This is a genomic window from Companilactobacillus insicii (assembly GCF_003946015.1).
In the GTDB taxonomy this organism is placed as follows: Bacteria; Bacillota; Bacilli; order Lactobacillales; family Lactobacillaceae; genus Companilactobacillus; species Companilactobacillus insicii.
Genome location: NZ_RHNU01000022.1, coordinates 1 through 41,452, shown reverse-complemented (window position 1 = coordinate 41,452; position 41,452 = coordinate 1). Strand labels below are relative to the sequence as shown.

At 35.0% G+C, this 41,452-nt stretch carries 35 protein-coding genes and 1 pseudogene; 19 read left to right on the top strand and 17 right to left on the bottom strand.

All coding sequences use genetic code 11. The annotated features are described in order from the left end of the window. Positions 1-77: 77 nt before the first annotated feature. Positions 78-341: pseudogene (locus EKM79_RS08040) on the bottom strand (branched-chain amino acid transport system II carrier protein); the annotation flags it as partial. A gap of 123 nt (positions 342-464) precedes the next feature. Here EKM79_RS08040 and EKM79_RS08035 point away from each other — a divergent pair. Next, entirely contained in the window at positions 465-1,013 is a 549-nt protein-coding gene (locus tag EKM79_RS08035; protein WP_125567679.1) for a GNAT family N-acetyltransferase, read from the top strand. Positions 1,014-1,103: 90 nt separating this feature from the next. On the opposite strand, the gene EKM79_RS08030 is transcribed toward EKM79_RS08035, so the two are convergent. Beyond that, on the bottom strand, positions 1,104-2,681 hold the full coding sequence (locus tag EKM79_RS08030; RefSeq protein ID WP_125567677.1) for a peptide chain release factor 3: 1,578 nt from the start codon (positions 2,679-2,681) through the stop codon (positions 1,104-1,106). 57 nt (positions 2,682-2,738) lie between these two features. Then, a complete protein-coding gene (locus tag EKM79_RS08025; protein WP_125567675.1) occupies positions 2,739-4,094 on the bottom strand; it encodes a hemolysin family protein in 1,356 nt (451 codons plus the stop codon). Positions 4,095-4,223: 129 nt separating this feature from the next. Here EKM79_RS08025 and EKM79_RS08020 point away from each other — a divergent pair, with 129 nt between their 5' ends. The 4 genes from EKM79_RS08020 (at position 4,224) to EKM79_RS08005 (ending at position 7,387) form a co-directional block, all read left to right on the top strand. Further along, a complete protein-coding gene (locus tag EKM79_RS08020) occupies positions 4,224-4,688 on the top strand; it encodes a hypothetical protein (protein ID WP_125567673.1) in 465 nt (154 codons plus the stop codon). Between the two features lie 418 nt (positions 4,689-5,106). After that, positions 5,107-5,892 (top strand): transporter substrate-binding domain-containing protein, encoded by a 786-nt coding sequence (locus EKM79_RS08015; RefSeq protein ID WP_125567671.1) that lies wholly within the window; start codon positions 5,107-5,109, stop codon positions 5,890-5,892. Positions 5,893-5,933: 41 nt separating this feature from the next. Further along, complete coding sequence (locus EKM79_RS08010) at positions 5,934-6,629, top strand: amino acid ABC transporter permease (protein ID WP_125567669.1); 696 nt, start codon at positions 5,934-5,936, stop codon at positions 6,627-6,629. Continuing rightward, entirely contained in the window at positions 6,629-7,387 is a 759-nt protein-coding gene (locus EKM79_RS08005; RefSeq protein ID WP_125567667.1) for an amino acid ABC transporter ATP-binding protein, read from the top strand. The genes EKM79_RS08010 and EKM79_RS08005 overlap by 1 nt, the downstream gene beginning before the upstream one ends. 88 nt (positions 7,388-7,475) lie before the next feature. Here the strand turns inward: EKM79_RS08005 and ntdP are convergent, their stop codons facing one another. Both ntdP and recX read right to left on the bottom strand, forming a co-directional pair. Beyond that, complete coding sequence (ntdP, locus tag EKM79_RS08000; RefSeq protein ID WP_125567665.1) at positions 7,476-8,009, bottom strand: nucleoside tri-diphosphate phosphatase; 534 nt, start codon at positions 8,007-8,009, stop codon at positions 7,476-7,478. An 89-nt stretch (positions 8,010-8,098) separates the two neighbouring features. Continuing rightward, positions 8,099-8,869 (bottom strand): recombination regulator RecX, encoded by a 771-nt coding sequence (gene recX, locus EKM79_RS07995; RefSeq protein ID WP_125567663.1) that lies wholly within the window; start codon positions 8,867-8,869, stop codon positions 8,099-8,101. 65 nt (positions 8,870-8,934) lie between these two features. On the opposite strand from recX, the gene rlmD reads away from it, so the two are divergent. The 3 genes from rlmD to EKM79_RS07980 all read left to right on the top strand — a co-directional run bounded on the left by rlmD (position 8,935) and on the right by EKM79_RS07980 (position 15,805). Next, positions 8,935-10,314 (top strand): 23S rRNA (uracil(1939)-C(5))-methyltransferase RlmD, encoded by a 1,380-nt coding sequence (gene rlmD, locus EKM79_RS07990; protein WP_125567661.1) that lies wholly within the window; start codon positions 8,935-8,937, stop codon positions 10,312-10,314. A gap of 166 nt (positions 10,315-10,480) precedes the next feature. After that, a complete protein-coding gene (locus EKM79_RS07985; protein ID WP_125567659.1) occupies positions 10,481-13,156 on the top strand; it encodes an HAD-IC family P-type ATPase in 2,676 nt (891 codons plus the stop codon). A 342-nt stretch (positions 13,157-13,498) separates the two neighbouring features. Beyond that, positions 13,499-15,805 carry an L-type lectin family protein gene (locus tag EKM79_RS07980; protein ID WP_125567657.1) on the top strand — a complete coding sequence of 769 codons (2,307 nt, stop codon included), beginning with the start codon at positions 13,499-13,501 and terminating at the stop codon, positions 15,803-15,805. Positions 15,806-15,839: 34 nt separating this feature from the next. On the opposite strand, the gene EKM79_RS07975 is transcribed toward EKM79_RS07980, so the two are convergent. After that, complete coding sequence (locus EKM79_RS07975; RefSeq protein ID WP_125567655.1) at positions 15,840-16,361, bottom strand: GNAT family N-acetyltransferase; 522 nt, start codon at positions 16,359-16,361, stop codon at positions 15,840-15,842. A gap of 154 nt (positions 16,362-16,515) precedes the next feature. On the opposite strand from EKM79_RS07975, the gene EKM79_RS07970 reads away from it, so the two are divergent. Then, a complete protein-coding gene (locus EKM79_RS07970) occupies positions 16,516-17,889 on the top strand; it encodes a DHA2 family efflux MFS transporter permease subunit (RefSeq protein WP_125567653.1) in 1,374 nt (457 codons plus the stop codon). A gap of 33 nt (positions 17,890-17,922) precedes the next feature. On the opposite strand, the gene EKM79_RS07965 is transcribed toward EKM79_RS07970, so the two are convergent. Further along, positions 17,923-18,789 (bottom strand): DegV family protein, encoded by an 867-nt coding sequence (locus tag EKM79_RS07965; RefSeq protein ID WP_125567651.1) that lies wholly within the window; start codon positions 18,787-18,789, stop codon positions 17,923-17,925. Between the two features lie 202 nt (positions 18,790-18,991). Between EKM79_RS07965 and EKM79_RS07960 the strand changes: the two genes are divergently transcribed. The 3 genes from EKM79_RS07960 to EKM79_RS07950 are packed head-to-tail and all read left to right on the top strand — an operon-like array spanning position 18,992 to position 22,630. Then, the gene (locus EKM79_RS07960) at positions 18,992-20,170 is read left to right on the top strand and encodes a galactokinase (protein WP_125567649.1); all 1,179 of its coding nucleotides are present in this window, start codon (positions 18,992-18,994) and stop codon (positions 20,168-20,170) included. Between the two features lies 1 nt (position 20,171). Beyond that, the gene (locus tag EKM79_RS07955) at positions 20,172-21,635 is read left to right on the top strand and encodes a UDP-glucose--hexose-1-phosphate uridylyltransferase (protein ID WP_125567647.1); all 1,464 of its coding nucleotides are present in this window, start codon (positions 20,172-20,174) and stop codon (positions 21,633-21,635) included. Then, positions 21,635-22,630, top strand: coding sequence for a LacI family DNA-binding transcriptional regulator (locus EKM79_RS07950; protein ID WP_125567645.1), 996 nt, complete (start codon positions 21,635-21,637; stop codon positions 22,628-22,630). The genes EKM79_RS07955 and EKM79_RS07950 overlap by 1 nt, the downstream gene beginning before the upstream one ends. A 16-nt stretch (positions 22,631-22,646) precedes the next feature. Here EKM79_RS07950 and EKM79_RS07945 read toward each other — a convergent pair whose 3' ends face one another. The 5 genes from EKM79_RS07945 to EKM79_RS07925 are packed head-to-tail and all read right to left on the bottom strand — an operon-like array spanning position 22,647 to position 26,436. Further along, the gene (locus EKM79_RS07945; protein WP_125567643.1) at positions 22,647-23,471 is read right to left on the bottom strand and encodes a PTS system mannose/fructose/sorbose family transporter subunit IID; all 825 of its coding nucleotides are present in this window, start codon (positions 23,469-23,471) and stop codon (positions 22,647-22,649) included. Next, the gene (locus tag EKM79_RS07940; protein ID WP_125567641.1) at positions 23,461-24,234 is read right to left on the bottom strand and encodes a PTS mannose/fructose/sorbose/N-acetylgalactosamine transporter subunit IIC; all 774 of its coding nucleotides are present in this window, start codon (positions 24,232-24,234) and stop codon (positions 23,461-23,463) included. The genes EKM79_RS07945 and EKM79_RS07940 overlap by 11 nt, the downstream gene beginning before the upstream one ends. A gap of 15 nt (positions 24,235-24,249) precedes the next feature. After that, positions 24,250-24,717, bottom strand: a complete 468-nt coding sequence (locus tag EKM79_RS07935) for a PTS sugar transporter subunit IIB (RefSeq protein WP_125567639.1) — start codon at positions 24,715-24,717, stop codon at positions 24,250-24,252. Between the two features lie 18 nt (positions 24,718-24,735). Continuing rightward, the gene (locus EKM79_RS07930; RefSeq protein ID WP_125567637.1) at positions 24,736-25,446 is read right to left on the bottom strand and encodes a GntR family transcriptional regulator; all 711 of its coding nucleotides are present in this window, start codon (positions 25,444-25,446) and stop codon (positions 24,736-24,738) included. A gap of 21 nt (positions 25,447-25,467) precedes the next feature. Then, positions 25,468-26,436, bottom strand: a complete 969-nt coding sequence (locus EKM79_RS07925) for an SIS domain-containing protein (RefSeq protein WP_125567635.1) — start codon at positions 26,434-26,436, stop codon at positions 25,468-25,470. A gap of 245 nt (positions 26,437-26,681) precedes the next feature. Between EKM79_RS07925 and EKM79_RS07920 the strand changes: the two genes are divergently transcribed. Further along, complete coding sequence (locus tag EKM79_RS07920) at positions 26,682-27,713, top strand: branched-chain amino acid aminotransferase (protein ID WP_125567633.1); 1,032 nt, start codon at positions 26,682-26,684, stop codon at positions 27,711-27,713. A 119-nt stretch (positions 27,714-27,832) separates the two neighbouring features. Next, positions 27,833-28,750: an L-lactate dehydrogenase gene (locus EKM79_RS07915; protein ID WP_125567631.1), complete on the top strand. Its 918-nt coding sequence runs from the start codon at positions 27,833-27,835 to the stop codon at positions 28,748-28,750. Between the two features lie 421 nt (positions 28,751-29,171). Here EKM79_RS07915 and EKM79_RS07910 read toward each other — a convergent pair whose 3' ends face one another. The 5 genes from EKM79_RS07910 to EKM79_RS07890 form a co-directional block, all read right to left on the bottom strand. Continuing rightward, positions 29,172-29,912, bottom strand: a complete 741-nt coding sequence (locus tag EKM79_RS07910; RefSeq protein ID WP_125567629.1) for an ABC transporter ATP-binding protein — start codon at positions 29,910-29,912, stop codon at positions 29,172-29,174. Further along, positions 29,913-30,923 carry a taurine ABC transporter substrate-binding protein gene (locus EKM79_RS07905; RefSeq protein WP_125567626.1) on the bottom strand — a complete coding sequence of 337 codons (1,011 nt, stop codon included), beginning with the start codon at positions 30,921-30,923 and terminating at the stop codon, positions 29,913-29,915. It abuts the gene before it with no gap. Beyond that, positions 30,920-31,696, bottom strand: coding sequence for an ABC transporter permease (locus EKM79_RS07900; RefSeq protein ID WP_125567624.1), 777 nt, complete (start codon positions 31,694-31,696; stop codon positions 30,920-30,922). Before EKM79_RS07900 ends, EKM79_RS07905 begins: the two co-directional genes overlap by 4 nt. Positions 31,697-31,760: 64 nt before the next feature. Then, positions 31,761-33,464: an FAD-dependent oxidoreductase gene (locus EKM79_RS07895; RefSeq protein ID WP_125567622.1), complete on the bottom strand. Its 1,704-nt coding sequence runs from the start codon at positions 33,462-33,464 to the stop codon at positions 31,761-31,763. 12 nt (positions 33,465-33,476) lie between these two features. Further along, a complete protein-coding gene (locus EKM79_RS07890; RefSeq protein WP_125567620.1) occupies positions 33,477-34,808 on the bottom strand; it encodes a YeeE/YedE family protein in 1,332 nt (443 codons plus the stop codon). 130 nt (positions 34,809-34,938) lie between these two features. On the opposite strand from EKM79_RS07890, the gene EKM79_RS07885 reads away from it, so the two are divergent. The 5 genes from EKM79_RS07885 to EKM79_RS07865 all read left to right on the top strand — a co-directional run bounded on the left by EKM79_RS07885 (position 34,939) and on the right by EKM79_RS07865 (position 40,907). Continuing rightward, complete coding sequence (locus tag EKM79_RS07885) at positions 34,939-35,859, top strand: LysR family transcriptional regulator (RefSeq protein WP_125567618.1); 921 nt, start codon at positions 34,939-34,941, stop codon at positions 35,857-35,859. Between the two features lie 63 nt (positions 35,860-35,922). Continuing rightward, the gene (locus EKM79_RS07880; protein ID WP_125567617.1) at positions 35,923-36,396 is read left to right on the top strand and encodes a nucleoside 2-deoxyribosyltransferase; all 474 of its coding nucleotides are present in this window, start codon (positions 35,923-35,925) and stop codon (positions 36,394-36,396) included. 165 nt (positions 36,397-36,561) lie between these two features. Continuing rightward, positions 36,562-37,365: an SLAP domain-containing protein gene (locus EKM79_RS07875; RefSeq protein WP_125567615.1), complete on the top strand. Its 804-nt coding sequence runs from the start codon at positions 36,562-36,564 to the stop codon at positions 37,363-37,365. Positions 37,366-37,646: 281 nt separating this feature from the next. Next, on the top strand, positions 37,647-39,839 hold the full coding sequence (locus EKM79_RS07870) for a glycoside hydrolase family 65 protein (protein WP_125567613.1): 2,193 nt from the start codon (positions 37,647-37,649) through the stop codon (positions 39,837-39,839). A gap of 63 nt (positions 39,840-39,902) precedes the next feature. Then, positions 39,903-40,907 carry a cation diffusion facilitator family transporter gene (locus tag EKM79_RS07865; protein WP_246005653.1) on the top strand — a complete coding sequence of 335 codons (1,005 nt, stop codon included), beginning with the start codon at positions 39,903-39,905 and terminating at the stop codon, positions 40,905-40,907. The last annotated feature ends 545 nt before the right edge of the window (positions 40,908-41,452 follow it).

Here is a 41,452-nt window from a genome sequence, read left to right as displayed (position 1 = left end):
TGTCACCAGTAGAATACCGGGAACATGCTTTAGCAGCTTAAATATTTAATTTTGTCTAACTTTTGTCTTGCACTTCACACTGTAAAAATAAAAGCAAACGGCCTATTAACTTTTTCTGATAATTCAAAAACACTATTCGAACGAGTTAATCCCATTCCAGCAACTCCTAATAACGGTAATCCAATTCCAGTTATTAGAAATCCAATTATCGCCGGAATAACATTGCGTCCTGCCTGTTGCCCCATAAAAACTGGAAAAATTAAATTCCCCGCTCCAAAAAATAATCCAAACAACATAGATCCAATAAACAGCGAATTTCGCCAAGATAACTTTTTATCCATAAAACTTCCACCTCATAAATGAGTCTAAAAACTCAACCTAAATATAATAACAAAATTTTCACATAATTATTCACAGTTGTTGTAAGATTTAGATAATTTATTACGAGAGCTGGTGTTTATATTATGAATAATATCGGTACAATTCCACTAACAACTAAGCGATTATTATTAAGACGATTAAATAAAGATGATGCCCAATCAATGTTTAACAACTGGGCAAGCGACTTTGATGTAACAAAGTATTTGTCTTGGCCAAACTACGATTCAGTCAGTCAAGCTCAAGCATTTTTAAAGTATCGTGTTAAATCTTACAATGATCCTTGCACTTATGACTGGGGAATCGTTATTAAAGAAACTAACGATTTGATCGGTACTATTTCAGCCGTTGATTTTTCTGGAAAGGTAAACTCGGTAGAAATAGGTTACGTTATTGGAAAGAAATGGTGGCACAATGGTTATACTACTGAGGCACTAAAAAGAATAATAAAATTCTTCTTTGAAAACACTGATGTTAACCGTATTGAAGCTTGTCATGATAGTGATAACCCTAATTCAGGACACGTTATGCACAAAAGCGGTATGAGTTTTGAAGGTGTACTACGGAGCAAAGGCTACAATAATAATGGAATTTGTGATGAAGTCGTATACTCAATTTTAAGGGATGAATACTAAAAACAAATTATGATATAAAAAACGCTCCATAAGTGCTAGATTTTTGTCTAACATTTATGGGGCATTTTATTTATGGGGCATTTTATTTTTTTACAATTTAGAAGTTAATTTAACATCTGGATACTTGCTTGCAAACCAATTTTCAGCAAATCTATTTTCAAACAAGAATAATGGTTGATCATCCATGTCTTTAACCAACATATTTCTAGTTGAAGACATTGCGGGATCAAGTTGCTCTGGATCAATCCAGCGTGCTGTTCTAGAGCCAATTGGATTCATAACAACATCACAATTATACTCGTTCTTCATACGGAATTGGAAAACTTCAAATTGTAGTTGACCAACAGCGCCAAGAATATAGTCATTCGTTGTATAAGTCTTATATAGCTGAACCGCACCCTCTTGAACAAGTTGTTGCATACCCTTATGGAATGACTTCTGCTTCATAACGTTCTTAGCTTGAACTTGCATGAACATTTCTGGAGTAAATTGTGGTAAATCTTCAAACTGAATTGATTTCTTACCGGAATAAATCGTATCACCAATTTGGAAGTTACCAGTATCATACAATCCAACAATATCACCAGCAACGGCTGTCTTAACTTGTTCTCTTTGATCAGACATGAATTCAGTCGCATTATTTAGACGCATAACTTTGCCAGTTCTTTGTAAAGTGACATCCATTCCCTTATCAAACTCACCCGAACAAATTCTCACAAACGCGATTCTATCACGATGATTAGGATTCATATTAGCTTGGATCTTGAAGACAAATGCTGAAAATTCAGGATCATCTGGTTTAACAATCTCATCACTATCTTTGATCTTGTGTTCCGCTGGAGCTGGCGCCATATCTAAGAAAGCATCCAAGAATGTTTGAACACCAAAGTTAGTTAAAGCTGAACCAAAGAATACTGGTGTTTGATTACCCTTCATAACCTTATCAAGATCAAAAGTATTACCAGCTTCTTTGATCAAGTCTACTTCACCAACTGCTTGATCGTAGACACCTTCACCCTCTAATTCATTACCAGCGGGTAACTTACCATTCTCATCTAGTGGCAAATATCTGTCATCGCCATCCTTACGATATAATTCAACGCGACTGTTATCAATATCATAAAGTCCCTTTAATTCCTTACCCATACCGATAGGCCAATTCATGGCACAACCTTCAATATTCAATAGGTCTTCTAATTCAGCGATAAGGTCAAGTGGATCACGACCATCACGGTCTAACTTATTCATAAATGTAAAAATAGGAATTCCACGTTTTTTTACAACTTTAAATAACTTCTTTGTCTGTGGTTCAATACCTTTAGCAGAATCAATAACCATTACTGCCGCATCAACCGCCATTAAAGTACGGTAAGTATCTTCAGAGAAGTCCTCATGTCCTGGAGTATCAAGAATATTGACATCCTTATCACGATAATGAAATTGCATAACTGAACTAGTTACGGAAATTCCACGTTTCTTTTCGATTTCCATCCAATCACTTGTAGCAAATTGGCCAGACTTCTTAGCTTTAACTGTACCTGCAGAACGAATAACTCCACCAAAATAAAGCATTTGTTCAGTAATTGTAGTTTTACCAGCATCCGGGTGAGAGATAATAGCAAACGTACGACGTTTGTTTACTTCTTTTTCTAATTGTTTTTGATCCATAATATCTCCTAATATAAATTGCAATAAAAGAAGGCGAGACTAAATATCGCCTTCCAATTAATTAACTTTTTTTAATGTATTCGCCATAACACTCTTTGTCTTATCATCTGGCAGAGTAACTAGAACTTTCTCAATTCTAGAACCATTCATTTCACCTGACGTTAAGACTACTCCATCTTCAAGTGTAAATGACTTAGGATGATTCTCATCTGGAATTTCACCAATATTAGCTATTAAGTATCCAGCAATCGTATCGACATCTTCAGCGTCCAATTCTTCCATGAACAAATCGTTGAAATCTTCTAGTGACAAACGACCAATGACTGAATATTTATGAGAACTAATTCGTTGATAATTAGTTGTTACTTCATCGTACTCATCATCAATTTCACCGACAATTTCTTCAATGATATCTTCAATCGTAGCCAAGCCGACAATTCCACCATATTCATCCACAACCATGGTGATTTGTGTTTGAGTACTACGCATCTTAACCAAAACAGTATCGATGTTAGTAGACTCTTGTACAAAGAGAGGATCTGTCATAATGTCCTTTAGAGAAATATTATCAAATCCAGATTCACGAGCTTTTTTAAGTAAGTTCTTAATATGAACAATACCTATAATAGTATCCTTATCGCCACCATATACAGGAATTCTAGAATAAGGCTGATTCAAGATTGCATCAATATTCTCATCAATTGGGTCATTGATATCAATCATAAATGTATCAATTCTTGGAACCATAATCTCACGAATTGTTGTATCACCAAAACGTACGATTCCCTGCAACATTTGGTACTCTTCAGAATTAATGGTTCCACTCTGACGTGATTTTTGAATGGTTGCCATCATTTCATTTCGAGTAACTTTGTCGTCCCTTTGACTAAAGTCAATCGGTGTTATCTTCATTAATAATTCGATTGAAACTGTCAACAGCCAGACAAACGGTTTAAGGAGCTTACCAAAGATAGATACAACAGGCTCAGTCGCACTAGCAACTTTATACGGACTGTGTAACGCTATGCGCTTTGGATAAAGCTCTCCTAGCACCAATGTGAAGTATGATAAGATAACTGTTATTATAACGATAGAAAGCTCACGACTACCAGGAAACTTACCAATGATACCTTCTAAAAGTGAAGTTAAACTTGTAGCTGCACTAGCTGATGAAAGGAACCCAGCCAGAGTTATTGCAACCTGAATCGTTGATAAGAAATTGTTGGGATTATTAATTGCGTGCAATATCTTAATAGCACGACGATTACCATCCTTTGCTTTTTCCTCAACGGAAGTTTTATTCACAGAAACAATTGCCATTTCACCAGCGGCAAAAAAAGCATTAAGGAACGTAAGCACAACTATTAAAATCAACTGTCCAGTCAGCGTCGCTCCGGTAGGATCATCACTCATTGAATCTTTCACTCTCTTTCATGTTTTAAAATTAAATAGACAAAAACATTATAGCAGGTGTTATTGGTTTCAACAATAAAGGTTTTTCATGATAGAATATAAGTTAATTGAACACAGGGAGTTTTTACAATGTCTAACAAAAAGATCTCTATTATTTACATACTATTTTTTATTATTCCCTATATCGTTTGTTTATTAGTAGTGGGAATAGCTTATAACGCATTAGTTCTTCACGCCCTAACTTGGCGTGTTGTTATTGGCGGTATTATCGGTGCATTTGGAATGTTTGCGGTCAAAGTCATTGCACAGCGTCCGGTTCTAATAATGTATCGAAGTACAAAACAGAAATTCCTTAAAAGTTTGATTAACTTTTTTATCCTAGAACGTAGTAGATGGGTTATTGGATTTAACCTGCTTATCGACTTTTTCTTATCAATTGGAAGTATTTATTTGGTCGCTAATATTTTTACTATCTCTCAAATAATCGGTAGAACTTTGGGCTGGCTTGTCTTGATACTCATAGTTTCCTTGACACTTGCCTCCTACTTAGAATTCGAAACCCTTTCGATTTATACTGGCAAAAAGAAGAAATAGTCCTTGACTTATCTAAAAAAAAATAATAATCTTGAGACAACTTAATTGATGGAGGTACTTGACATGATGAAAATGAGCAGCGTTAACGAAATGCAAGCATGTTGTTGTGTAGTAATTGAAAATTACTATACTTTTTCAGCATGTCTAATACCACTCAATTGATAAACAAGTAGTGCAAACTATAAACTTCAGGAGAGCTGACATTAGTCAGCCCTCCTTTTTTTATGCACACTACCAGAAAGGAGTAATTCCAGCACTTAAACATAGTAAAAATAATAGTGCCATTTAAATGGCCAAAAAGATTGAAATAGTATTCATTAAAATACTTATCTAATCTTTAAAAGACATATTTTTTCATTCAATAGCAAAGATATGAGAGAATAGAAAATGATAATTTTACATGGGGAGAGTTTTAAATATGAAGAAAAAAATTATTTTGCTTTTATCTACAATTGCTGCATTGGTCTTAATCCTTACCGGATGCTCAAGTAACAGCAATCAAGCTAAAACAAAAACAAAGGGTACACTAACTATCGGTCTTGAGGGTACATACGCACCTTACTCATATCGTGAAGATGGCAAGCTAAAGGGATTTGAGGTTGACCTTGGCAAAGACATAGCTAAAGAATTAGGTTTGAAAGCTAAATTTGTTCCTACTAAGTGGGACTCACTTATTGCTGGTTTAAATTCAAATACATTTGATGTTGTTATTAACAACGTTGCTATGAACAAATCACGTGAGAAACAATATATTTTCTCAACACCATATATCTACTCAAGATCAGCATTGATCATGAAACAAGATAACAAAGATATCAAGAATATCACTGATATTAAAGGCAAGAAAGTAGCTGCCGGTACTGGTACTGACAATTACAATAAGGCTGAAAAATATGGTGCTGACATTGTTCCATCAGCTGATTTCCAAACATCAATGTCAATGATCGATCAAGGACGTGTTGAAGCAGCTGTTAACTCTAAAGAAGCATTCTTAACATGGAAAAAAGATCACAAAAATACAGATCTAAAATATCAAGTTATTTCATCTAAATACATCGCAGCTTCTAAAATTGCACCAATTTACAACAAGAAATCTACTGCACTTCGTGACGACGTAAATAAGGCCATGAAGAAGTTATATAAGGATGGAACTATGAAGAAGTTATCAGTTAAGTACTTCGGTGAAGATATCACCAAAAAATAATTATTTTTAACTAATAGATTTTCGAGAGGGGTTTTCGTTTCATGTGGCATATTATAGTTTCATCACTGCCGGAAATGATTGGAGCAATGCTTCAATTCACAATTCCATTAGCCATCATATCATTCATTTTTGGGCTTATCTTGGCTGTTCTTACAGCACTGATTAAGTTCATCGAACCAAGTGAGAATAAGGCTCTACGCTATCCTTGGTTAGCCTTAAGAGCTATTGCTAATTTTTATGTGTGGCTATTCCGTTCCACTCCATTACTAGTTCAATTATTCATCATATTCTTTGGACTACCAAGTATTGGAATTCAGTTACCCGCCTTCTTAGCCGCTGTAATTGGATTCTCACTTAATACTGGTGCATATGCATCTGAAACCATTCGTTCTGCTCTGTTATCTGTTCCACAGGACCAATGGGATGCAGCTTATACGTTGAACTTTACTACCCGTCAAACTCTGATGAAAGTAGTTCTCCCGCAAGCTGTTAGAATTGCATTGCCACCACTATCTAATTCATTCATTGGATTAGTTAAAGATACTTCATTGGCTAGTTCTATCACTATTCTTGAAATGTTCCAGGTCAGTCAACAAATCACAGCTAAGAACTATCAACCACTATTGATGTATTCATTAGCAGCATTACTATATGCAATCGTCTGCTCACTTCTAAGTTGGCTTCAACATTACCTAGAGCGCAGAACATCTAAATACGTTAAGGGAGGTCAAAACTAATGATTTCAGCAAAACATATTAATAAGCAATACGATGGAAAAACTGTTTTAAATGATATCTCAGTTGACTTTCCTGACGGTAAAACTACCGTTATCTTAGGACCATCTGGTTCTGGTAAATCGACTCTACTTCGTTCATTAGACATGCTAGTTCGCCCTGAAAGCGGAACAGTAAGTTTTCCCGATATAGAGGTTGATTACAGTAAACCAATCTCTAAAAAAGATAGTTTTAACCTTAGACGTAAAACTAGTATGGTTTTTCAAAATTGGAATTTATTCCCTAATTTAACCGTCCTAGAAAACATTACAACTGCACCTATTACCGTTTTGAAGCGTTCCAAGAACGATTCTGAACTTCTAGCAAAACAACTACTAAAAGAAGTCGGCCTGGAAGGATTAGAAGATCGTTATCCAAGTCAACTATCAGGTGGACAACAACAACGTATTTCAATTTGCCGTGCATTAGCGATGCATCCTGAATATATTTTGTTAGACGAGCCAACTAGTGCCCTTGATCCAGAGCTTGAAACTCAAGTTCTAAGAATTCTTGAAAAACTATGTGAGCAAGGTCAATCAATGATTATCGTTACACATAATATGGAATTCGCCAGATTGGTTTCTGACAAGATCGTCTTCATTGAAGATGGTAATAAGTTATACGATGGCGATACAAAAGATTTCTTCAACCACCCTACACAACGTATCAAGGATTTCCTATCCGGAATTTCTTTGGATGAAGAAACTGACAGTATAAAATAATAATCACTGAACTCGAAAAACCCTAAAAAAATAAGCTAAGACTAATATTAGTCTTAGCTTATTTTTTATTTATCGGACAATCCAATAATTAATGGTGTGACAATTCCTTATATCTCTGCATCCAAAGATCAACATAAGCCTGAGAAAACGGCCCTTTGCCTTTATCAATCCAATCGATTAGAATGTCGACATTATGATGTAATATCGTATCTATTTCTGGTGGATAATTCCAATACTTACTATGTGCAGCATATTCATCTACGTCTAATAAGCGCTTCTCCCCATCAGGAAAGACCTTTATATCTAAATCATAATCAATATACTTGATGGCCTCTTTGTCTAAAGCAAACGGTGTAGCTAGATTGCAGTAGTATGAAACTCCGCTCTCTCGTATCATGGTTATAATATTAAACCAGTAATGTTTATGGAAATAAACCAATGCTGGTTCCCTAGTTACCCAACGACGACCGTCTGATTCAGTAACAAGAGTATTCTCATTACAGCCGATTATCTCATTCTCACTTGTCTTCAGCACCATTGTTTCACGCCAAGTACGATGTAAATGACCATCATGCTTATAACTCTGGATTGCCACGTAATCTCCTTCTTTAGGTATCTGCATAAATTACCCGGCTTTCCACTTCTTGTTCACGAAAAATTATAACAGAGCTGTGAAACAATTAAAAGATATTATCACTTTATAAATCGAGATTAATCATCACTACTCAGAGCTTTCTTGATAGCATCGAATCGATATCCCTTGGTCATCAAATAATTTATTAGCTTAGAAGGATTATCGTATCTGTGCTGAACCTTATTTATCATCGCTATTAAATTTTCTTGTTCAGCATCATCATCACGTTCTAATTCCAAATTATCGATTGCTTGACTAACTATATCGCCACTGTATCCCTTCTGATACAAACTCTGTTTAAGTTTAGTCATCATTTGTTGGAATGACTTGCGGCGTTGTTTTCTAACTTGCTTACTAGCGAATTCAGTAGCATTCTCTAACAACCTATCTTCATCGATCTCAGCTAACTTATCTTCAATTATTGTTGCTGGAACACCCTTTTGAATCATTTTTTGTTGAATTATCTTGGGGCCATTAGCAGTAGTATTTAACTGCGTGTTAATAAAACTATTTGCATAAGATTCATCGTCTAAGTAATTTAGTTTTTCTAATCTTTCCATAACTGAATATACAATTGGAGAACTGTACTCTTTCTTATATAGATAATCTCGCATTTCTTTTTCAGTTCGCAATTGATAGCTCAAATAATTTACTGCATCACCGTATGCCTTATTAATATTTTCTCTTGATTGAATCTCTTTAATTTGTTTATCATCAAGTTCAACGCCATTCATCAATCTCAAATCGACTAAGGTCGTCTCTCCAACAGGAAACGCATATTCACCATCAAGGTAAACATTGTAACGTCCCTTTCTCTTTTGTGCTTGTATTTTCGTAACTTTTGCCAATACTCTAACCTCACATGTTATACTCTAGTGTAGTTTATCGCATATTTTAAAAAAGGAAAAATCAAATGGATAATAATATAACTGAAGAATTACAAGTGGGCGACCGCTTTCCACTTACAATCAAACGAATAGGAATCAATGGTGAAGGAATTGGTTTCTTTAAGCACGTTATTGTTTTCGTACCAAAAGCCGTACCAGAAGATGTTATCGTGTGTGAAATAACTGATATCCACCCTAAGTTTTTGAATGGTAAAATTCACAAAGTCAGAAAAGCTAGTCCTTATCGTAACCCTGATGTACCAGAACTTGCTAGTGAAGTTGGTGGATTAGAATTTGCTCATATCAAGTATGAAGATCAATTAAAGTTCAAAGCTGATATCCTTCGTGAATCACTTGAGAAGTACAAACCTTACGCATATGAACATTACAATATCAGACCAACTGTCGCTTCACCACAACAAGAAAAATATCGTAATAAAGCTCAATTTCCTATCCAAGAAATTGATGGCAAGATTCTATGTGGATTATATAAAAATGGAACTCAACAACTAGTTGATCTAGAAGAAATGCCAACACAAATGGACTTAACAATGGATGCCATGCGTAAAATTGTCGGTATTGTTAAAGAACTTGGTATCCCAGTTTACAATCCTGAAGCAAAATCTGGTATCTTACGCATGATTGTAATCCGTCAATCTGTCGAATTCAACAAGTTACAAGTTACCTTCATTACAAGATCTGCTAAGTTTCTCAAGGAACGTCAAATTATCGAAAAGATTCAAGAACAAATCCCTGAAGTTAGCTCAATCTCACAAAACATCAATACTGATGACAAGGGCAGTGTTTGGGGTGATGAAACTCGACTAGTCTGGGGTGACGAATATCTCCAAGAAGATATCAATGGCTATGTCTTTAACCTCTCACCACGTGCGTTCCTCCAATTGAATTCACTTCAAACTGATAAGTTATACGATATTGCTACTACAGCATTGAACCCCGAGGAGAGAGATATTTTACTTGATGCTTACTGCGGTGTCGGTACAATTGGCATCACCCTAGATAAAAAGGTAAATCACGTTTACGGTATTGAGATCATTCCAGAAGCTATTGCTGATGCTAAAAAGAATGCTGAACTCAATGAAATTGAAAATGCCGATTACTACGTTGGTTCAGTTGATCAAGTCTACCCAGAATTATTAACAGACCACATTAAACCAAACGCCGTAATTGTTGATCCACCACGTACTGGTTTAGATGGTAAACTAATTGACACCTTATTACGTCATCGTCCAGAAAAACTAGTTTACATTTCCTGCAATCCGTCCACACTAGCTAAAGACTTAACTCGTTTAACTAATAAATACCGAGTAGATTACTTACAACCAGTTGACATGTTCCCTCAAACACCACATGTTGAAACTGTAGTTAAACTAAGTCGCAGATAAAAACTTAAGCATCCACATTCGTGGGTGCTTTTTTATTATCATTTTTATCTTATAAGAAGCATAACCCTTTACTTAATATAATTATCTTGATAAACTTAAAAAGTACGCACGGAATAAATGCGTTTTTAGATCCACCCAACCCCACTTGAAGAAAGCGAGGAATTCGATGGACCAAAAAGCTTATAAAATAGAATTAGAAGAATTAAAGAAACAAAATAAAATTAAAAATTTTGATTATGGACTAGATTCTTCTGAAGCCAGTAAACGATTAAAAGAGTCTGGACCAAATAAATTAGAAACCGAAAAAGTCTCTAAATGGAAAATATTCCTACATCAATTTAATAACATGGTAATTTACGTATTGATCTTTGCGGCGGTCATTACATTACTTCTGGGACATTATTCAGATTCAATCATTATTGGACTAGTAGTTATCAGTAATTCATTGATTGGTTACTTCCAAGAGACCAGTGCCTCAAATGCCCTTGAACGTATTAAGGACATGCTATCAATCAATGCAAAGGTAAACCGTGATGGTATCCGAAAAGAAATATCCGCAGAAGAATTAGTCGTTGGCGATACTGTCTTCTTAGAAGCAGGAGACAACGTGCCAGCTGACTTGAGAATTATCAATTCAGATAATTTAAGAATCCAAGAATCATCATTAACAGGTGAAACCAACTCAGTTCCTAAGAATTCTCATGTTATCAATAAAGAAGCTGCACTTGCTGATCAAAATAATATGGCTTTCGCATCCACATCAGTTACCAAGGGTAGTGGAATAGGTTTAGTCGTTGCCACTGCAGAACGTACTGAAATCGGAAAGATATCGACTGAAGTTGGTGCTGTTAAAGCTCGTAAGACTCCACTAATGCAAGTAATCGACAAACTTGGAGCCGGAGTTTCTTACTTCATAGTAGCTGCGGCTCTAGTAACATTTGTTATTGGTTGGTACTTTGGTGCTTATTCAATTTCAGTATTATCACTAGCGGTTGTCTCAATGGTAGTTGGTACTATTCCTGAGGGATTGCCAGCGACTACTTCAGTTATCTTAGCTAAAGGTGTTAATGATATGGCTAAAAATCAAAATACCATTATCAAGACTCTGCCAGCTGTAGAAACACTCGGTTCAGTGGACGTGATTGCTACTGACAAAACCGGAACACTAACCAAAAATGAAATGACCGTTACTGATATTGTGATTGATAATGAAGACTATCAAGTAACAGGTACAGGTTATGATCCTATAGGACAAATTACGCAAAATGGTAAGGAAATAACTATTTCTCCAAAAATGAAGTTATTCCTAGAATCTGGTTATCAAGCTAATGATACTCATTTGATCAACGAAGATGGCCAATGGAGTATCACTGGTGAACCAACCGATGGCGCATTCTTATCGTTATATCACAAAATATATGATCACGGTGAAGAATCAGAGTACGAAAAGATCGACATTCTGCCATTTGATTCTGACTTCAGATACATCGCTAAACTAGTCAGAAAAAATAATAAAAATTATCTATTTGTTAAAGGTTCTCCCGATAAGTTATTCAACATGGCAAAGAAGTTTGATTCTAACTTTAACGACGAAGCGTGGTCAAAGCGTGTACAAGATTTCTCCGAGCACGGCAAACGTGTCATCGCTGTTGGTTACAAAGAAGTATCGTCTGAAATAACCAAAATAACACATGACCTTATCAATAACGGATTGAACTTCTTAGGACTTGCAGCAATCATCGATCCTCCTCGTGAGGAAGTTATTAAGGCATTACAAGAAATTCGTTCAGCTGGTGTTGAAGTTAAAATGATTACTGGTGACAGTCCTGTAACGGCGACTGCTATTGGTGAGAAGTTAGGACTTGCGGACAACATAAAATCTATTACTGGACCGCAATGGGATGAATTAACAGAAGATGAACGTATAATTGCGGCAAATGAGAACCAAGTATTTGCTAGAACAACTCCAGGTAACAAGATTGAAATCATTGAAGCATTACAAGCTAACGACAAAGTTACAGCCATGACTGGTGATGGTGTCAATGATGCTCCAGCCCTCAAACAAGCAGATATCGGTGTCGCAATGGGTATCAAAGGTACTGACGTTGCCAAGGATTCAGCCGATATGATACTGACTGATGATAACTTTGCAACAATTTCAAACGCAGTTAAAGAAGGACGTAGAATATTTGATAATATCAAGAAGAGTATCTTGTATTTGCTTCCCATATCGTTCTCCGAAGGTTTAATAATTGCATATGCGATTCTTACTAAGAGTGACATCCCTCTTCATCCCACACAATTGCTCTGGGTCAATATGGTATCCGCCATTACAATTCAATTTGCTCTTACCTTTGAACCAGCCGAAGATGGTATTATGAATCGTAAACCAAGACAAACTGGTAGTAAATTAATGAGTAAACATAATATTTTCCAAATCACCTATGTTTCAATCTTAATGGCAATAATCAGTTTGACTATCGATTCATATCTACGTAGTAACGGTGTAAGTTCAGTTATATCTAGTACTACAATGGTGAATGTCTTGATAGTAGGAAAAATATTTTATCTATTTAACATTCGTTCTAACAAACCTGCTCTATCAAGAGATTTCTTCTCCAACCCTAAGGCTTTTTATTTCATTGGTTTAATGATGATATTACAATTATTATTAACCTACGTTCCATTCATGCAAAACATCTTTTACACTGGTTCAATTGGTATGATGGAATGGAATTTAGCAGTACTCGGTGGAATAATTGTCCTGGCAGTATCAGAATTAGACAAATTTGTTCGTAATTTAAAATCAAATAAATCTAAAAAACTATCTTTTGAAGAATAAATCATATGAGATTGTGACATAACTATAAAGTTTATTAAACTTGCAGCTTAAACGCGCGACAAAGCACAACTTCTTCCGTCTAACTACAAATCACCCTCGCATTTACCTACGTAAATACGAGGGTGATTTTAGGTTATGCTCAGAAGTTAAACGTGCTGTGTTCCGCTCTCTTCTTTATTTTTGAATCAAATAATTATCTTTTAATAAAAATATTTTTTCTTTAATATGATTTTTATCATTTCTCGTAATTAACTATTGTCATAGTTGATATAATATAGTGATAATTTTATTGTAATATTCATGATATTAAATATCACAATAATATATCATGAGGGATTACAAATGAGGAGAAAAAATAATAAGTTGAGATATATCTTGTTTATCTCAATTATGGTTTCAATTTGTTCTATTTTTATTAAAAATCAAAATGTAGGAGCATCTATTCCATATGACCAACCTACAATTTTTCCAACAGGACTAAAATTTTCCGACTACTTTGCGAATGGAACAGTTTCTGGAAATGACGCAAATCCAAATTATGCCACTAGTAATGGCAATGCAATTCAAATAACAGGTCCTGTAAACAATAAGAAGGGATTCGTGTGGTCTAATCCAGAGAAACTAAATTACTTTAATTTAAATGAAAAACAAACATTGTCTATGTGGATATATCTGGGAGATCAAGACAATCCTGGTGATGGTTTAGCTTTCGTTTTACAGAACTATGGATTAAATGCTTCATCACTAACAAAAGACGGAAAAGTAGGAAGTGGCCAAACAATGGGGGTTTGGGGTACTGATGACGATTATACTAATAGTTCCTCTACTATTGGTGTCGCCTCTAAAGCAATACAAAACAGTTGGGCGCTAGAATTTGATACTTACAAAAATCCTCTCAACAGCGGAGCTAGTATGTTTAAAAATGGTTCAATAGACGGCATATATAATTTTTCTGGTAACTCTAGTTTTGACAGTCTACTCAACAATGTCAGTAGTAGCGACAGCCACATCGCTTACAACTATCCTGCTGAGCCGACTACATACGAACAACATTCAGATAGTACTGCTACCACCACCGTCCAACTCCCTATAGGTTCTTACACAAAAAGAGTCCAAACATACTGGTACACGATGAAACATTCGGGACTAAAAACGACTCCTGAAAATAGTAGCAAAGGGCTAAAATTAAGTAATGGTATGTGGCATCACTTAACATTTTCATACCGACCTCCAGAAACTGGAAATAGTGACGGGCTTTTATCATATGTATTCGATGATAAGGTTTTGTCAGCTGATAAAAGTATTACGGATGTTAAAGAACCGGTTTCTGGCTCAAATATTCCTATTGATACCGATGAATTTTACAAAAACTCCCATCAACAATTCTCTAAAAGCGATGGAAAGGTTCTTTGGGGGTTTACTGGTAGCACAGGTGATAACGTTGCTAGAAACATGGTCAAATTTGAATCCATCCCTTCTCTAGTTGAAGGTTCAGCTGATGCAAGTATCTACGATGAATCACAAGCTGATAAAGAATTATCCTCATCTGATGACACTGTATATAACGGCGACAATTTAAAACTTGTTTATAACGTCAAACGTGATAGTGGTGAATTAGATTGGAAAGATATAAATGCCACAATCAACTTGCCTAAAGACGTTAACTACACTGGCGGAAAAATTGTTTATAACAATGGAGATACGGTTAACATCGATGACAGCGAACTATCAAGTGGCACTTTCACTAAACCTATGCAGGATTTGTTAAAAACAAATGAACCTGGAAGTGCGACAATTACTATCAACGGTGTAGCAAATTCAAGTACACCAAGTAAAGATGACAAAATTAATTCAACAACAGCAGACTTCGAAGGCTCAAACTTGATTAAGAATATAGACTTACAGGGATTTACTATTAAAGCTACGACTATGAATCTAACACCAGATACAACAACATTGGACATCGGTTCAAAGACTAGCATTGACGCCAACTCAACTATTTCTTATATAGATACAAGTATCCCTCTAGATAATTCAAAAATAACTGCACATTACAAATTAAATGACAATTCAGAAAAGACCCAAACTCTATCAAGTGGTAATGATGGCAAACTTTCTATCAAAGTTAATAGAAATGATTTAAATGACGGCGACAATACATTAACCGTCTATGTAACTGATACCGATGGTAATAGATCTAGTTCAGTTACTTATAATATTAACAAACCTACAAAAGCACCCATCTTAATCGATGCTGGAACAGATATGTCATTTAAAACAATTAACCAAAGTGGTGAAAAACGAATTGTTAAGCGAAATGGTAATTGGAAAGTAAACGTTGTGGATAATCAAAATACCACTAACTGGAAACTAACAGCCACCGCCATTCAAGATCCTAGCAGTTCAAAGCTTGATGGTGACTTACTATATGTGGACGATAATGGGATCAGTAAATCAATCCTCAATGGTTCAGTAATACAAATTGCCGACAAATCCGACTTTCCCTCCAACTTCATTAGCGATGGAACAACTTACCAAGTAGCGAACACTTGGAATGATAATGACGGTATACTATTACAAACTAATTCTGAAGCTAAAGCTGGAACTTACAAATATGATGTAACATGGGATCTTACTGATTCCATTTAAAAAGATACCTCTCGCAACGGAGAGGTATCTTTTTTTACATATTCAATTCATAAGCTAAACGACGATCATCTTCCTTTGGTCCCACATAAATAATGCCACGATATTTGAAACCAAATTTTTCAGAGATATATTGCATCCCCTTATTCATTTCATGGGTATCTATACGGAAGTTCCTAAACCCCAAACCATAACCAATAGTGAACATATTGGAAATCAAGAAATCACTAAGATGCTTATCACGATAACCATCACCGATAGCAACTCGGTGTAATGTCGCATACTTATCGGTCGTGTTATTCCAACTTCCATCTTGAATCACAGCGTAATGAGGATCATCAGATTGCATTAAACAAGTATATCCCACTAAATCACCATTAACCATTAGGACATAACCACGTCCCTGCTTCAAATCCTCTTCAAGAACTGCACGGCTAGGTTCACCATCTTGCCACTGAGGACTACCAGTACCCTTGATTAGATTTTTAGCATCATTAATCACTTTAATAATTTGCTCCAAGTCTTTACTATGAGCTTTCCTTACAAACACATTAAACATACTCTGCTTCTCCCCCATGTCATAAAACTCGATATTTCTAATAGTAATCTATCTTCTAGCAATGTCAATTCACAATTGATTTGACAAAAAACTTCATTAATTCGATGATAGAAAAAGTCGTGTTTTTAGCAATTATATAGGAAGTGCAAATTTAATGAACAAAAAACCTAAATTATCATTAGCGATAGTTACAATCGGAAGTTTCTTCGGAATCCTAAGTTCCACACTTATGAGTACTGCTCTGCCATCAATCATGAAGACATTTTCTATAACTACTTCTATGGGTCAATGGTTAACTAACGGCTATATCCTAGTAAATGCCATTATGATTCCAACTAGCGCCTTCCTACTCAAGAAATTTTCATTTAAGAATTTATACATCTTTTTTTCAACAATATTCTTATTAGGAACTATCTTCGGCGCCTTGTCGCAACAATACATCTTTTTAATAACTGGTCGAATGATTCAAGCCATTGGTGCTGGAGTAATGATGCCACTTGTTAATGTAATGGCAATGAATTCCGCTGATCGGCAAAATCAAGGAAAAATAATGGGAATAATTGGACTTGCATTTAACTTTGCGCCAGTTGTAGGACCGACCTTATCAGGATTCGTCTTATCAGTATTATCTTGGCGATATTTATTCATACTAGTCATCGCCTTCACGGCCATTAATATAGTTTTGTCATTTATATTTCTTGAAAATAGCCACAAAGAAACTAAATTAAAATTCAATACCACAGGTTTAATACTTTCTAGTTTAGGACTATTATTTTTACTTTACGGTCTATCAAACATTGGAACGACTGATTTATTCACCTTTAGTATAGGTGGATCTACTGTAATTGGACTTATTATATTAATTTTATTTGTCTTAACTCAGAAGCATTCTGAATCCCCATTCATTAATCTAAAGATTTTTAATTACAGACAATATAATGTTGCTGTTGTCATAAATATGATTTTAATGGTTACGATGTACAGTAATTCAATTATTATCCCTATACTGGTACAAAACGTTATGCATTACAGTGCTCTGCAATCTGGTCTAGTTGTCCTACCCGGAGCTACCTTCACGGCAATCATGTCGCCCATAAGTGGACGATTATATGACAAGTTTGGAGTTAAAAGACTAGTCATATCAGGTTTAATTGTCGACTGTCTCGGTACAGGATTACAATCCTTCACTACACTATCAACTTCAATCCTCGTCGTAACGCTGGGTCAAACAATTAGGCAAATGGGGTTGTGCCAAGTATTGATACCAATTCAAACTCAGGCATTATCATCTATTCCACACGAAGTATTACCTGATGGTGTAGCAACTTATAACACACTAAGGCAAGTTGCGGCATCATTTGGTACAGCTCTACTGGTTGGAATCATCAGCATGTTTACCCGTGCAAATCCTAATAATTACTTAATCAGCGAACTAGTTGGAATCAAAGTAGGTTTTGTGGTTTCACTGGGAATGATTATTGTTTGTTTAATAATGACACACTGGCTAGTTTCCAAAAATGCCAACTAAAAAAGACGGCTTATTAGTCGTCTTTTTTTGTCTTTATTCAATTGTTTGCCAATCCTCTTGCCAAATGATTCCCATGGTTTTTTCACCATTATGAACACTAATAGCTGGCCCCAATGAACTCTGTGTTATACGTAGCTGTGGAAACTTCTCATGTAACTCTTTTGTCCACGCATCAGATAATTCTTGATTATTAGCGTCAATAACAGTTGCGTGTACTTTGTAATCAACGGTATCTAATGTTTCTTGAATCTTTTCACACATCAGCTTGAAAACTCTCTTCATAGTGCGTTCTTTACCGATTGCAATAATCTTACCCTCTTCATCAAAAGTAAGCATTGGCTTGATGTTAAGTAGATTACCAATCACTGCTGAACGGTTGCTTAAACGACCCGTACGCATTAGATGTTTCAGGTCATCAACAGCAAAACGAACCTCCATTGTTTCACGTAGCTTAAGTAATTTAGGCATGATTTCTTCAGGATCTTGCCCCTCTTTAACTAATTTACCAGCTAATAAAACTAGATTTGCTTCACCTGCACTCGCAACTAAAGAATCAAATGGAAAAGTTTCAGCCTTATCATAAGATTTACAGAACATTCTTAAATTATCCATAAATGAAGTAATACCACTAGATAAATGAATAGATATTATCTTGTCATATCCCTTATCAACCAAGTTATCATAAGCTTCCTCAATTTGTCCCATAGATACTTGTGCTGTTGTGGGTAATTCATCACCATTTTTTAAATAATCATAGAACTTATCAAGCCCCAGTTCTTCTGTCTCTTTGTATTGTTTATTCCCCAAAATAACGGTGATAGGTAGTACCACAATATTAAACTCTTTGATTTGTTCAGGTGTTAAATATGAAGCCGTATCCGTCACAATTGCCGTTGGCATAATTCGTCCTCTTTTTTCATTCAAAATATATGAAAGTATTGCTTAAATCATAACATAATTGTCATATATTTCTATTATGAAATGAATTGTTACCTCACTAGCAATATTTGTTTACTAGATGTTTACTTGATATAACTTGTTTAAACTGACGATATAGCTTATTATGAAGTAGTAAACTTTTACTAAATATGGAGAAAAAATTATGAATACAGATAAACTTTTATCAGATTATAAGAACATATTTAATAACAATGCCGAGCGATTATTTTTCTCACCCGGTAGAATCAACTTAATCGGTGAACACACTGATTATAATGGCGGAAACGTCTTCCCTTGTGCAATCAGTTTGGGAACATATGCAGCTTTTGGTAGCCGTGATGACAATACAGTTCAAATGTATTCAGCTAACTTTCCTGATCAAGGCATAATTAGTTTTCAGACTAATGAATTAGAATTCAACAAAAAAGACAATTGGGCGAACTATCCACGTGGCATCATGTATTACCTAGTTAAACACGGATACAAATTTGATCACGGATTTAACCTCTTCATCAACGGTAACTTACCAGATGGAGCTGGACTATCTTCATCCGCATCTATCGAATTATTAATGGGTACTATCCTTAATACTGTATTTGATTTTGGCATCGATCAAATAGACTTAGTTAAGATGGGGCAAGAAGACGAGAATAACTATATCGGCGTTAATTCTGGTATCATGGATCAATTTGCTGTTGGAATGGGCAAAAAAGATCAAGCTATATTACTAGATACGAATACGATGGATTATCAATACGCCCCTGTTCAATTGGAAAACCACGTAATCGTAATTATGAATACTAATAAACGTCGTGAATTAGCTGACTCAAAATACAATGAACGCCGTAGTGAATGTGAAAAAGCATTAGAAAGATTACAAACAAAATTGGATATAAAGTCACTTGGAGATTTAACAATTGATGAATTCGATCAAAATTCATATTTGATCAACGATGACACATTGATTCGTCGTGCTCGTCACGCTGTTTTTGAAAATCAGCGTACATTAAAGGCCATCAAAAAATTAAAGCAAAACGATTTAGTCGGATTTGGTAAATTGATCAACGCCTCTCACATATCACTACATTACGATTATGAAGTTACTGGTATGGAACTTGATACGTTAGTAGAATCAGCTTGGAGACAACCAGGAGTTCTTGGTGCTCGCATGACTGGTGCCGGATTTGGCGGATGTGCAATTGCAATAGTAGAAAAAAACCAAGTTGAAGATTTCAAACAAAATGTCGGTGAAACTTATAGAAACATCGTTGGTTATGATGCTGACTTCTACATAGCTGAAATATCAGATGGACCAAAAGAATTATTAAAGGTGGCAAAATAACATGAATGCAATCGATAAGTTTGTCGATGCAATTATTAATTCAGACAATAACTATCAAGAGTTAGATCGAATATACTTAATAAATCGTGTCAGAGCGCTAGTTGGTGATAAGTGTGACCTGAATGGTAAGAACTTGTTAGCAACCAGAGATGCCTTAATTCAAACTGCAATTCAAAATAAAAAGATTGAGAACAATCAGACTGATAAAGAAATATTAAGCGATCAATTAATGGATTTGTATACCCCTACTCCATCGTTCATTAATCAAAAATTCTGGAACCTATATCAAGAAAGTCCTGAAGCAGCAACTGATTATTTTTATCAATTGAGTCAAAAAAATGATTATATAAAAACAAAGGCCATTGCCAAAAATATTTCTTACAAAACACCTACTGAATATGGCGACTTAGAAATAACAATCAATCTTTCTAAACCTGAAAAGGATCCAAAAGCTATTGCAGCAGCGGGTAAACAAACACAAACTGGTTATCCTAAATGTCAGTTATGCATGGAAAATGAAGGATATTTAGGAAGACTTGGATATCCTGCTAGAAGTAATCATCGAATTATACGCTTCATGTTAGGCGGAGAAACTTGGGGATTCCAGTACTCTCCTTATGCCTATTTCACTGAACATGCGATCTTTCTATCACATATTCACCGACCAATGGTTATCAATAAGCATACCTTCAATAACTTGTTAGAAATCGTCAGAGAGTTTCCACAATATTTCGTGGGAAGTAACGCAGATTTGCCAATCGTTGGCGGATCAATGTTATCTCATGATCATTATCAAGGCGGACGTCATACATTCCCAATGATGAAAGCTAAAATAGTTAAAAAAATTAATCTGCCAATTGATGATGTGTCTGCAGGAATAGTTAAATGGCCACTATCAGACATTAGGCTTTCTAGTGATGATCCTGAAAAATTAGTTGAAGCCACATCCTTAATACACAATCATTGGATGTCTTATTCTGACGAAAATGTTGACATACGTGCTTATACTAACGGTGTCAGACATCATACCGTCACACCTATTGCCTATCGTCAAAACAATAATTATGTAATGGACATCGTTCTTCGAGATAATCAGACTTCCAAAGAATTTCCAGATGGTATCTTCCATCCACATAAACAATTCCAACATATAAAAAAAGAAAATATTGGTTTGATTGAAGTCATGGGTAGAGCCATTTTACCTGCAAGATTAAAATCTGAACTTGGTGAAGTGGAAAAGTACCTATTAAATCAACCTAACAACATTGCGGAATACCATAAAGACTGGGCAAACGAACTACGTTCCAAGTATCAATTTACAAATGATAATGTTGAAAAAATAGTTGATCAAGAAGCTGGTATTGTCTTTTCACATGTTCTAGAAAACGCCGGAGTATACAAGTGGAACGAACAAGGTAAGCAAGCATTCGACAAATTTATAAATAGTCTAAATGAGGTAAACTAATGGCTACAATTAGAGACATAGCAAAAAAGGCCTCTGTTTCACCCGCAACGGTTTCCAGAGTTCTCAACAACGATTTGACACTTTCTGTCACCGATGAAACTCGTTCAAAAATAATCAAAATAGCTGAAGATTTGAATTATTCAAAAACTAGCCGTAAAAATCAAATCCGTGTCGCATTAGTTCAGTGGTACTCAGAATCGCAAGAACATGACGATATCTACTACATGATGATACGTGAAGGTATTGAAAAACATATTCAAAAATTCAATTTTGATATTACTCGTGTTTTTAATAATGACTTTAGTTCAATTGAAAATGATATTGACGGAATAATCGCAATTGGAAAGTTTAGTTTTCAACAAGTTGATAATATGAAAAAGTACTCAAAAAATATCGTATTCATTGACGATGATCAATTTGAAAATGGATTCGATACCGTCTTAACCGACTTCCAATACGGTGTACAACATTTGTTGGACTTCTTCTTGGATCAAAAGATAAAAGATATTGGGATCATTTATGGTGATGAAAAATCCACTGATGGTATAAGAAAAGTTTCCGATAAACGTTTTGACTGTTATAAAAATTACTTAACACAAAAGGGATTGTTTCAGGAAAAATACGTCTTTAAAGGAGATTTCACAAAGAAATCTGGTTACAAGCAAATGAAACTTGCTCTAAAGAAACTGGACAGGCTTCCTAATGCTTTCTTTATAACTAATGATCCAATGTCAGCCGGTGCACTGCAAGCATTGCAAGAGGCTAATATTTCAGTTCCAAGCGACGTTCAAATATTTAGCTATAACAACACTTCAGTTGCTAGATATGTTAATCCTGAACTAAGCTCAGTCTCAGTTGCAACGGTACAAATGGGAGCAGCTGCCGTTCAATTGTTATACGATCTGTTAACAAATAATCATCACGTTCCTTACAAGCTAGAATTATCCACAAAGTTAGTATTTAGAAATAGTACAAAAAAGATTGAGAAAAAATAATTTTCTCAATCTTTTTTTATGCACTTAAAAACTTAAAACCAGTTCCTAAAATACTAAATCCTATTATTATTAATAAAATATAACCAATCTTAACATGCTTCTTTAATAACCAATAGATAAATATAGTAAATAATAATGGAAGTGAATTAGGTAAAATTTGATTAAATATAGAAGTCAACTTTACAGCCGACTTTCCTACACCAAACTTAACTGGAGAATTTAACACAACAAGACTAGCAGTCATTGATCCAATAACGAACATTCCCAGTATTGATGCTTTCTCAGAAATATTTTGTATCAAATTACTGTCACTAATATTCTCTAATAAATCTGTCCCTTTTTCATAACCTAGCTTTAATCCATAATACCTTAAGATCGTACATGGAATATTATAAATAGCCAAAAATAAAATTGGCCCTAATACATTGCCTTGCATAGCAAATGAAATAGCAATACCGGTAGCTATGATTCTGAATGTAGACATTATCAAGGAATCACCAATGGCTGATAAAGGACCCATCAAACTAACCTTGATATTGTTAATAAGACTTGTATCAAAATCTTTTGATTGAGCATTCTTTTGTTCCATAGCAATGGATGTACCTAGAACTAATGGTGCAAAAACATTAGTGATATTAAAGAATTCCATATGGCGTTGCATAGCTTGTGACATGCCTTTGCTATTATTATGATAAATTTTCTTTAAAGCAGGAACCATAGCATAACAATATCCTGTAGCCATTTGTTTAGTGTATTCCCACGAAGATCCCATAGTAAAAGTACGCCAGAAGGTTTGATTTAACACTTTTTTCATATTTGTATCTGTAGTATTAGAAGTCATCGTCATCCTCCTGTTCAGCTATATTTAATGCATTCTTTTTTTCTTGATAATACATTATTAAAATTACTGCAAGACCGAATAGAGAAACTCCAATAATTGGAACTTTGAGATAACTTGTAATCAAAAATCCAATAATGAAGTATGGTACAATTTCTTTTCTCAATATTGCTTGCAACAACATTGCAAAACCAAAAGCAGGTAATAATCCACTAGCTACAACTAATCCATCTTGTACAAATTGCGGAATCATTGCGACGATTGTTTTTGAAAATCCATTACCAAAATAATATGCCAGCATAATTAGAATAATTGAGGGAACAAAATTGACAATCGTACCTCCCCAGAAGGACATCCGACTTAATTTATCGGGCTCTCCATTTTTTGCATATTTATCACATTTTGCTACATACAATGGACAGATAAATACATAAGCCAAATTTTGTACAATAAGTATCAACATTGAAATTGGTAATCCAAATGTCAAAGCAGCTGAAATACCTTTTCCAGTACTAATTGCAAAAACAGTTCCTAAAACTCCAGAGGAAACCATATCTTGAGGTACGGATGCACCCACTTCTTGAACACCAATATATGCTAATTCCAAACTTGCACCAATTATAATACCTGTTTTTAAATCTCCTAATACAAGTCCCGTTAAGGGACCCATAACAATAGGACGAGAAACCTGGCCACGACCAGTCAAAAAATACTCACCGTAGCCAATAAATGCGACCACACCTATAAGCAAAGTTTTGAATATCATACATTCTCATCCCCTTTACAAGCTAACTTCCTTTTTAGCTTCAGATGGAACTTGTTGAATAGAAACATCCACGCCATTCTTTTGAAGTTCTTTTAGCTGAGCTTTATCGTTGTCATCTACAAATACAGCAGCAGAAAGCTCTTCACTGTTATCATTTTTATCTGTTCCGCCTAAATTTAGCATATGTATCAAATCATTAGTTCCTGTAATCAGTTTGTATGCATCATTAATATTTTCAACAACAATGAATAGTTTATATTTATCCGTAACACCGTTGTTTAATGCATCAATGCTATCAGTAATATTTTTCATAACTAATTTAACACCATTGGGTTTTGCCATTTTCATTGTAGATTTACGTAAACTATTCGTAACCACATCATCATTTGCAATCAATATACAATTTGCACCCAAAAAGCCTACCCATGAAAATGCAACTTGACCATGTAATAATCTATGATCAACTCTTAAATTTAGAATCATTTTTCAAGCATCCTTTCTTTAAATCTTAAATTGATAACGGTCTGACACAATATAATGTTCACCATAATGAATAGGAACACCTTTTTTATTAGTAATTAATGTTTTTAATTCAAATAGTGGAAAGCCAACGGAACAATCTAAATATTTAGATTGTTCTGTATTTGCCAAAGTTACCCCAAGTGTTGAATCGGGAGAATCAAAATTCTCTTCATGATATTTATTTTTTAAAATTTCATACAAGGGAAGTTCTAAATTATCTTCCAAAAGACCTGAATATTTATCAAAACTAAAATAATTATTTTCTATCATTATGGGTACATTATCAGCAAGACGTATTCTTTTTATATAAACAACTTTCGTTTCCTCATCTGACAATCCTAATTTTTCTGATAACTTTTCATTGGACGATATCGTTGTTGCCTCGATAACCTTAGTACTAGGTACAAAGCCACCCTTTTTAGCAACATCTGAGAACCCTTCGACGCGTTTCGATTCAACCAATCTATTCAATTTTCGTCGTTTCTTCACGAAAGTACCTTTTCCCTGAATTCTTTCAAGATATCCGTCCATAACTAATCCATCTATTGATTTTCGTAAAGTTACACGACTGACCCCATATTCAGATAGTAATTCTTGTTCACTTGGAATCTGCTCATCTACTTTAAAATCTCCACCAATTATCTTTCGCTGAATATCTTGCATGATTTGAATATATAAAGGTTGAACCATCTTTTTATCTCCTAATTTAAACTAATAATCCACCTTTCCCATGTATCTTCTGACATCTAGAGGATGTTGGCGAACTATTGATAATTGTTTTCTATACTCACTCAAAATAGTATAGAACAATACTGGACTAAAGTATTCTGATACTGAATCATCTATTACATCAAGTCCAAGTTCTTTGGCATCTACAACTTCAACCTTTTCAGCATACTTATTTAAAAACTTTAATGCACGCTCATCCAGTGGACGAGTTCTACCTTGACTCTCTAATACAATGTATGGAACATCCTTGTCTGTAACTTCAAATGGTCCATGGAAGTACTCACCAGAATGAATTGCAGATGCATTTAACCATTGCATTTCCATTAACGAACAAATTGCAAATCCATAGGCATGTCCAAATGATGGTCCACTTCCAAGAATATAGAACATTTTTTCATCTTTATATTTATTAGCAAAATTAATAGTACGTTCATGAACTTGATCAATGGCTCTTGAGACAACAGTATCTATCAAATCAAATCCTTTTTCCATTTCACTTAAACCGCTATATCCCTCAACCTTATTAAGGATCATTGCTGTTAAACGTAGCATAATTGCCATAGGATTGTTTACGACTTCTTCTTCATTTCCCCACTCATAAACAATTTTTTCATTTGAATACTTCAATAAATCTGCCTTAGAATTGTATGTCAGACCCACTGTAAATGCACCATGTCCCTGTGCTACCTTTGCAGCATTAACACTTTCTGGAGTACTACCGCTATGCGAGCAAACAAAAACAATTGATTTTTTACTTAATTTTTTAGGAACAACATGAACAAATTCATTAGCAGGATATAAACCCGTTGTAATCTTGGCAGATTCAGCATCTAAAAAGTACTTAGAAACGTACATATCGACCAATGAACCCCCACAAGCAACGAAGTAAATACTATCTACTTTTCCTTCGGTTTTATTAATAATATCTTTTCCAAAATCATCAATGTTCATAAAACAGTCCTCCTACTTTTTAATACGTCTTAATACGTCTATCACACCTATAATGTAGTCCATTATTGTTAACGCTGTCAATAATAATTTAATATTTATTTAAGTGAATAATGAATTAGACAATCTATAATAAAAATTACACATTTTCTAATCTGTTCCTCATTTAAGGTTGACTTAACCCTACAATAAGCACTAATATACAAATTAACTTGAAATTTACTATTTTTAATAAAGGAGCAATTTTTATGGCAAAAGCAGATGCATCCAAACTAGACTGGAATAATTTAGGATTTGAATATATGGATTTACCTTACCGATATACTGCACATTGGAAAGATGGTGCTTGGCAAGACGGTGGTCTTACTGAGAACAGTACCCTTCCGCTAAGTGAAGCAGCAGTTGTCCTACATTATGGTCAAGGTGCCTTTGAAGGAATGAAAGCTTACCGTACTCCCGACAATAAAATTCAATTATTTAGACCCGATCGTAACGCAGCACGCCTAAAAAATTCAGCTGAAAGACTATTAATGCCTGTTTTTCCTGAAGATAAGTTCGTTGATGCTGTTAAGCAAGTGGTCAAGGCTAACGCTGATTTTGTCCCACCATATGGAACCGGCGGAACCTTATACATTCGTCCACTACTAATCGGATCAGGAGCAACAATCGGTGTACATGCTGCACCTGAATATATCTTCACTGTCTTTGCTATGCCCGTGGGAAGTTACTTCAAAGGTGGCATGACCCCTGTTAACTTCACCACATCACAATATGATCGTGCAGCACATAAAGGAACTGGACAATCAAAAGTTGGTGGTAATTATGCCGCATCACTATTACCCGGTGATAATGCACATAAGGATGGCTTCGCCGACTGTGTCTACCTAGATCCGGTCAATCACCAAAAAATCGAAGAAGTTGGCTCAGCCAATTTCTTTGGTATTACAAAAGATAATGTATTTGTCACTCCTAAATCACCATCAATTTTGCCATCCATTACAAAATATTCACTATTATGGTTAGCAGAACATCGTCTAGGCCTCGGAACAGAAGAAGGAGATGTCTATATCGATCAGCTAGACCGCTTCAAAGAAGCTGGAGCATGTGGTACCGCTGCTGTTATTTCCCCAATAGGCGGACTAGAACACAATGGAAAACTACATGTTTTCTACGGTGAAACTGAAGTAGGCCCTGTCACAAAGAAACTTTACGACGAATTGACAGGCATTCAATTTGGTACTGTTGAAGCACCCGAAGGTTGGATTCAGGTTGTAGATTAATCAGAGAGTGGAACAATGCTCGGAAGTTGCTTTGTGTAACTCGTTTAATCAGAAAGTGGAACAAAGCGTAATGATGAAATTTGTATCAACAACACAACATTAAAAAGGGAATTAAAAATATGAGAAAAATTGGAATTATTGGAATCGGGCATGTAGGTGTTACCATCGCATATACACTGGTAACTAAAGGAATAGCTGATGAATTGATATTAATTGATAAAAATGAAAAGAAAGTAATTTCTGAACAATTGGATTTACAAGATGCACAAGCTCGTCTTGATACCAGTACTATTATTAAAATTCAGGATTACTCCGAGTTGAAGGATGTCGATATACTGTTCCTAACAGCTGGAAAAATTGATGCTGCTAAAGAAACTGGTAATCGTTGGGCAGAATTCGAATATACAAAGGCTATGATTAAGGAAGTTGCTCCTAAAATAAAAGCATCAGGCTTCAACGGTGTTTTAATCGACACAACTAACCCTTGTGATGCCATTACTCAATATCTCCAAAAGTCAGCGGATCTAACAATTACTCAAGTTATGGGTACAGGTACTTTTCTAGACACTGCCAGAATGCAACGTGTTGTTTCAGAACAATTTGGTACCAACTCAAAGAATGTTACTGGCTATACACTTGGTGAACACGGAGATTCTCAATTCGTCGCATGGTCAGGAGTGCGAGTAAATAATCATCCCTTAGACGAATTCGCTAAACAACAAGGTAAAGCACTCAATTATGATGAACTTGAAGAAAAAATCAGAAAAGCTGGTTTAGCAGTATATCAAGGTAAAGGTTATACTAGCTTTGGCATCGCTACTTGTGCTGTCAAATTAGCACAAGCGGTGTTTTCCGACGCACAATTCGAATGTCCAGTTTCTTGTTACAATAAGGAATTCGATACATACATTGGTCAACCAGCAGTCATCGGTAAAAATGGTGTCGAATTCGTCAATGAGATAAAACTCACTGACAAAGAAAAAGCTAAATTCAAAAATTCGGCTGAAACTATTAAAGAAAAATTTGAAACGATGTAAAAGTAAAGACGCTTATGAAATTGGTTCTTTCTCCAATTTGGTTACAGAATAAAACATAAAAAAAGCTAGATATTTTTCTGGATTTATACCAGGAAAAAATATCTAGCTTTTTGATTATATTAAACTTCAAATAATATAGCACTTGTTTATCGACTTAGTTATATAGTATAAAAAACGACAAATGTATTAGTCTCTGAGTGCAATAAATGTTGGCTGTAGTGAAGGTGGTGTTGTGGCTTTAGCCATTACACCACGGAACGAGTTTTGAAATTCGCGTTTTTTTTGCGAAGTTCAAAATCGAGCTTGGAGACCTTGGCTCCAAGCGGTTCCCACAGCGCCAATATTTCTTGTACCCAGAGCAGAGACGGCACCTAACCAAACTCGAGAAAGTACCTGAAATCATAATTTCATAAGCGTCTTTTTAGATTATCTGTTTTAAAATATCATTCTTATAGTTCATATAATTAGCATCGATATCTTCTGAACTAATATTAAAATACGGATTATCAACAACCTTCATCGGTAATCCCTTATCTGGGGTCATTATAGCAATACGATTTCCCAATTTAATGGCCTCATCAATATCGTGCGTAATAATAAAAAAGGTTAGATGAAGTGATTTCCACAAATCCAAAATAACTTTATGAATATCATTACGAGTAAATTCATCCAAAGCCCCAAAGGACTCATCAAACATGACTACCTGCGGCTGATTGGCTAATGCACGAGCGATTGCTACTCTTTGCCGCATACCACCTGATAACTCAAAAACGTAATCATCTTTCTTATCAGTTAATTGAACCTGATCTAATAACGTATCAACTCGAGACTGAATTTCAGCTTTATCAAAATGTCTCATTTTTAAACCAAATCCAATATTATCTGCTACATTCAACCAAGGATATAAGGCGTTGTTTTGAAAGACAACTCCTAGTTTCCAATCGGGACCGGTTATAACTTCACCATTTAGTAATACTTCACCTGCAGTCGGTGGAATATATCCTGCCATAGTATTGAGTAACGTGCTTTTTCCACAACCAGATTTCCCTATCACAGTAATGATCTCGCCACGATTAATATCAAGATTAAGAGATTTAAGTGTTGGCTCACTTGCTCCTGGATAAGTGAGCGTTAAGTTTTTTACTTCGATTAATTTTTCCACTTATTTATCCCCCAATTCATCTATATATTTAGTAACAACAAATTTTCTTATCTCATTTTTTGTAGGCGCATGATCAATTGTCTGTTGTTGTGCCATAAATTTGCCAGTTATATATAACTGTTCTTGAAACTTACGAGACATGAATTCTTGTTTTACCATTTGCCTTGCGGTTAACCATTTTGATGTTCCAATTTGTGATTTTGCTTCTTCAAACCTCAAATCATTCTGCCTTGATGCAGCGGTAATAATTTCCTTAGGTTCAGTTTGCATTTCTTGATGAGTCCGATTTAATTGCTTTAGCAAACCCGTTACTAATTCAGGGTGACTACGTTCGAATCCGCCGCGTACCAAAGTTATATTTGCCGTCACACGATTTTGATTACGTAAATCTTCACTGGTAATCAAGAAATGACCATTCTTAAGCATTGGCGTCAAAGTTGGCTGCCAAGTATAAGCTGCCGAAATATCACCACGATTCCAAGCAGCAACAATATCTTGGGTATCCATATCTAAAAGTGAAACCTTATCCAATAAATTATATTTTTCCAATGTCATCATCAAGCTGTAATGAGAGGTAGATGCAAATGGTGTTGCAATCTTTTTACCTTTTAAATCTTTGAAACCTTCAATCCCGCTACCATTCCTAACTACCAAGCCTTCATTATTGCCTAATACATCATTTACCCATATCAACTTGGCATCAATTTTAGACGACATGGCGACAACACCGTTGGTATCTCCCATAGTTGCAAAATCCACATCGCCTGAAATCAAAGCTTTATTAGCGTCTACACCTGAATCAAAAATAATATATTTTGTCTTGATATGCTTCTTTTCAAAATAACTACTCAAGTAATTTAGTTGCCTAGCAGCGGCAACGTCATTAGGAACTTGTAAGATACCGATTCTTACTTCAGTAACCTTCTTTGGATCATTTTTATGGTTAGAACACCCCGACAATACTAAAAGAAAAGCAAACAGTAAAGTTAAAATTCTGATTGTTTTTTTCATGATTTTCCACTCCAAAATACAATCTTTCTTTCAATTAATTTTAATAATTGATCTAGAAAAACACCCGTGATACCTAAAATAATAATGCCGACAAACATAACGTCACTCTTCAAATACTTAGAAGCATTGATAATCATCCAACCAATTCCATATGTAGCGGCAACCATCTCAGCGGCAACAACCGTTGTATAGGCCATACCAACTGCTGTTCTAATACCTGTAAAAATATCTGGCAAAGCTGAAGGAAAAATAACGTGGAAGAAAACTTGTTTGGAGGTAGCACCTAACGATTCAGCACTCTTTACATAATCACTATTAACCTTCTGAACTCCAGAAATACAAGCCAAATAAATCGGTGCAAAAGCTGCTAAATACAACAAAACAACCTTTGATGTCTCACCAATACCTACCCAAAGAATCAATAATGTGTAATAAGCCAGTGGTGGAATCGGTCTAATAAATTGAATTATAGAATCAAATATTGAATAAACAACCTTAATTCGTCCACTGATCAATCCTAAAGGTATTGCAGTGATAATTGCTAATGCAACCGCACTAAGCAATCTAATCATTGTTATTAAAAAGTGATACCACAATGGAATACCATTATAACCATTCTTACTTAGACTTATAAAAGTTGAAATAACTTTTTCAGGACTTGGTAACAAGATCTCAGGTGTAATTTTATACATGGTAACTAATTGCCAAACAATTAATAACACAACCCATGTAATAACTGTAATCGCCCAATAATTTTTCTTCCTTAGCCTCATATTTCCCTCCGAAAAAAACTAGACGTGATATAAATACCACGCCTAGTTGTATTACATATATCTACTACAATAAATCAAATCTGTAATCGTCAATAATAGGATCTCTATCATCAACAGTATCATGATAATATTCATACTCTGATAATCCTAAGAATGAACCAACAATATTATAAATATTGTTATATCCTAAATTACCTAATGCACGAACCATATTATAACTACGCTGACTTGATAGACAGTGTACATATACCGGTACATTATGAGGAATTTCATCTAATCTATCTCTGAACTCACTCAAAGGAATATTGATTGCTCCCTTAATATGTCCCTCTTTATATTCTTTTGGCTCACGGGCATCAACAATCATTGCCCCACTTTCTACTAAGCCACGTACTTCAGACATACGAACTTGTTTGAATTCGCCATTAAGAATATTAGTTGCAACCAAGCCAGCCATATTAACGGCATTCTTTGCTGTACTAAACATTGGTTGATAACACAATTCAAGGTTTTGCAAGTCTTCAACATGACCATGCATTGAGATCATTGTAGCAATAACATCAACTTGCTTGTCGACCCCACTTTCACCAACTGCTTGAGCACCAAGAATCTCACCAGATGGAACTCCAAATATCAATTTGAAGTATAATGGTTTAGCGTTTGGCATCAATGCCACCTTATCCTTTGGAATTACCATTACAATATCATAATTAATTCCATTCTCTAGGCATTGCTTCTCTGTTAATCCAGTTGAAGCTGCGTTCATCTTGAACAATTTAATTACTTGCGAACCAATAACTCCACGTTGTGTTGCTTGTCTTCCATACATATGATCTGATGCTGCACGTGCTTCCATTTGAGCTGGGAAAGCAAGATCAAGACGTTGTTTCTTTCTAGTGATCATATTTGTAACCTCGATTGCATCACCAACAGCATAAACATGTGGAAGGTTTGTTTGGTAACCTTGGCCAACCGCGATTGCACCAGTATCACCTAATTTAACACCTATTTTTTCAGCTAGAGCAACGTCTGGTCTAACACCAATTGCCATAACAACAACATCAGTAGGAATAGTCTTACCAGAGGCTAAGGTTACTTTTGTATCTGAAACTTCTGATACACCATCATCAACAATGAGATTTACGCCATTGTCGATTACTTCTTTATGAAGGATTTGTGCCATATCATCATCAATTGTTGCCATAATATGATGAGCAGCCTCAACTAATGTAACATTTTTGCCACCTTCAACTAGGTTTTCCATAACCTCAAGTCCAACGAAACCACCACCAACGACAGTGATGTTGTTAGCATTAATATTATCGATATAACCAGCTAAAGCCTTAATGTCTTCAACATTACGAACTGTAAAGACATTCTCATTATGAATTCCCTTAATTGATTCTGGCAAAATAGGAACAGCACCTGGTGAAAGAACTAACTCATCATAATCTCTAGTACTTGTCTCACCTGTAATAGTATCTTTGATCGTAACAGTTTTATCTTTATAATCAGCATCAATAACTTCGGTATTAACTTCAGCATTAATATTGTATTGCATCTTAAACTGTTGGGGGTTCATCAAAACAATGTCATCGGCATTTTCAATCGTTCCACTCAGATGATATGGTAAAGAACAATTAGAAAATGAAACATTTGGTCCCTTCTCAAACATTGTGACTTCAGCACTCTCGTCCAATCTTCTAACTCTGGCAGCAACAGATGCTCCACCAGCAACTCCACCTACTACTAATACTTTTTTACTCATTACAATTCCTCCTTAATTTGTTGCCATATTCATATTTGATAATTCATATCTAGGTAAGATGTTTACTTTACCTTCAAACATCTTGATACCGACCATTCCACCTAATACTAGGAATGCCATAAATACATAGCCATGGACTGAGAAATTACAAATGGATGAATATAATGCACCGATATTACATCCACGGGCACATCTACTACCAAATCCCATCAACAATCCACCAGTAGCATATATCATAAAGTCTCTAACATTAAACCTGAACTTAAATGAGAATCTACCTGCCATCAAAAATGCGATGAAAGCACCAAATACTAGACCGATATTTCTAATCGTACCTCCATCAACTAATAAGCTACCTTGCATTGCTTTAGCAGTTTCATCAAATGCTGGTGAAGTAAATTTCATCCCAAATAGTCCTAAGAACTTCTGATCTAATGAAACAAATGGAGTAGTAACTCCCCATGCTTTACCCGTAGTAACCAAAACAAAAATAGCACCAATAGAAATTCCTATAGCTCCAGTAATGAAACTCCATCTTTCAACGAAAAACTTATGATAAGTTTCCCATGAAGACAAACTAAATTCTTTATCATTTGTATTAACGGGTTTTTCATATTCTAAATAATCCGATTTAGGATCCGTATACATCCCAATTTGTTTCTTATGATTCTCGTATTTTTTAGCAACAATATATAACCCAAAGAAAATCAATAGTGTAACGAAAATGGCACCGCCGTAACCTATGTATTGAGGCATCCATCCTTGAATACCAATTTTTCCAATTGATGATTGATCAAGTTGATATCCTACCCATTGGCCAGGTGCTGCTGCAAGAACGAAGAATGGCAATGCAACCCACGAATGTCCTTCTCCTTCACCAAAATCTGATAGCGTACCACTGGCACATCCACCAGCCATCAACATACCCATACCGAACAAAAATCCACCTAATGCTGTCGAAATATTTCCAAGTCTAACATTCTGTGTACCCGGAATAATTGCTTGACTATCATTGGTAACTAACCAAGCTGGAATTGCTCCACCACTGGCAGCCGCCCATTGAATACCAACATTAACAATTGCTGTAAGTGAAAACATAATTAACAGTGCTACTGTCAGACTAGATTCACCACGATAGAATACACGCTTTATTCCACCGGCAAAACCAAATCTTGATCTGGTCAATACATAACCAATCATTAACCCTGCAAATAAAAACATTGGTAATTTATTAACTTGACTATATAAATAAAATGCCCAAATAATTGTAAGTACGAATAAGCCTATCCCTATCATTGGTTGCTTAGGATTTAATCCATAGCTTTTCATTTTCTGTGCAATCATAATATCTCCCCTTCAATCAAAAATGTGATATTGTTAACAATCTCTAGTTGAAGTATACATCCATTGATATGCCTAATGAAATTCCATTTAATGTGATAAGCTATAACCAAATTGGAATAGAGGACAAAATATGCAAAATTACGATGAATTATTGAACTACTTCAACGCAATATTGAATTATGGTAGCTTCTCAGCTGCGGCAGATCGGTTATTTATCTCACAATCTTATTTAAGTAAAGTTATCCTAAAAGCTGAAAAAGAACTTGGCGCAACATTATTGGACAGATCACACCACCCTATAACCCTAACTTTTGCGGGTGAAAAATTTATGGCGGGGTTAGAAAAGATTGCCTTCGAAAAACGTAACCTTGTGCAAGAAATCTTCGATATTGCAAATAATAAAGATGGAAGAATTAGTGTTGGTATAAATCAATCTATTGCTTCAACATTTCTTCCAGAAATTTTACCTGTATTTCATAGCAAATATCCAAATGTTCATATAACACTATCTGAAGACCCATCAGCAGAATTAGAATCTGAATTACTTCATCAAGATTTAGACTTTCAGATTCGCATGTTGCCAATATATACTAATAAGATTCAATTCACTCATCTGAAATATGAACCAATATACTTAATAATAGATAAGGCTTCCCCACTAATTGTTTCTGGAAAAACAAAAATTGAAATTTTGGAATATGATTTTGAAAAGCTAAATTCTACTAATTTTATTTCATTATATTCAGGTTCAGGCTTTTCACGATTACTAGAATCATTCATTAGCAGGCACGAGCTAAATTTGAATTCAATGTTAAAGGTAAAATCTATCCTTACGTCCGCAACTCTAGCATACAAAGGTCTAGCTTCAACCTTCATCCCAGAATCATTTCTCAATAGGGATTTTGATTCGAGTTTATGTAATATATACAAAATAAGTCCTAATGTTCTAAAAATGAACGTCGTTATGGCATCGCTAAAAGATAGAGAATTCACCGATGAAATGAAACTATTTCAAAAAAGTGTTCTACGGAGTTTTTCTAACTTCGATTAATCGCCATATACAAAGTCAAAAATGATAATATTAAACTACTAATACATGAAAGAAGGATTTTTAATGAAGATTTATTTCGCAAATGGATTATTTTCAGAGGCGGATCGCATGTACAACGACATGGTTGTTAAAAAGATTCGTGAAATGTCCAATGATATAGAAGTCTACCTACCACAAGAAAATGGCGATATTAACGATAAGATGAACTATGCTGACTCAATTAAAATTGCTCAAGAAGACAATAAAGAACTTCTTTCATCTGACTTAGTCGTAGCTGTCTTAGATGGTGATACTATGGACGACGGCGTGGCTACAGAGATCGGATTAGCCTTTGGTAAGGAGATTCCTGTTGTAGGTCTTTGGACTGACCTACGTCAACATGGTTTCAACAATCCTGCAAAACTAGAAGCGGTTAAGACAATTGGAGAAAATCCATTTGGATATATAAACAACTATACAATCGGCTTAATTAAGATGAACGGCGTTGTTATCAACACTGTTGACCAGCTTTTGGTAGAGGTTAAGAAGTACCTCTAATATTTCAATAGTGTTACATGAACTTTACAGTTGGATTATACCTAATTTACGTTTAGGTTATATCCAACTTTTTTTGTCTTATACGTTATATGATGTTTCTCGGTTAGAAAATTTAAATAAAATTATACAAATACATTTTTAATTATCTAAGGGGATATATCTTTTATGAAAATCAAAAGTTTCGCTGCTTCACTATTAACTGTTGCTTCACTTACACTTGTTACTCTAGGTTCAACTTCAAATGTTCAAGCTGCTTCAGTTGCTACACAAGCTGTGTCAGGCGTTCTTTATATCAACAATGCATCTGGCGCACAAATCTACGGAACACCTACTAAAGAAAACGGAATTGCTACTACTGGTGCCAGCCTCGTTAACAATTCTTCATGGAAATACAACAAAGCTACTAGCGTAAATGGTGAACTATTCTATGCTGTTGGTAAAAACCAATGGATCAAAGCTTCAGATACAAGCTCACAACCAATTACACAAGCTACAAAAGTTAATAAAGTTATGTACGTTAAAGCAAATGGTCAAGTAAATACTTACAGTTCAGCTGGCAATGGCTACTACACTGGTACAGTTATTGGTGGCTACGGTTATAACGTATCATCATCAACTACTGATGCTAATGGTCAAACATGGTACCAAGTTGGTCAAAACCAATGGGTGCCTGGTCAATACATGTCAGATGACAACGTTACACAAACATTAACAATGAATGCTACTGCATATGATCCAGCCGTTCTTGGCTCAAACATGGGATACAGCGGTGTTGCTGCTAACTTATCAAAATTCCCTAAGGGAACACATCTAAGAATCACTGATGGTAATGGTAAGACTTACGATCGTGTTGTTAATGATACTGGTATGTTCGCATACAGCAATCCTAACCAATTAGATATTGCTATGCCTAACTCAGAAGCATTATCATTTGGTCGTCAAAATGTTACTGTTGAAGTTTTAGGTTAAAGATTAGAGAGTGGAGAAAAGCGGTAACTCCTGAGCATTAGCTAGGATAAGGAAGGTGCCAACGAAGTTGGTGCATTTCTTATTCGTACTAAGCGCAGGGAGTTGCTTTTCGTAACTCATTTTAGATAATAAAATTAAAAGTCATAACACTTAGTAAATTATGAGTGTTATGACTATTTTTTTAACATCTTTTATATTTGTTTAAACATATCTATTGTATTTAATATAATTCTCATTATAATTATCTTTGAAAGCATCTCTATATTTGGAAGGAGAATATTATGGATTCAAATAAATTCATCTTAAATCTCAAAGACTTACAAGAAAAAGATACGCCATTTTTAGAGACTATTTTTTCAATTGCAAATGGACATTTTGGAGTACGTGCAAGTAATCCTATTACTGATGCGGAGAATTTTGATACATTAGTAAATGGTTTTTACGAAAAATCTCCAATTCATTACGGAGAATCAGCATACGGTTACGCCAAATTCAATCAGACAATTGTTAATATTACTAATCTACGTCACATCAAAGTAACTAATACTGACGGCATTGACTTCAATAGATCAGAATTAATTTCTATGAAGCTAAATATGAAAAATGGTACTTTAACAGAGGACTATCATCTATTTAATACAGTAAATGATGAGATAAGAATGGAAATCACCTCTTGTATCAGTCAACACAATAGAAACTGGTACGGTATTTCTTACAAATTCAGTCCTATAACTTATAATGGCAAGCTATCCATCAGCAAAACCGTTTTATTTGATACAACTGCTAAAGTTATAAACTCCAACGATCCACGTAAATCAAATGTTTCGTATCCTCTTTCTGTTTATGGGGAACGCAAATCCTATAATTCATATAGTTGCATCTTGGCAACTAAGCAATCTAACTTGACCGTTCCGTTTGTACTGCGGACTGCGAACAAACAAGATCAATTGATAAATATGACAGTGGATATTAATGACAAGCCAACAATTCCTTATATTATTGGCATTGGAAATATCTCAAAAACTGGGGATGTAGAATCATTGCCAGATCATACACTAGAAGAAATCAATAATGACGCTCAAGAATTCTGGCATAATGTATGGCAAAACTCCGAGGTAACTATAGAAGGTGCCCCACAATTAAATACCGCCATACTTTATAACATGTTCCAGTTAAATCAATCAGCTGGTAAGGACGGTAAAACTAGCTTAGCTGCAAAGGGATTAAGTGGGACTGGATATGAAGGACATTATTTCTGGGATACCGAAACTTATGCACTACCATATTTTTCATATACATCACCAAAGATTGCCAGACGTATGCTTAAATATCGTTACAGTACCCTACCTCAGGCAAAGAAGCGTGCAGCTGAACTCGGCGTCAAAAACGGAGCATTATTTGCTTGGAGAACTATAAATGGCGAAGAAGCTTCAGCATTCTTCCCTGCAGGAACTGCTCAATATCATATTGATGCCGATATCGCCTATGCTGTGGACTTATATTGGAAATCTAGCGGTGACTTTGATTTCATCGAAAAATATGGATTTCCAATAATACTTGAGACCGCCAGATTCTGGGCATCATTCGGTAACTGGAAAAATGACAAGTTCGAATTCTGGTCAGTAACTGGACCAGATGAATATACAGCAATAGTTAATAATAATTATTACACTAACAGAATGGCAAAACATAACCTAGCTTTAGCTAAAAAATACGCTGATATGTTAGTTAAACAACATGACATTCAACTATCCAACTATGGTACAAATATTGATGAAATCATCAAACTAGATCAAATCTCACAAGCAATTTATCTACCATTTAGTAAAGAAAAAGAAATTAATGCTCAAGACGATAGTTTCTTGAACAAACCGTTATGGCCATTCGATGAAGTACCAAAAGATAATTATCCACTGCTTCTACACTACCATCCTTTGACAATCTATCGTTATCAAGTCGCCAAACAGGCGGACACTATACTAGCCGAATACCTATTCCCAGATGAAATTTCTAAAGAACAACTGAATCGTGAATATGATTACTACAACTCTGTTACTACTCATGATTCATCATTATCTAAATCAATCTTTGGAATTATTGCATCACGACTTGGTAAACCAAGTGTAGCTTTTGAGGCATTTCAGGAATCAGCGTTCTCAGACTTATTAAACAAGCATGGTAATACTGAAGATGGACTTCACATTGCTAACCTCGGTGGAAGTTGGCTATCAATTGCTTCAGGATTCTCTGGATTAAAACTTTATGACGATAAAATTTCCATTGAAAACCACGTTCCGGAACAAATCCAAGGATTCACTTATCATATTATGTACAAGAATAGTTTGTTAAAAATAACTATTAACCATGATGTTTCCAAGATTAAATTGATGAATGGAATCCCTGCACAAGTTGAACTATGCGGTACTGAAGCAACCTTAAATAAAAATAAACCTGAAATTTCGATAAGTAAATAAAAGTGCTGGGATATTTTCCCAACACTTTTTTAGTGCTAATATATCCACCTAGAGGTATTAATAATGGATAATTTTTATACACACATAATGAAAGAGAATCGACTGCAGTCTGAAGCCACCGATAAAGAAATTAAAAGACTAAAAACATCTGTAAAGTACTTGTGGATAAATATTTTTATTTATCTAGCAATAACCGGTATCGAATATTTTCTTTCAATCGTTGGACACTCACAATCATTGAGAGCCGATGCCTTCAATAATTTATCTGGCGTTATTTCAACTGCTTTGTTGATATTCGGTATTTATGAAGCAACTAATGTTGACGATGATGACTTTGTCGGAACACCACTGCCTAAGTATCTAAGAGGAAAAACCGATATACAGTTATCAAGATTTCGACTTGAAGCAGTATTCACACTAGTTACTAGCTTTGTAATCATTGTTATTTCCGGCCAAATCATTATCCAAGGAACTATTTCCTTGTTCACTTCTAAATCAGCCATCCACCCTAATACTTATTCTATTATTGGTGCTGCGATTGCCAGTGTTATGATGATTTTTGTTTGGATGATCAACAAAAGTTACGGTAAGAAACTAAGTAATTCATCATTATTAGCTGCCGCAAAAGACAGCTTAGGAGATTTAGTTACCAGCGTTGGTACATTACTAACACTATTAGGAACAGTCTTTTTAAAGATTCAATGGCTTGATGATACTGTCAGTATTGCAATTGGTTTATTTATTTTATGGTCTGGCCTTCAAATATTTCAGGAAAGTACTTTGAGTTTGACCGATTATTTTGATCCTAAACTAGAAGATAAAATGAGCGATTTTGTTTCTAAAATCAATGGTGTCAAAAAGGTACTGAAAATAAAGGGAAAACAAAACGGTAATATTACAACCGTAAATATTACCATTATGGTTGATCCAAAGATGAATGCAGTGGATATTTATCTATTAGACGAACGTATTGAAGAGCAACTACGTGTTTCATTTAATATATTCGATGTCCACATACAGATTGTTCCTGATCCATCTAGCGTTAAGAATTTATCTATAAAATTATAAATAGCAGCGTACTTCACGCTGCTGTTTTTGTACAACAAAAAAGACCCCGTCCAACTGACGAGGCCAATTCTTTTTGAAGTGGTAAGATGAAATCCACTGTAGTTTCATCAACTTCTTATTTATCACTTTACTGTAAATCTGAATCTGAATCTTGCTACCGTAAAAACAAATCTTACTACTAACACTTGTTTGTTCAACTAAGGATCCTAGCAAACCATGTATTGAGATTGCGCGACTACTATAATTAAGTCGATTTTATGTTAACTTTTGTTGCTAGTTCCAAAATGCCGTTGAACCGTACTACTCTAATTCTTCGTTGCTCTTTATTAATCCTACCAGCCTCCTAACGGAAACAGTTAAAACTTTTTAATTAGCATCAAATTTTTTAGGGCTACAGTTCCTGGCATTTCATCTTTACCACGTCTTTAATATATCATTACCCGAAAGCGTTTGCAACATTTTTAGGTTCTATACTTTCTGGTATTGATGAATAATCAATACCAGTTTTTTTATTCCCTTTTAACACAAAAAGAACATCACTGTTC

Excerpts from the sequence above, each read along its gene's own strand:
- EKM79_RS08005 (WP_125567667.1), top strand. The coding sequence starts at position 6,629 with ATGATTTCAGCAAAACATATTAATAAGCAATACGATGGAAAAACTGTT.
- EKM79_RS07985 (WP_125567659.1), top strand. The coding sequence starts at position 10,481 with ATGGACCAAAAAGCTTATAAAATAGAATTAGAAGAATTAAAGAAACAA.
- EKM79_RS08035 (WP_125567679.1), top strand. The coding sequence starts at position 465 with ATGAATAATATCGGTACAATTCCACTAACAACTAAGCGATTATTATTA.
- EKM79_RS07875 (WP_125567615.1), top strand. The coding sequence starts at position 36,562 with ATGAAAATCAAAAGTTTCGCTGCTTCACTATTAACTGTTGCTTCACTT.
- EKM79_RS07945 (WP_125567643.1), bottom strand. The coding sequence starts at position 23,471 with ATGACTTCTAATACTACAGATACAAATATGAAAAAAGTGTTAAATCAA.
- EKM79_RS07895 (WP_125567622.1), bottom strand. The coding sequence starts at position 33,464 with ATGAGTAAAAAAGTATTAGTAGTAGGTGGAGTTGCTGGTGGAGCATCT.
- EKM79_RS07940 (WP_125567641.1), bottom strand. The coding sequence starts at position 24,234 with ATGATATTCAAAACTTTGCTTATAGGTGTGGTCGCATTTATTGGCTAC.
- EKM79_RS07900 (WP_125567624.1), bottom strand. The coding sequence starts at position 31,696 with ATGAGGCTAAGGAAGAAAAATTATTGGGCGATTACAGTTATTACATGG.
- EKM79_RS07925 (WP_125567635.1), bottom strand. The coding sequence starts at position 26,436 with ATGAACATTGATGATTTTGGAAAAGATATTATTAATAAAACCGAAGGA.
- EKM79_RS08020 (WP_125567673.1), top strand. The coding sequence starts at position 4,224 with ATGTCTAACAAAAAGATCTCTATTATTTACATACTATTTTTTATTATT.
- EKM79_RS07930 (WP_125567637.1), bottom strand. The coding sequence starts at position 25,446 with ATGGTTCAACCTTTATATATTCAAATCATGCAAGATATTCAGCGAAAG.
- EKM79_RS07970 (WP_125567653.1), top strand. The coding sequence starts at position 16,516 with ATGAACAAAAAACCTAAATTATCATTAGCGATAGTTACAATCGGAAGT.
- EKM79_RS08030 (WP_125567677.1), bottom strand. The coding sequence starts at position 2,681 with ATGGATCAAAAACAATTAGAAAAAGAAGTAAACAAACGTCGTACGTTT.
- EKM79_RS07950 (WP_125567645.1), top strand. The coding sequence starts at position 21,635 with ATGGCTACAATTAGAGACATAGCAAAAAAGGCCTCTGTTTCACCCGCA.
- EKM79_RS07960 (WP_125567649.1), top strand. The coding sequence starts at position 18,992 with ATGAATACAGATAAACTTTTATCAGATTATAAGAACATATTTAATAAC.
- EKM79_RS07920 (WP_125567633.1), top strand. The coding sequence starts at position 26,682 with ATGGCAAAAGCAGATGCATCCAAACTAGACTGGAATAATTTAGGATTT.
- EKM79_RS07870 (WP_125567613.1), top strand. The coding sequence starts at position 37,647 with ATGGATTCAAATAAATTCATCTTAAATCTCAAAGACTTACAAGAAAAA.
- EKM79_RS07865 (WP_246005653.1), top strand. The coding sequence starts at position 39,903 with ATGGATAATTTTTATACACACATAATGAAAGAGAATCGACTGCAGTCT.
- EKM79_RS08025 (WP_125567675.1), bottom strand. The coding sequence starts at position 4,094 with ATGAGTGATGATCCTACCGGAGCGACGCTGACTGGACAGTTGATTTTA.
- EKM79_RS07955 (WP_125567647.1), top strand. The coding sequence starts at position 20,172 with ATGAATGCAATCGATAAGTTTGTCGATGCAATTATTAATTCAGACAAT.
- EKM79_RS07880 (WP_125567617.1), top strand. The coding sequence starts at position 35,923 with ATGAAGATTTATTTCGCAAATGGATTATTTTCAGAGGCGGATCGCATG.
- ntdP (WP_125567665.1), bottom strand. The coding sequence starts at position 8,009 with ATGCAGATACCTAAAGAAGGAGATTACGTGGCAATCCAGAGTTATAAG.
- EKM79_RS07890 (WP_125567620.1), bottom strand. The coding sequence starts at position 34,808 with ATGATTGCACAGAAAATGAAAAGCTATGGATTAAATCCTAAGCAACCA.
- EKM79_RS08010 (WP_125567669.1), top strand. The coding sequence starts at position 5,934 with ATGTGGCATATTATAGTTTCATCACTGCCGGAAATGATTGGAGCAATG.
- rlmD (WP_125567661.1), top strand. The coding sequence starts at position 8,935 with ATGGATAATAATATAACTGAAGAATTACAAGTGGGCGACCGCTTTCCA.
- EKM79_RS07965 (WP_125567651.1), bottom strand. The coding sequence starts at position 18,789 with ATGCCAACGGCAATTGTGACGGATACGGCTTCATATTTAACACCTGAA.
- EKM79_RS07980 (WP_125567657.1), top strand. The coding sequence starts at position 13,499 with ATGAGGAGAAAAAATAATAAGTTGAGATATATCTTGTTTATCTCAATT.
- EKM79_RS07915 (WP_125567631.1), top strand. The coding sequence starts at position 27,833 with ATGAGAAAAATTGGAATTATTGGAATCGGGCATGTAGGTGTTACCATC.
- EKM79_RS07885 (WP_125567618.1), top strand. The coding sequence starts at position 34,939 with ATGCAAAATTACGATGAATTATTGAACTACTTCAACGCAATATTGAAT.
- EKM79_RS07935 (WP_125567639.1), bottom strand. The coding sequence starts at position 24,717 with ATGATTCTAAATTTAAGAGTTGATCATAGATTATTACATGGTCAAGTT.
- EKM79_RS07905 (WP_125567626.1), bottom strand. The coding sequence starts at position 30,923 with ATGAAAAAAACAATCAGAATTTTAACTTTACTGTTTGCTTTTCTTTTA.
- EKM79_RS07975 (WP_125567655.1), bottom strand. The coding sequence starts at position 16,361 with ATGTTTAATGTGTTTGTAAGGAAAGCTCATAGTAAAGACTTGGAGCAA.
- EKM79_RS08015 (WP_125567671.1), top strand. The coding sequence starts at position 5,107 with ATGAAGAAAAAAATTATTTTGCTTTTATCTACAATTGCTGCATTGGTC.